Genomic DNA, 57,671 nt, shown 5'->3' with positions numbered 1-57,671 from the left:
AATACCTGAAATCTTTTTTATTACGCCGCGGAACATGAAATCACTGTGTTTCGCTGATTAATTCACCGCTTTGATGGTTTAATCGGCACTTGAACGAAAAATTCATTTTTTTGCTTTCAGGGGCTTGCGGCAAAAAGGATTTCTCGTATAATGCGCACCCCGTACCGATGAAGAATTTCGTTGAGTGCGCAGAGCGGGAATAGCTCAGTTGGTAGAGCACGACCTTGCCAAGGTCGGGGTCGCGAGTTCGAGTCTCGTTTCCCGCTCCAAATTTTTAAGTGGTTAGATTTAAAGATTTAAGACGTAAAAATGCAGTGCCATGCGACGCGGGAATAGCTCAGTTGGTAGAGCACGACCTTGCCAAGGTCGGGGTCGCGAGTTCGAGTCTCGTTTCCCGCTCCAAAATGTAAAGTCTGTACATTTTTATGACGGTACAGCAAATGCCAGACCTCTCAATGCGGGAATAGCTCAGTTGGTAGAGCACGACCTTGCCAAGGTCGGGGTCGCGAGTTCGAGTCTCGTTTCCCGCTCCAATTTTCTTCTTCAGTTCAAAACCCTTTCTTTATGCTTTCAGCATGCATATTTCGTGCGTGAATGCGCTAATCGTTACACGATTTGTAGTAACTTTTTAAACAGACTTATCCACAGCTTTCGTTGTTTTTTTACACTGTCTGTTTTTTGCGCTGCCCATATTGCCAAATTTTAACTTATTGATTTCAATAAAAATGAATTTATAACGAAACGTTATGACGATCACTTGCTCTTTTTTTTGCAATTGATTGCCAAAGCATTTTTATTTTTATGCACAGAAAATATCGCCTGACTGATCACAGTCTTTTAGGAAAGGTTATGCATCCCTTGGCAAACCTTTTTCCACCGCCCGGATCAGCCGTTTCTGCTGAGAAGTTTGCACTTCCACACGATGTTCCTGCCTTCTTTCGACCTGCTGCGCGATTGCCCAACTGATATGTTCATCCAGCAGCGCATTTTCCCCTTCGCGTGACTGTAAGGCATTCAGCACGTCTTCGGCGTAAGGTGCGTTGCCAAGCGCCACCGCGATATTGCGCAACCAGCGCAGATGTCCGATACGTCGGATGGGCGAACCTTCCGTGATGCGTAAAAACTTTTCTTCCGTCCAGCCGAATAAGGCAATCAGTTCCGGCGCATGCAGCGCGGCGCGCGGGCTAAAATCTTCTTCATCCGTCAGTTGCGAATACCGGTTCCAGGGGCAGATCAGCTGACAGTCGTCACAGCCGTAGATGCGGTTGCCCATCAGCGGGCGGAATTCTTCGGGTATTGCGCCTTCCAGTTCGATGGTCAGATAGGAAATGCAGCGCCGGGCATCGACGGTATAAGGCGCGACAATGGCACCGGTCGGGCAGGTGGTGATGCAGGCAACACATTTGCCGCATTTCTCTTCCTGTGGCTGATCGACGGGCAGGGGCAAATCAATCAGCAGCTCGCCGAGAAAGAACCACGAACCGGATTCACGGTTAAGAATGAGTGAGTGTTTACCAACCCAGCCGAGACCGGCTTTTGCCGCCAGCGGGCGTTCCATCACCGGTGCGGAATCCACAAACGGGCGGAACGTCACGGTCTGGTCCGCATGCTCCGTGCAATGCGCCTGGATCATATCGCCGAGTTTTTTCAGGCGCTGGCGCAGCACTTTATGATAGTCGCGTCCGAGGGCATAACGGCTGACATACCCGAGTTGAGGGTTGTTCAGGGTTTTGGCAAACGCGGCTTTGGCGGGCAAATAGTTCATGCGCACACTGATCACCCGTAAGGTGCCGGGCAGAAGTTCATGCGGGCGGGCACGTAACATGCCATGGCGTGCCATCCAGTCCATCTCGCCATGATATTGTTTATCAAGCCAGTCCTGGAGTTTGGGCTCTTCAACAGATAAGTCTGTATCGCAGATGCCAACCTGCTGGAAGCCTAGCGATTGGCCCCATTGCTTGATATGTTGAGCCAGTTGAACGAGATCGAGAGGGAGTGTCATGACGAACCAACGTGAAAAACGAAACGAGGTGAGTTTACCACATTCCGTGTTTTCTGCTGACTGGCTGCGACAGGCTGAACGTCAGGCGGCGCAGGAAACAGGGATTTCTCTGTTTACCCTGATGCAACGTGCGGCGAAGGCCGCCTTTTTACTGACTCAGCGCCAGTTTCCGCACGCGCGCCACTGGCTGATTCTGTGCGGCCACGGCAATAACGGTGGCGACGGGTTTGAGGTGGCGCGGTTAGCGAAAAACGCCGGTATCCGCGTGACGCTGCTGGCCGTGGAAGGCAGTAAGCCGCTGCCGGAAGAAGCGCAATCTGCGCGGCGGAGCTGGCTCACTAGTGGCGGTACGATCAATTCTGCGGATTCAGTATGGCCGCCGGATGCTGACCTTATTATCGACGGTTTGCTCGGCACCGGCTTGTCTTCTGCACCGCGCGCGCCTTACGACCGGCTGATTGACGCCATCAATTCGGCATCTTTACCTGTGGTTTCTCTGGATATCCCTTCGGGGCTGGATGCAGAAACCGGTCAGAATGCCGGACAGGCGGTACATGCCACACAGACGATCAGTTTTATCGCCCTGAAACCCGGCCTGCTGACCGGGCAGGCGCGGGATTTTACCGGTGAATTACACTGCGATGCGCTGGGGCTGGAAAGCTGGCTGGGCGGGCATATTGCGCTGTTACAGCGGCTGGATGCGACACAGTTAGGCACATGGCTGCACCCGCGCCGTCCCTGCTCACATAAAGGTGAACAGGGTCGTTTGCTGGTGGTCGGCGGCGATACCGGCTTTGCCGGGGCGATCCGCATGGCCTCGGAATCTGCGCTGCGTACCGGTGCCGGATTAGTGCGAGTACTTACTCACATTGAACATGCCGGTCCGTTACTGACCGCCAGACCTGAGCTGATGGTGCAGGAACTGACTGCCCAATCGCTTGATGAAGGGCTGGAATGGGCGGATGTGTTAGTTATCGGCCCCGGTTTAGGCCAGAAGGAATGGGGTAAACAGGCGGTCGATCGCGCTGCAAAATGGGATAAACCGGCCTTATGGGACGCTGATGCGCTTAACCTGCTGGCAATCAATCCCGGGAAACGGCAAAATCGCGTACTGACGCCACATCCGGGAGAAGCCGCCCGTTTACTTGGTTGCAGCGTGAAGGATATTGAGAGTGACCGCTTACTTTCAGCCAGGAAACTCACCGAACGTTACGGCGGCGTGGTGGTACTGAAAGGCGCGGGCAGTCTGATTGCCAGCGAAAGTGGCAAGATGGCCATTGCCGATGTCGGTAATGCCGGTATGGCATCCGGCGGGATGGGCGACGTGCTTTCTGGTATTATCGGCGGATTGCTGGCTCAAAAACTTGATGTATATGATGCGGCCTGCGCGGGCTCAGTAGTCCATGGCGCTGCCGCGGACGAAATCGCCCTCCGGCAGGGAACGCGCGGTATGCTGGCGACTGATCTTTTAGCGGTGATTGCCCCGTTAGTTAATCCAGACCTGAAGAAATAGATATCACTGAATGAATCAACTTAATATCTCTTTACCCGACGAAGCGGCAACGCTGCAATTAGGTGCTTCTCTGGCGAAAGCCTGCGAAGGCTCAGCGGTTATCCATCTCTATGGCGATCTGGGAGCCGGTAAAACAACCTTTAGCCGGGGATTTCTTCAGGCATTAGGTCATCAGGGCAATGTGAAAAGCCCGACCTACACGCTGGTGGAGCCGTATCAGCTGGAAAAGATTGCCGTCTATCATTTTGATTTATATCGCCTTGCTGATCCGGAAGAACTGGAATTTATGGGGATCCGCGATTATTTCGCACAGGACGCCTTCTGTCTGGTGGAATGGCCGCAGCAGGGGGCAGGCGTATTGCCGGAACCGGATATTGAACTGACGCTGGATTATACCCCGACCGGACGCACCGCGACGCTGGTGGCGGTGTCTGAATCTGGCTTAAATTTGCTGCATCGTGTTCAACAGCAAGGATGATCACGCGATGAACTCACGTTTCACCACTCTCTTTACCTCAGCGGCGATACTGTTATCGACGCTGATGCTGTTTGCCGTGCTGGTCTCGCCGGTGTCTGCGGCGGGTATGAAAAATATCAACGTCTCAAACGGCCAGACGCAGTCGACGGTTACGATTACCTTTGATGGCTCGCCGGATTACTCGTTTTTCCCGCTGCACAATCCTGAACGCGTGGTGATGGATATCCGCCAGGACGGCGTGATGAAAGGACTGCCGCTGAATTTTAACGGTCAGAATCTGGTGACGCGTGTGCGGGCCAGTACACCGCCTAATGCGCAGAGTCAGCGTCTGGTGTTTGAACTGAATCAGAAAGTCAGAACCAACGCCACCAAACAAAAAGACGGCAGCCAGTACACGGTGGTGCTGACCATGAATGCGTCGGCTCCGGTACGTCAGAGCGCCCCGGTGTCTGCCGCGACCCGCACCCCGTCGCCAAATGCGACCCGAACCGTCACGCCTGCCGCGAAATCAAACCCGTTTACCAACGACCAGACCAAAGTGGTTTCCACGACGGTGTCAGCGGATAACTCGCGCTCCTCAACCGTCTCGGTCAGTGACAGCAAAATCATTGTCGCCATTGATGCCGGACACGGCGGTCAGGATCCGGGCGCTATCGGCGGCGGCGGTCTGAAAGAAAAAAATGTCACCATTGCCATCGCCCGTAAATTACAGGCGATTCTGGATGCTGACCCGATGTTTAAACCGGTGCTGACCCGCGACGGCGATTACTTTATTTCGGTAATGGGCCGCTCGGACGTGGCGCGTAAGAAAAACGCCAACGTGCTGGTTTCCATTCACGCGGATGCTGCGCCAAGCCGCAGTGCCCGTGGTGCGTCGGTGTGGGTGTTGTCGAATCGCCGTGCGAACAGCGAAATGGGTAACTGGCTGGAGCAACACGAAAAGCAATCTGAACTGCTTGGCGGCGCAGGCGATGTGCTGGCAAATACCGCGTCGGATCCGTACCTGAGTCAGGCGGTGCTGGATTTGCAGTTCGGCCATTCGCAGCGCGTCGGTTATGACGTGGCGACCCGCGTGCTGCGTGAACTTCGCAGCGTAGGCTCTTTACACAAAGCGAAACCGGAGCACGCCAGTTTAGGCGTATTACGCTCACCGGATATTCCTTCCCTGCTGGTGGAAACCGGCTTTATCAGTAACTCAACCGAGGAGCGACTGCTGGGCAGCAGCGCGTACCAGGATAAAATTGCGCGAGCCATCCATATCGGCCTGCGTAATTATTTCCAGTCGCATCCGTTACAAAACGGCCCAAAGGTCGAAAACCGTCCGCTGCTGGCCTCATCAGCAGCGGCGGCAGAAAGTAGCGCATCGGGTAGTTCTTCGGTGAACCAGCCCGGCCCGATTGAAGCGACCGCCGCGTCAGCCGGTGCCACGCAAATCCATAAAGTGACGCGTGGCGAAACCCTGACCGGGATCGCGGCCAGTTATGGCACGACGACCGGCGCTTTGCGTGACCTCAATAAACTGAAAAAAGATGGCGTCTGGGTAGGCCAGCGATTGAAAGTGCCTGCGGGCAGCCGCACATCTTCAACAGCGTCGGCTTCATCTTCCACGGCAAGAGCGGCGAAGAAAGCGGCGAAACATACCGTGAAGCGCGGCGATACACTGTCGGCGATCGCCAGCAAATACGGTGTCAGCATGAATGACATCAAAACTGCCAATCACATGAAGTCTGGCGAGGTGCAGCTCGGCCAAACCTTAACTATTCCACAGTCATAAAGGCGGTCACTGACCGTCTGCCACAGGAGCCGCTATGCCGATCAAGGTACTGCCGCCGCAACTTGCTAACCAGATAGCAGCGGGCGAAGTTGTCGAAAGACCGGCTTCCGTGGTGAAGGAACTGGTGGAAAACAGCCTTGATGCGGGCGCAACGCGCATTGATATTGATATCGATCGCGGCGGTGCCAAGCTTATCCGTATTCGCGATAATGGTTGTGGCATTGGCAAAGACGATCTGGCGCTGGCACTGGCGCGACATGCGACCAGCAAAATCACCTGTCTTGATGATCTGGAAGCTATCCTCAGCCTCGGTTTTCGTGGTGAAGCGCTGGCGAGTATCAGTTCCGTCTCGCGTCTGATCCTGACCTCGCGCACCGCAGAACAGAATGAAGCCTGGCAGGCGTACGCCGAAGGGCGCGACATGGCGGTGACGGTCAAACCGGCGGCGCACCCGCAAGGCTCGACCGTGGAAGTGCTGGATTTGTTCTACAACACGCCCGCCCGCCGCAAATTCATGCGCACCGAAAAAACCGAATTCACCCATATCGACGAAGTCGTCCGGCGGATTGCGCTGGCGCGCTTTGACGTGTCCGTCAATCTCAGCCACAACGGCAAGCTTATCCGCCAGTATCGCGCGGTGAAAGACCCGTCGCAGGCTTCCCGCCGTCTGGCCAGTATTTGCAGCCCGACGTTTGTCGAGCACGCGCTGGAAGTGGAATGGAGTCACGGCGATCTGGGCATCCGTGGCTGGGTGGCCGATCCGGCAGGTTCGCGCAGCCTGACGGATATGCAGTATTGCTATGTGAACAACCGCATGATGAAAGATCGCCTGATTAATCATGCGATCCGCCAGGCGTATCAGGATCAGCTCAAAGACGATCAGCAGCCCGCGTATGTGCTGTATCTGGATGTCGATCCGCATCAGGTGGATGTCAATGTGCATCCGGCCAAACACGAAGTGCGATTCCATCAGTCGCGGCTGGTGCATGATTTTATTTACCAGGCGGTGATGTCGGTATTGCAGCAGGCGGGCGCGCCCGTTCTGGATGAGCCACAGCTTCAGGAAGATACGCCGCGCTGGCAGCAGGAAAACCGGCAGGCTGCGGGCGGAAATCATTTCTCGCAACCGGCAGAAAGAAAAGCACCGCCATCCCGCGAAAACGTGTTTCCGGAAACCGCACGGGCCAGTCAGCCGCGTGAGCCTGCTTTTCGCAGCAACGAACCGGCGTACAATCCTTCTGAAAGCAAGGCGTATGGCCGTTTACTGCAATCTGCGCCGGAGTCATTTTCCTTGCAGGAACCGGCGCCCGCCGTGGCACAGCCCGCTAAGCCTGCCGTTTCTGTGGCCCGTACACTGACTGAACCGGCGCTGGAATCCCACAGCCAAAGTTTTGGCCGGGTACTGACGGTGTGTTCAGCGGAATATGCGTTGCTTGAGCGTGGCAAACAGCTGGTGTTGTTGTCATTGCCGGTGGCCGACCGCTGGCTGAAATGGGCGCAACTGACGCCGCCGGAAGACGGGTTGCGGCCGCAGCCGTTGCTCATTCCGCTGAAACTGACAATGAATAAAGAAGAGATCGCCGTCCTGACGCGCCATCAGGCGTTATTGCAGCATTTTGGTTTAGAAATGCTCAGCGAGTCACAGCGTGTGACGGTTCGCGCGGTACCTTTACCATTACGCCAACAAAATTTACAAAAGTTGATACCTGATCTGTTAGGTTACCTTGCTGTTCAGCAGGAGGTGACTTCTGATGCGGTAGCTATGTGGTTTGCCCGCCACTGCGGCTGCGAGCACGAGGTCTGGACGATTTCACAAGCCATACAATTACTCACGGATGTTGAGCGTCTTTGCCCGCACTTGGTGAAATCGCCCCCGTCCGAACTTCTGCAACCTCTTGATTTACAGCCCGCGCTGGCGGCTTTTAAGCATGACTGACTCTGAAAAAAACGCGCTTCCCCCGGCGATCTTTATTATGGGGCCGACCGCATCCGGCAAAACGGCACTGGCGATGTCGCTGATGAAGCACCTGCCTGTGGAGCTGATCAGCGTCGATTCCGCCCTGATCTATCGCGGGATGGATATCGGTACAGCGAAACCGACAGCAGAAGAACTGGCTGACGCCCCGCACCGATTGATCGATATTCTTGACCCGACGGTGGCGTATTCGGCCGCAGACTTCCGGAAAGATGCTTTACGCGAAATGGCGGAAATAACCTCGCGCAATAAGATCCCGTTATTGGTAGGGGGGACTATGCTTTATTTCAAGGCATTGCTCGAAGGTCTTTCACCGTTACCTCCGGCAGATCCCGCAGTGCGCGAACGTATCGAAAAGCAGGCTGCAGAGCAGGGTTGGGAGGCGTTACACGATCAGTTGCGCGATATCGATCCGGTCTCGGCTATGCGAATTCATCCGAATGATCCACAGAGACTGTCCAGAGCACTGGAAGTTTTTTTTATTTCGGGTAAAACTTTAACGGAACTGACTAAAATTTCGGGTGAAACATTACCCTATCGCGTATATCAGTTTGCGATTGCGCCGACCCGCCGTGAATTATTACATACGCGGATCGAGGAACGTTTTAGTCAGATGTTGTCCAATGGTTTTGAAGACGAAGTCAGAACGCTGATAGCTCGCGGCGATTTGCACACGGATTTGCCTTCCATTCGTTGTGTGGGTTATCGCCAGATGTGGTCATATTTATCTGGTGAATTCGATTACGATGAAATGGTTTATCGTGGTGTTTGCGCGACACGACAGCTGGCCAAACGTCAGATGACCTGGTTGCGGGGTTGGGAGGGTGTCGAATGGCTCGATTCTGAGAAGCCAGAAGAGGCCTTAAACCGTGTAATTCAGGTTGTTAGTGCATAGGTTGGGTGATTGTGTACAATTGATGAGTACTCAGCGCGCAAATTTTTTATGTGATTTATTTTCGAGCCGATAGGCTCAAAGTTACAAACAACAAACTAATAAGGAAAAGATAGAATGGCTAAGGGGCAATCTTTGCAAGATCCGTTCCTGAACGCATTGCGTCGTGAACGTGTTCCGGTTTCTATTTACTTGGTGAATGGTATTAAGCTGCAAGGCCAGATTGAGTCTTTTGACCAGTTTGTCATTCTGTTAAAAAATACGGTTAGCCAGATGGTGTATAAACACGCTATCTCCACCGTAGTGCCTTCCCGCCCGGTGTCTCACCATAGCAATAATCCAGGTACGGGCAGCACCAACAATTATCACCATGGTAGCACTCCGTCTGCGCAACAGCCGCAGCAGGAAAACGATGACGCTGAATAAAGCGCAGCGTTGGTCAACCACGAAGGGGTTCATAAGTATTCCGATTATGCTTATGCACCCCCGGCTGGCGAATTTTTCCCAAATGAGAGGTCGCAAGCTTGTTTGACCGTTATGAAGCCGGTGAGCAGGCCGTACTGGTTCATATCTATTTCTCGCAAGACAAAGACACGGAAGACCTGAGCGAATTTGAATCGCTGGTATCTTCTGCAGGTGTAGAGGCGTTGCAAGTCGTCACCGGGAGCCGCAAGGCACCGCACCCAAAATACTTTGTCGGTGAAGGAAAGGCCCAAGAAATCGCAGATGCCGTCAAAGCAACGGGCGCCTCTGTCATCCTGTTTGATCACGCCTTGTCTCCCGGCCAGGAAAGAAACCTGGAAGCCTTATGCGAATGTCGCGTTGTCGACCGCACCGGATTGATATTAGATATTTTTGCCCAGCGGGCCCGAACACACGAAGGTAAGTTACAAGTAGAACTGGCGCAATTACGCCACATTGCTACCCGACTGGTTCGGGGCTGGACACACCTTGAGCGACAGGGCGGCGGCATTGGCGCGCGTGGCCCGGGTGAAACCCAGCTCGAAACTGACCGCCGTTTGTTGCGGGACAGAATCACCTTGATCCTCAGCCGTCTTGAAAAAGTGGCTAAGCAGCGTGAACAGGGTCGTCGTTCACGCGTTCGTGCGGATATTCCGACGGTGTCTTTGGTGGGGTATACCAACGCCGGGAAATCCACACTCTTTAACCGTATTACTCAGGCCGATGTTTATGTGGCCAATCAGTTGTTTGCTACGCTGGATCCTACGCTGCGCCGTATTATGGTGGCAGATGTCGGGGAGACGGTTTTGGCGGACACCGTAGGGTTTATTCGTCACCTGCCCCATGATTTGGTTGCGGCCTTTAAAGCAACGTTGCAGGAAACCCGACAGGCATCTCTGTTACTCCATGTGATTGATGCAGCGGACATCCGTGTTCAGGAAAATATTGACGCGGTGAATACGGTGCTGGCAGAGATCGAAGCAGATGAAATTCCTGCGCTGTTAGTGATGAACAAAATAGATATGCTGGATGATTTTGTCCCGCGTATCGACCGCAACGAGGAGAATTTGCCGGTCAGGGTTTGGCTTTCCGCCGTGACAGGTGAAGGTATTCCGTTGCTTTTCCAGGCATTAACGGAGCGACTCTCTGGCGAAATCGCGCAGCATGAATTGTGCTTACCGCCGGAAGCAGGCCGACTTCGTAGCCGTTTTTACCAGCTTCAGGCCATTGAAAAAGAATGGATTGAAGAGGATGGCAGTATTGGTCTGATGGTGCGAATGCCCATCGTTGACTGGCGTCGCCTCTGCAAACAAGAGCAGGAACTGGAAAGCTATGTCCGCAACCAGAGCCTGACTGATTTAGCCTGAAGAACACCAATCATAGAATAATGGAGCTATAACATGGCGTGGAATCAGCCCGGTAATAACGGACAGGACCGCGACCCCTGGGGCAGCAGCAATAATAATAGCGGCAACTCTGGTGGAAATTCTGGTGGGAATAACGACAACAAAGGCGGCCGCAATCAGGGGCCACCTGATCTGGATGATATCTTCCGTAAGCTCAGCAAAAAACTGGGGGGCTTCGGTGGAAAAGGTTCAGGCAACAACAATAATAGCAACAATGGCGCGCCAACGGGTTCCGGTCATGGAATGAGTGGCGGCCGGATTGTCGGCATCGCAGTCGCTGCGGTGGTAGTGATCTGGGCAGCTACTGGTTTCTATACCATTAAAGAAGCCGAGCGTGGCGTTGTGACCCGTTTTGGTAAGTTCAGCCATCTGGTTGAGCCGGGCCTGAACTGGAAACCGACCTTCATCGATGATGTGCGCGCAGTGAACGTAGAATCGGTACGTGAACTGGCTGCGTCTGGCGTGATGCTGACCTCTGATGAAAACGTCGTGCGCGTTGAAATGAACGTGCAGTACCGCGTGACGGATCCTGAAGCCTATCTGTTCAGCGTCGCCAATCCTGACGACAGCCTGAGCCAGGCAACGGACAGCGCCTTGCGTGGCGTTATCGGCAAATACACGATGGACAAAATCCTGACTGAAGGCCGTACCACGGTGCGTAGCGATACCCAACGTGTACTGGAAGAAACCATTCGTCCGTACAAAATGGGTATCACCATTCAGGACGTCAACTTCCAGACCGCGCGTCCGCCGGAAGAAGTGAAAGCATCCTTCGATAACGCCATCGCCGCCCGTGAAAGAGAGCAACAGTCTATTCGTGAAGCAGAAGCTTATGCGAACCAGATCCAGCCTCTGGCAAACGGTGAAGCCCAGCGTTTATTGGAAGATGCAAAAGCCTATAAAGACCGTACCGTTCTGGAAGCACAGGGTGAAGTGGCCCGTTTCTCCAAACTGTTGCCTGAATATAAAGCCGCGCCGGAAATTACCCGCGAGCGTCTGTATATCGAAACCATGGAAAAAGTCCTCAGCCATACCCGTAAGGTGCTGGTGAGTGACAAAGGCAATAACCTGATGGTTCTGCCGCTGGATCAAATGCTGCGCGGAAATAACGCCGCAGCCAACGACACCAGCAAGAATGATGACACAGGTTTACTGCCTTCCGTTCCGGGGTTGACCAGCAGTAACAGCAAAAGCAGTGCCGATAACAGCAGTTCCCGTTCGTCTGGCAGTGTCATGGACCAACGCCGTGCCAATGCACAGCGTGACGATACACTTCGTGTAGGGAGAGAATAACAATGCGTAAGTCATTTTTACTTATCGTCGTTGTGGTGCTGGTGGCGCTTTATGCTTCACTGTTTGTGGTTCAGGAAGGTCAGCGCGGTATCGTGCTGCGTTTCGGTAAAGTCCTGCGTGACGGCGATAACAAACCGCTGATCTATGCGCCGGGCCTGCATTTTAAAGTTCCATTCGTGGAATCCATTAAAATGCTCGACGCGCGTATCCAGACCATGGACAACCAGGCTGACCGCTTTGTAACCAGCGAGAAGAAAGACTTAATCGTCGATTCTTACCTGAAATGGCGTATCAGTGATTTCAGCCGCTACTACCTGGCAACGGGCGGTGGTGATGTGTCTCAGGCAGAAATTCTGCTGAAACGTAAATTCAGTGACCGTCTGCGTTCTGAAATTGGTCGTCTGGATGTGAAAGACATCGTGACCGATTCCCGTGGCCGTCTGACCCTGGACGTGCGTGATGCGCTGAACACCGGCAGCACAGGCGATGAGCCTGAAGCGACCACCGAAGCCGATGATGCGATTGCCTCAGCAGCCAAACGTGTTGAGCAGGAAACCAAAGGCAAACAGCCTGCGGTGAACCCGAACAGCATGGCAGCACTGGGTATCGAAGTGGTGGATGTGCGTCTCAAACAAATCAACTTGCCGGAAGAAGTGTCCAGCGCCATTTACGATCGTATGCGCGCTGAGCGTAATGCGGTGGCATTGCGTCACATCTCTCAGGGTAAAGAAGAAGCGACCAAGATTCAGGCAGCTGCGGATTACGAAAGAACCCGTACAGTGGCTGAAGCTGAGCGTACTGCCCGTATCACCCGGGGTGAAGGGGATGCCGAAGCGGCGAAACTGTTTGCTGATGCGTTCAGCCAGGATCCGGACTTCTATGCATTCATCCGTAGCCTGCGTGCTTACGAGGCCAGCTTCAAGAGCGGTAACGACGTCATGGTGTTAAGCCCTGACAGCGATTTCTTCCGCTTCATGAAGTCACCTGAAAAAAATAAATAATTGCTTCTGCAATTTCCAAAAGGCCCTGAGGGGCCTTTTGTCTTTTCTGAAATCCTTCTCTTTTTTGGAAGGGATGCAATGAGACTGACTTACCATGAATTCGACAATCTGGCTGGCGCTGGCATTAGTTTTGGTGCTTGAAGGCCTGGGGCCGATGCTTTATCCAAAAACCTGGAGAAAAATGATCCTCTCGCTGGCGAATCTTCCGGACACGGTTTTACGCCGTTTTGGCGGGGGTCTTGTGGTCGCCGGCTTCGTAATTTACTACATGTTGCGTAGTCGTCTGGGTGGGTGAGGTTTTGTTACATCCTGCGTGTCACGTCTCGCTGCGACCCGTAGCACGCAATTAAAATTTTTCCCGCAAACGTGTGCTAAAAGTGCTGGAAAGCACAGAATGAGATGTTAGAATCCTTTTTTAAGCAACCTGGTGATTCTTGAGATGGGTAAGAACGTCGTCGTACTCGGCACTCAATGGGGTGATGAAGGGAAAGGCAAGGTCGTAGACCTGCTTACTGAACGGGCTAAATATGTTGTGCGCTATCAGGGCGGTCACAACGCCGGTCACACTCTGGTTATCAACGGTGAAAAAACCGTTCTTCATTTAATTCCGTCTGGCATTTTGCGTGAAAACGTGACCAGCATCATCGGCAACGGTGTTGTTCTGGCTCCTGACGCCTTAATGAAAGAAATGGGCGAACTTGAAGCTCGTGGCATCCCTGTACGCGAACGTCTGTTACTGTCTGAAGCTTGCCCGCTGATCCTGCCTTATCATGTCGCGCTCGACATGGCGCGCGAAAAAGCGCGTGGCGATAAAGCGATTGGCACCACCGGTCGCGGCATTGGCCCGGCTTATGAAGATAAAGTTGCCCGTCGCGGTCTGCGCGTAGGTGATCTCTTCAACAAAGAAACTTTCGCTATCAAGCTGAAAGAAATCATCGAATACCACAACTTCCAGCTGGTTAACTACTACAAAGTAGACGCCGTTGATTACCAGAAAACCCTGGATGATGTCATGGCGATTGCCGACATTCTGACGGGCATGGTCGTTGATGTGTCTGAACTGCTGGATGGCGCGCGTAAGCGTGGCGATCTGATCATGTTCGAAGGCGCACAAGGTACGCTTCTGGACATCGACCACGGGACTTATCCGTACGTCACGTCTTCCAACACCACGGCTGGCGGCGTCGCTACCGGTTCGGGTATTGGTCCACGTTATGTCGATTACGTTTTGGGCATCGTCAAAGCCTACTCCACCCGTGTGGGTGCAGGTCCGTTCCCGACTGAACTGTTTGATGAAACTGGCGAGTTCCTGCGTAAGCAAGGTAACGAGTTTGGCGCGACCACCGGTCGTAGCCGTCGTTGCGGCTGGCTGGACATCGTGGCTGTTCGTCGTTCTGTGCAGATCAACTCCCTGTCTGGTTTCTGTCTGACCAAACTGGACGTGCTGGACGGTCTGAAAGAAGTGAAGCTGTGTATCGGTTACCGTATGCCTGATGGCCGCGAAATGACCACCACGCCGCTGGCAGCAGAAGGCTGGGAAGGTATCGAGCCAATCTACGAAATCATGCCAGGCTGGACCGAAACCACCTTTGGCGTGAAAGAAGTTGATAAATTGCCGCAGGCTGCGCTGAACTACATCAAGCGTATCGAAGAACTGACTGAAGTGCCGGTGGATATCATTTCAACAGGCCCGGATCGTAGCGAAACGATGATCCTGCGCGACCCGTTTGACGCCTGAAAGCCTGAGCTGATTGCGTAAAAACGTCATAACCGGGCAAAACTGCCCGGTTTATTTTTTTCTGAATCCCTTCACTTGTGTACTTTCCAGAAACCATCCACTATCTAAATGATTAGCTGCAAAGTTCGCGGCTGGTTTATCATCAAAGTGTCATAATAAACAATCATCTTCACCCTGTTGTCATTGCTGACGTGGAAAGACCGGGTAAATAGCTACCCAGAGGTATGTGTGCAGTTAACGAGTTTTACTGATTATGGTTTGAGAGCATTGATTTATATGGCGTCGTTGCCTGAAGATCAGATGACCAACATTTCGCAGGTCACCGACGTGTACGGTGTATCGCGCAACCACATGGTGAAAATCATTAATCAGTTGAGCCGTGCTGGCCTGGTGACTGCCGTTCGTGGAAAGAACGGGGGAATAAAACTGGGTAAGCCCGCGGAAACCATTCGCATTGGCGATGTGGTGCGCGAGCTGGAACCGCTTTCGCTGGTCAATTGCGCCAGCGACTTTTGTCATATCACGCCCGCATGCCGGCTAAAACAAGTCCTGCACACTGCTGTAGAACATTTTCTTGATGAGCTGAATCAGTACACTGTGGCCGATATGGTCAAAGATAACTCAACGCTCTACAAATTATTGCTTGTTGAATGAAAGACTTTCAACAAACTGCTGATGACAACGGAGGAACCGCTATGTCACAAGATCCATTCCTGGAACGAGAAGCAGAAAAATACGAATCACCTATTCCCAGCCGTGAATTCATTCTGGAACACCTCGCGAAACGTGAAACACCTGCCAGCCGAGAAGAAATCGGTAACGAACTGAACCTGTCCGGTGAAGAAGCACTGGAAGCGCTGCGCCGCCGTCTGCGCGCCATGGAACGCGACGGTCAGTTAGTGTTCACCCGCCGTCAGTGTTATGCGCTGCCGGAGCGTCTGGACTTACTGAAAGGCACGGTTATCGGCCATCGTGATGGCTACGGTTTCCTGCGTCTCGAAGGCGTCAAGAAAGACGATGTGTATCTTTCTGCTGAACAAATGAAAATGTGTATCCACGGTGACGTGGTACTGGCACAGCCGGTCGGTACAGACCGCAAAGGTCGCCGCGAAGCGCGCATTGTGCGTGTGCTGGTGCCGAAAACCAGCCAGATTGTTGGCCGTTACTTCACCGATGCCGGCGCCGGTTTTGTGGTGCCGGACGACAGCCGTCTGAGCTTTGACATCCTGATCCCGTCCGACGCCATTAACGGCGCGCGCATGGGCTATATGGTCGTTGTTGAACTGACCCAGCGTCCGACCCGCCGCACCAAAGCGGTCGGTAAAATCGTTGAAGTGCTCGGCGATAAAATGGGCACCAGCATGGCGGTAGATATCGCCCTGCGTACCCATGAAATCCCGCACGTCTGGCCGCCACAGGTGCTGAAGCAGGTCGAAGACCTGAGCGAGCAGGTGCCGGAAGAAGCGAAAAAAGGCCGTGTCGATTTACGCAGCCTGCCGCTGGTCACCATTGACGGTGAAGACGCCCGCGACTTCGATGACGCCGTGTATTGCGAGAAAAAACGCGGCGGTGGCTGGCGCCTGTGGGTGGCGATTGCCGACGTCAGTTATTACGTCCGTCACGGCACCGCGCTGGATGACGAAGCACGAAGCCGTGCAACGTCAGTTTACTTCCCGTCGCAGGTTGTCCCGATGCTGCCGGAAGTGCTGTCGAATGGTCTGTGTTCCCTGAACCCGCAGGTAGACCGCCTGTGTATGGTCTGTGAGATGACTATCTCTGCGCAGGGCAAGCTGACCAGCTCTAAATTCTACGAAGCCGTGATGAGCTCTCACGCGCGTCTGACGTACAACAAAGTCTGGCGCATCATCGAAGGCGATCCGGAACTGCGCGAGCAGTATTCCCCGCTGGTGAAGCATTTGCTTGAACTGCACACCATGTACAAAATGCTGGATCAGGCGCGTGCCGAACGTGGTGGTATCGCGTTCGAAACTGAAGAAGCGAAATTCATCTTCAACGCTGAACGCCGTATCGAACGTGTCGAACCGACGGTGCGTAACGATGCTCACAAACTGATTGAAGAGTGCATGATCCTGGCGAACATCGCGGCGGCACGTTTTGTTGAGAAACATAACGAACCGGCGCTGTTCCGCGTGCATGACCGTCCAAGCGATGACCACATCTCTGCGCTGAAAAGCGTGCTGGGTGAACTGGGTCTGGTGATGGGCGGCGGCATGAAGCCTGAGCCAAAAGATTATGCGCAGATCATGGATGAACTGGCCGATCGTCCTGACCGCGAAATGCTGCAAACGATGTTGCTGCGTTCGATGAAACAGGCGATTTACGATCCGGAAAACCGCGGCCACTTTGGTCTGGCGTTACCGTCGTACGGTCACTTCACTTCGCCAATCCGTCGTTATCCGGATCTGGCGCTGCACCGTGCGATCAAGTATCTGCTGGCGAAAGAGCACGGCACGCTGAAAGATCGCTGGACGCCAACCGGCGGCTGGCACAGTGATTACGAAGACATGTTGCAGCTCGGCGAGCATTGTTCGATGGCAGAACGCCGTGCGGATGAAGCCACCCGTAACGTCGCTGACTGGCTGAAGTGTGACTTCATGCAGGATCACGTGGGCGAAGTCTTTACCGGCATTATCGCCAGTGTTACCGGCTTTGGCTTCTTCGTGCGTCTCAACGATTTGTTCATCGACGGGCTGGTGCATGTGTCCTCGCTCGACAATGATTATTACCGTTACGACAATATCGGCCAGCGTCTGGTCGGTGAGTCCTCCGGCGCGGTTTACCGCCTGGGCGATACGGTAGAAATTCGTGTTGAAGCCGTGCACATGGACGAACGTAAAATCGATTTCGCACTGGTGTCCAGCACCCGCAAAGCGCGTGGTGAAGGCAAAACCGCACGCGACCGCGCCAAAAAAGGTGGCGAGCGTTCCATGCGTTCAACGGCACCGGCCAACGCGGGTCGCCGTCGTACCGGTAAGAAAAACGTGAACTTCGAGCCGGACAGTGCCTTCCGCAAAGACGACGCGAAACCGGCTAAGCCGAAGAAAGAAAAAGCGGCTGGCGCAGTGGGTAAAGACGGCAAGCCGAAGAAAGCCAAAAAGCCTTCTGATAAAACAGCCAAAATTGCTGCGGCCACCAAAGCCAAACGCGCGAAGAAAAAGTCAGCCGAAAGCTAAGCCAGACGGGCTGGTATTCTACCCGAAAGCATTCAGGTTGCAGGAAGGCGGCAAACGAAGGAATCCCGATGAGCTTACTCAGGTAAGTGATTCGGGTGACTGAGTGCCGCCAACGCATCTGCAGCGTGAATGATGAAGGGTATGATAGAATCGCCCGCAATCCCTGTTAAATTGCGGACAGCTTGCTGTCCGCAAGTCTATTTTAAAGAGCATCATGAGCGAAATTATCTACGGTATTCATTCCGTTAAAGCCTTACTCGACAACGATCCGCAACGCTTTCTGGAAGTCTTCATCCTGAAAGGCCGCGACGATAAACGCCTGAAACCGCTGATCGACGAGCTGGAAGCCAGTGGTATCGTGATTCAGGTGGCGAGCCGCCAGTGGCTGGATGATAAATCCGAAGGCGCTGTGCATCAGGGCATTATTGCGCGTGTGCGCGAAGGCCGTCAGTATCAGGAAAATGATCTGCCTGCGCTGCTGGAAAGCCTTGATTGTCCTTTCCTGCTGGTGCTGGATGGCGTAACGGATCCGCATAATCTGGGTGCTTGTCTGCGTACAGCGGATGCCGCCGGTGTTCACGCGGTGATCGTGCCGCGCGACCGTTCTGCGAAACTGAACGCGACAGCGAAAAAAGTCGCCAGTGGCGCCGCTGAAAACGTGCCGTTGATCAACGTGACCAATCTGGCGCGTACCCTGCGCGTGTTGCAGGAACATAATGTCTGGATCGTCGGTACGGCGGGTGAAGCCGATCATGACCTGTTCCAGAGCAAAATGACCGGCCCGATGGCGCTGGTGATGGGCGCAGAAGGCGAAGGTATGCGCCGTCTGACCCGCGAACATTGCGACGAACTGATCAGCATTCCGATGGCGGGCAGCGTGTCTTCCCTGAACGTGTCTGTGGCAACCGGCGTTTGCCTGTTCGAAGCCGTACGCCAGCGTGGTCTGAAGAAAAGCTGATTTCGGCTTTCTCCGCTGCGGATTAAACGGGAGCCTTATGGCTCCCGTTTGCATTTCTGCCTTTGTGATCTGTCCGCCTGTTAATTCCCCGATTTTTACCATACTTACGCCATATCCTTCTGACAGGGAGCAGGCGATGGACTGGGAAACACACCGGGTTTTCAATCAACCCAAGCCACTGAGTAACAGCAATTTATTCCTCTCCGACACACCGCTACGCGAAGCGGTTTCCCGTCAGCAGGCGGGCTGGGATGCGGACGTGCTGGCGTCACTGGGCCAGCAATTAGGTTCTGCGGAGTCGCTGGAGCTTGGGCGGCTGGCGAATACCAATCCGCCCGATCTGCTGCGTTACGACACCACCGGTGAACGCCTCGATGATGTGCGCTTTCACCCTGCGTGGCATCTGCTGATGCAGGGGCTGATCGCCAACCGGGTGCATAATTTGCCCTGGCAGGAAGATGCACGCATCGGTTCGGCAGTGGCGCGTGCGGCGCGATTTATTCTTCACGGTCAGGTTGAAGCCGGCACGTTATGCCCGGTGACCATGACATTCGGCGCGATCCCGCTGCTGCAAAAGTACTTGCCGCCGGAATTCAGTGACTGGATGAAACCGCTGTTATCCGATCGTTATGATCCGCATCTGCAATGCGGCGACCAGAAGAAAGGCGTGCTGATCGGCATGGGCATGACGGAAAAGCAGGGCGGCTCGGATGTGCTGAGCAACACTACACGGGCGACAGCGCAGGAAGGGCGCGGGAGCGGAAAACCTTATCATCTGATCGGCCATAAATGGTTTTTCTCCGTGCCGCAAAGTGACGCCCATCTGGTGCTGGCGCAGGCCGACGGCGGGCTGTCCTGTTTCTTTATGCCACGGGTATTACCCGACGGCACGCGCAATGCAATCCGCATCGAGCGTCTGAAAGACAAACTGGGTAACCGCTCGAACGCCAGCAGTGAAGTGGAGTTTCAGAATGCTACCGGCTGGTTGCTGGGTGAAGAAGGTGAGGGCATCCGGCACATCCTGAAAATGGGCGGCCACACGCGGTTTGACTGCGCGCTGGGCAGCCACGCCATGATGCGCCGGGCGTTGTCCGTGGCGCTGTACCACGCGTTCCAGCGGCAGGTGTTTGGCAAGCCGTTAATCGAACAGCCGATGATGCGCCAGACCCTCAGCCGGATGGCGTTACATCTTGAAGGGCAGACGATGCTGCTGATGCGTCTGGCTGCCGCGTCAGGCGCACAGGATAATCCGGCGGAAAACTTGCTGTGCCGTCTGCTGACGCCTGCCGCCAAGTTTGAAGTGTGCCGTCAGGGAATGCCGTTTGTGGCAGAAGCGATGGAAGTGCTGGGCGGTATGGGCTACTGCGAAGACAGCGAGTTACCGCGCCTGTACCGTGAAATGCCGGTCAACAGCATCTGGGAAGGATCGGGGAACGTGATGTGTCTAGATGTCCTGCGGACGCTGAAAAAGCTGCCTGCCAGTGCGGACATGGTACAGCAGATTTTGCATCAGGCGCGCGGGCAAAACCGGGTATTTGACCGGGCATCGCGCCAGTTCTTACAACGGCTGCGTACGCCGGAAGAAGCGCAGGGGCGATGGCTGACAGGTCAGTTGTTCAACCTGCTGACAGCCACACAAATGCTGGAATTTGCCTCGCCGCCGGTGGCGGACGCATGGTGCCGGATGGTGCTCGATCCGCGCGGAGAAACATTGCTGCCGGAACGGCTGTGCCAACTGTTAATCAACCGCGCTATCGGCGCGGAATAATCCAGGGCGGTCAGCGGTACAGCGTCGCCTGAGAGTACCAGCGACCCGGCACGATGGTTTCGCTGTTAAACATAATCACATAGTAACGGGCACCTGCGGCATCGGCTTTACGCTGAATTTCTGCTTCGGCATCCATCGGACTGCCAATGACATCAGCGGTGACGCTGCCGGTTTTGGTCAGGGTGGAGGTCTGTGCGCGGGTAATTTCCTGTGCTTTTTCTGTCGGTGCGGGGGGCGCAACCGGAGTGGTTTGCATCAGATTACTGCAACCGCTCAGTGATGCCAGCAACAGCAACAGCGCGGGGATTCGGAGGGATTTCATCGTGATATCCGGTAAAAGGGCGTTACCCTGAGTGTAGCCCTTTCACCGGTCTGCTGGCGAGTCTGCGCGGCGTTTATTGCCGCGCGAACCGCATTCTATCGTTCGGAAATTTTAAACACGCTGACCAGTTGCGAGAGATGGCGGCCCTGTTCGCTGAGCGCTGCTGCGGTTTGCTGCGAATTCTCCACCAGCGTGGCGTTCTCCTGCGTTGCCTTGCCGATCTGCATAATGGCGATATTCACCTGCGAGATACCGGAAGACTGCTCGTGCGATGCCACATCGATATCGCTCATCAGCACTTTGACCTGACGGATCCCCTGAAGGATGTCGCTCATGTTGGCCTGCGTTTTGGCCGCGCTCTGATGGCCGTCTTCGACTTTACTCAGGGAGTCGGCAACCAGCGTTTCAATCTCTTTCACCGCGTTGGAACTGCGTTGTGCCAGCGCCCGGACTTCCGAGGCGACGACGGCAAAGCCGCGACCGTGTTCACCCGCTCTGGCGGCTTCCACGGCCGCGTTCAGCGCCAGAATATTGGTCTGGAAGGCGATGCCTTCAATCACCGTCGTGATATCGGCGATACGCGTTGAGGCGTGCTTAATGGCCTCCATGCTCTCCACCGACTGATTTACCGCATCCGCGCCGACGGTGGCGGCTTTATCTGTCTGTTGCACCAGTTGAGTGGCCTGGGTGGCGTTGTCCGCCGTGTTCTGCACGGTCGCGGTGATCTGCTCCATGCTGGCCGAGGTTTCTTCCAGGCTGCTGGCCTGCGTACCGATTTGCTGATTGATTTGCTCGCTGTCGTGCGCGAGTCCCTGAGTATTCATCATGATTTCAGACGACACCTGCCGTACCTCACCCACGATTTTTTCCAGCCCGTGACCGATGCCGTCAATCGCATGCATCAGTGCGCCGATTTCATCCACACGCTGCGTTTCAGCCCGCGCGCGCAAATCGCCGCTGGCATACTGCTGGGCGATGCTCACCACGTCGCTCAGCGGACGGCTGACCAGTTTGCGCGTCAGCCAGATAAACAGTGCAGCGAAACAGGCCAGCGCCAGCAGGCTCACCATCAGGAAGTGGTTACGCGTGCTGTTGACCTGTTCCATCAGGCTGTCTTTGTCGGTGCTGCCGACCACCACCCAGTGCCATGCCGGTACGCTGGCGTACACCATAAATTGCTGATGCTGGCTGGTGACGTCTGTGTATTCGCGCTGGCCTTTGGGCTGCGACATGACCTGTTGTAACTCACCGTCAGGCCACGCGGGCGTTTTGCCTTCATCGCTGGAATGGACCAGATATTTGCCCAGATCTTTGCCCGGTGCACTGTTCAGCACAAAGAAATAGCCTTGCTCGCCAATCCGTTTTGAGAGAATTTTCTGGCGCATGTCGGCGTATTCTTTGGTGATATCCACCCCCACGAAGATAATGCCGATCACACTGCCCTGTGCATCGCGCACCGGCTGATATTTGGTGATGTATTTCTTGCCGAACAAGGTCGCCAGTCCGTTGAAGGATTGTCCGGCCATAATCTGTGCGTAAGCCGGGCTGGAATTGTCGAGCAGGGTGCCGATGGCACGGGTTCCGTCCTGTTTTTTCAGGGAGGTGGTCACGCGGATGAAGTCATCACCACGACGGGCGAATATCGTGGAAATCGCACCGGTGCGGGCCAGAAAATCATCGGGAATTTTGCTGTCGAGATTCAGCGGCGTGCCGCCCGCTTTAATCACCGGCGCAGACTGATCGCCGACACTCACCGGGTTGCTGGTATCAAGTTCAAAATCCGACGGCAGGAAATGGCTGAACAGGCGCGTATAGCTGTCCACTTCCGCATTCAGGCTGGCGTTGTACATTTCTATCATGTCCACCACGCCGGTCACCTGTTCGGAAATGGCGTTCACCGCCAGTTCATTGACCTGCTTTCCGGCGGAGTGCGTCAGTGACAAAGTGAAAATAATAAAGAGTGAGCCGACGAGCAGTGAGGCGATGCTGGCCAGTTTTGCGCCAATGCTCCAGCTGCGAAATGCGCGTTTTGATGCCGTTTTCATGGTTTTTTTCCGTTAGCTTCTGATAGCGCACTAACGGCGAAAAACGGCAAAGGATTAATGATCAAATGTAACCATTTATTTCAATAAAAATTGATCTGAATCAATGCAATAAAAGAGAATATGTGAATTTGAATTAAGGTCAATCTGACCAAAACAGCCTGCCGGACATAACAGGTTATAAATCATACGAAAAAGGTTGTGGTCGCCATTTTTCAGACCCGTAGAATGGCGTGACACACAGAAGCCGATATTTTTGCGAAACGCGCAGGGGAAAATACGATGGTTGAGATGTATGAAGAAGATATTGACGGGATCCAGATCATCCACGCCGTGCCCGCCGGACAGTATCAGCAGCAACTGCCGACGATTTTTTTCTATCACGGTTTTCTGTCTTCAAAAGAGATTTACTCCTATTTCGGTTACACGCTGGCGAAGGCGGGTTTTCGCGTGATCTTGCCCGATGCATTAATGCACGGTGCGCGCGCAGAGAAAGACGAAGCACGATGTCTGGCGAATTTCTGGGGCATTTTGCAAAACAATGTCGATGAACTGGCGCTGCTGAAAGACACCTTTGTCGGACGCGGTCTGGCGGATCCGCAGCGTTTAGGCGTGGGCGGTGTGTCCATGGGCGGCATGACCACCATGGCGGCGCTGGCGAAATTCCCGTGGGTGAAAGTGGCGGCAAACCTGATGGGCTCCGGCTATTTCGCGCGTTTATCGCACCATCTTTTTCCCGCTTACAATGCCGGAGACATCGTATCGCGCGACGTGTTTGAGCGCGAAGTCGCTCCTTTACTCAGTCTGGATATCGGCGGCAAAGCAGCGTTAATCGCCGATGTTCCGTTGTTTATCTGGCATGGCGAAGAAGATGATGTGGTGCCGTTTGCCGAAAGCCAGCGGTTGCGGCAGGAACTGGCGGAAAGCGGCGCAGATGCGAATCTGACCTTTATTTCAGAGCCGGGCGCGAAGCATAAAGTGTCGGTGCATGCGCTGGCAGAAGCCACGGCTTTCTTCGCAGCGACGCTGTAGAGAAATTAATCTGCCTTTCTCCTTGAGTTTCCCACAGCCTGTACATATAATTGCGCGTCATTTTTTCGACCGCACACAAACACGTTCCTTGCTTCCATGGGCCGCGGTTGACCCTGACAGGAGGCTGAATAATCCGTAAGGAGCAATTCGATGCGTCATTACGAAATCGTTTTTATGGTTCACCCTGACCAAAGCGAACAGGTTCCGGGCATGATCGAGCGTTACAGTGCAGTAATCACTAACGCTGCTGGTCAGATTCACCGTCTGGAAGACTGGGGCCGCCGTCAACTGGCTTACCCGATCAACAAACTGCACAAAGCTCACTACGTTCTGCTGAACGTTGAAGCTCCGCAGGAAGCGATCGATGAGCTGGAAACTAACTTCCGCTTCAACGACGCCGTTATCCGTAGCATGGTTATGCGTACTAAACACGCGGTAACTGAAGCATCTCCAATGGTTAAAGCTAAAGACGAGCGCCGTGATCGCCGCGAAGATTTTGCTGAAGCTAACGATGATGCTGAAGCTGGGGATTCTGAAGAGTAATTGCCGTGACGGCGAATCGTCTGGTGTTGTCGGGCACTGTGTGCAAGACCCCCATTCGTAAAGTCAGTCCTTCGGGCATTCCACACTGCCAGTTTGTGCTAGAACACAAATCCTCGCAGCAGGAAGCCGGATTTAACCGACAAGCATGGTGCAGAATGCCCGTGGTTGTCAGTGGACAAGCGTCACAAGCATTAACTCACAGTTTAACGGTCGGCACGCAACTCACTGTTACCGGATTCATTAGCTGCCATCAAGGGCGCAATGGACTGAATAAAGTGGTGTTACATGCCGAGCAGATTGATTTGATAGATACTGGAGACTAGCCTAATGGCACGTTATTTCCGTCGTCGCAAGTTCTGCCGTTTCACCGCGGAAGGCGTTGTAGAGATTGATTACAAAGACATCGCTACACTGAAAAACTACATTACCGAAAGCGGTAAAATTGTCCCGAGCCGTATTACCGGTACTCGTGCAAAATACCAGCGTCAGCTCGCTCGTTGCATCAAGCGCGCTCGCTACCTTTCATTGTTGCCATACACTGATCGTCATCAGTAATCGGCCACTGTCTATTAACGACTTTGAGAGGATAAAGTAATGCAAGTTATTCTGCTTGATAAAGTAGCAAACCTGGGCAGCCTGGGTGATCAAGTTAACGTTAAAGCGGGCTACGCTCGTAACTTCCTGGTACCACAGGGCAAAGCTGTTCCTGCTACCAAGAAAAACGTTGAGTTCTTCGAAGCACGTCGTGCAGAACTGGAAGCCAAACTGGCTGACGTTCTGAACGCTGCTGAAGCTCGCGCAACTAAAATCAACGAACTGGGTTCAGTCACCATCGCGTCTAAATCAGGCGACGAAGGTAAACTGTTCGGCTCTATCGGTACTCGCGATATCGCTGATGCAGTCACTGCTGCTGGCGTTGAAGTTGCTAAAAGCGAAGTTCGTTTGCCGAATGGCGTTCTGCGTACCACTGGTGAACACGAAGTTGAGTTCCAGGTACACAGCGACGTATTCGCTAAACTGAACGTAGTTGTGGTTGCTGAAGCGTAATAACGCGGCAGTTAACCTGTGAAACGCCGGCCATGTGCCGGCGTTTTGCTTTTCTGCGTTTGGGAAAGCGGAAAGGTAAGGTATCGCCTGAAAATCGGGATCAGTTACTGCGCTGGAAACTGCCGTCCGGCTGACGGGTAAATGTCACCGTAACATTCTGATCCGTCGTCACTTGCAGGGCCGTGACCACACCCTGCGCATCGCGTTGAATCTTCACTTCCTGCCCGGTCTTCAGAGTACTCAGCGGCTTGTCGTCGCCTTCCACCCGTGCCATCGAGAACACATCATTGACCGCCATATTATTATCGCGGAACAACTGCGCCAGCGTCTGACCCGATTGCACCTGATAACTGCGCCATGTGCCGCTGTTATCCGTAGTGGCTGGCTGAACCGGCTCCGGTTGCGCCATTTGGGTGGTCCGCCCCTGATCGTTACGCAAATCGGCCTGCATCGGGATGCTGGTCGGCTGTTGCGGTTGCGACGGCGCATAGGTGTTTTCCGGCGTGTACGGCCACAGTAACGCCAGCAGGATGACCAGCACCGCCAGGATCATACCGCGACGATGTGCATACGGCAGTGGCGACATCCAGTGGAAATCGTCGCTCATATGCCAGATTTTGCTCAACAGCGTTTTGCCTCGTGTTGCAGCAGATGTTCCGGTTTCCGTTTCCGCAGAAGTGATTTCACTTTCGCTTTCACTTTGCGGTGCTGTCGTGTCTCGCATCGGCCTTTTCATAATGGCAATCCAGGATCTCAACATGGGTTGATAAATACGGATGGCTTTCCTTCTCCTGGGCGGGATTCTGCCCATGACGACCTCTCTTGTTCACTGTCGTAATATCGACTGCTTTTGCTGCCTAGTATAGCTGTTTAACTGCTTGATGCGGAAAGGGACAAAGCACAAATATCACCCAAACGATGTGCTGAGTGGCGTCAAATGCGAAAAATTTCCGGAAAAGGGAAAGGAACTGCGCCTGCCGTCATGTTGCCTCACAGAGGATTTTACCCAAAAGGCTTGCGCTGCTATGCTGCGCGTTCGACATTTTTAAGAGCTAAGGAAATTTCATGACTACCCCTTCATTTGACAGCGTAGAAGCGCAGGCAAGTTACGGTATCGGCCTGCAGGTCGGTCAACAGTTGCAGGAATCAGGTTTGCAGGGCTTAGAGCCTGACGCACTGCTGGCAGGCTTACGTGACGCGCTGGAAGGGAATACACCAGCCGTTCCTGTTGATGTGGTTCACCGCGCACTGCGTGAAGTCCACGAACGTGCTGATGCTGTTCGTCGTGAACGTCAGGAGGCACTGGCAGTTCAGGGTCAGGAATTCCTGGCGGCAAATGCACAGCGCGAAGGCGTGAGCAGCACCGAGTCCGGTCTGCAATTCTCTGTTATCACTCAGGGCGAAGGCACCATCCCGGGCCGTCAGGATCGCGTACGCGTTCATTACACCGGTAAACTGATCGACGGCACCGTGTTCGACAGCTCCGTACAACGTGGCGAGCCGGCTGAATTCCCGGTGAACGGCGTGATTGCAGGCTGGATCGAAGCATTGACCCTGATGCCAGTCGGTTCTAAGTGGGAGCTGTACATCCCTCATAACCTCGCTTACGGCGAGCGTGGCGCGGGTGCTTCCATCCCTCCATACAGCGCACTGGTCTTCGAAGTTGAGCTGCTGGAAATTCTGTAACTCTTTTCAGAATACAGAAATGAAAAGGGCGCATATGCGCCCTTTTTTTACGTCTGCAGAAAGGCTTACTTTTGTAAATCGACCTGATAAATCTCAAAGCCGATGGCATCCGCGCCTTTGGCCGTCAGCGGGTATTGCGCGTGTGACTGGATAAAGGCCGCTGCTTTTTCGCCGGGAGAGGTTTCAAAACGGATATCCAGGGGTTGCGGTGCGGTGATCTTCGCCAGCTTCCAGTTGTTATCCGCCGTCGGGGTGACTGCGCCCGCTTTTTTGGTTTCGGCGCTGATATACGCCGCAACCACCGAGCGGTTTTCATCCGGCGAGGCGAACGCGATATGCTTATCACCGGTACCGGCGAATTTACCGCCGTAAGCGCGATAGTTGTTCGTCGCGACCAGGAAAGTGGCTTTCAGGTCGATCGGTTTTCCGTTGTAAGTGAGGTGCTTAATGCGTTCCGCATCTTTGTTAATCAGCGCACATTCGCCATCAAATTTCGCCGGCTGGCTGACATCAATCTCATATTTCACGCCATCGATGACGTCAAAATTATAGGTGCGGAAACCGTCCCAGTTAATCAGTGACTGTGGTTTGCTGCTGTGAATGTCGATCTGATTGAACTGTCCGGCGGAGCATTCCAGCCAGTCTTTGACTTCCTGACCAGTGACTTTCATCACCACCAGCGTGTTCGGATACAGATACAAATCCGCCGCGTTACGGAAAGTCAGTTCGCCTTTTTCCACTTCCACGAAGCTGGCCGGATCGTTTTTACGCCCGCCGACTTTAAACGGTGCGGCAGCAGAAAGTACCGGCAGATCGGCTAAATCCGGGTCACCCTGAATGAAATGTTCGGTATAGGCTTTCTGGGCATTATTGACGATTTGCACTGTCGGGTCGTCCTGCACCAGCGCCAGATAACTGTACATATTGTCGGTGGATTTACCGATCGGCTTGCTGACAAATTCGCGTGTGGCGTCATGGGAAGGGGCGAGCACTTTCACCAGATCCTGATCTTCCGCCGCCAGCGATTTCTTCTGTTCTTTGTCATAAATTGGCCGCGCCTCGGCTTTGGCTGTTTCGACTTTCCAGTTGCCGCCGTCGTTATTGAGCACCATATCGACTACGCCCAGATGATCGCCCCACATGCCCGGCATCACGGCAGGAACGCCATTCAGCGTACCTTGTTTGATGTCCGCGCCTTTGATGCTGGCGAATTCTTCACTCGGGAAAACGGCGTGCGCATGGCCGAACATGATGGCGTCGATGCCTTTTATCTGGCTCAGGTAATAGACCGAGTTTTCTGCCATGGTTTTGTACGGATCGCCTGACAGGCCGGAGTGCGGGATCGCGACAATGATGTCGGCACCTTGTTTACGCATTTCCGGGATCCACTTTTTGGCGGTTTCGGTGATATCCGCCACGGTGACTTTGCCTTGCAGATTGGCCTTATCCCAGACCATGATTTGCGGCGGCACAAAACCGATATAGCCGATGCGCAGATTATGGGTTTTGCCTTCGCGGTCTTTCACTGCGTTGTCGGTGATGAGGAACGGCGTGAACAGCGGCTTACCGGTTTTATCATCAATGACGTTGGCATTCACATAGGGGAATTTCGCCCCGGCCAGCGCCTTTTTCAGGTAATCCAGACCGTAGTTAAATTCGTGGTTGCCCAGATTGCCGACCGCATAATTGAGCGTGTTCATCGCCAGATACACCGGATGGACGTCGCCCTGTTTCAGGCCTTTTGCCGCCATGTAATCGCCCAGCGGACTGCCCTGAATAATGTCGCCGTTATCGACTAACACTGAGTTGGTGACTTCGCTACGTGCCGCGTGGATCAGGCTGGCGGTGCGCACCAGGCCAAATTTATCGGTCGGCTTATCTTTGTAGTAATCGAAGTCCATCATGTTGCTGTGCAGATCCGTGGTTTCCATGATGCGCAGATCCACCTGTGATGCCTGAACGGATGCTGCCGTCAGGATCGCCAGCAGGGATAACGTCAGATGACGCTTATTCATTGCCTTGCCTCCAGAGAAAGGGATGATGCCCGGAAAAGAAAAACCGGATATATATCTCAAAATTTGCTGAGAATGTAATCAGTTGTCATAGATAAATGTGAGATGTAACAACTTTATGACCTGTTCACATTACGTGATGGCTATTCGCGGCAAAAAAAACTAGGCTTGAGAAATGAGAATCAAAGCGTTGAGGTAAAAGATGTTAGAGCAAATTTGTCAGTTAGCGCGCGATGCGGGTGATGCGATCATGGCGGTATACGACGGCGAACAGCCGCTCGACGCGCGCCACAAAAAAGATGACTCACCGGTCACGGCGGCAGATATTGCGGCACACAATGTGATTAAAGCCGGTCTGAAACAACTGGATCCGCACACGCCGATGCTGTCAGAAGAAGATCCGCAAAGCTGGAGCGAGCGTCAGAACTGGACGCGCTACTGGCTGGTTGATCCGCTGGATGGCACCAAAGAATTCCTCAAGCGTAACGGCGAATTCACGGTGAATATTGCGCTGATTGAAGACGGTGTTCCGGTGCTGGGCGTGGTATACGTGCCGGTGACGCAGGTGATGTACAGCGCAGCAGAAGGCAAGGCCTGGAAAGAAGAGCAGGGTGAGCGGCAGCAGATTGAAGTGAAAGAAGCGCATCCGCCACTGGTGGTGGTCAGCCGTTCGCATTTCAGCAATGATCCTGAATTGCAGGATTATCTGGCGCAACTGGGCGAGCATCAGACGGTGGCGATCGGTTCTTCGCTGAAATTCTGTCTGGTGGCAGAAGGCGCAGCGCAGCTTTATCCGCGCTTCGGGCCAACCAACATCTGGGATACCGGTGCCGGACATGCGGTCGCGCTGGCGGCCGGTGCGCAAGTGCACGACTGGAAAGGTCAGACGCTGACCTATACGCCGCGCGAATCGTTTCTGAATCCGGGCTTCCGCGTCTCTTTATTCTGATGTCATCCCCGGTTTTGCGACCGGGGATTTCGCGTTTTATTCTTTGACCAGCTTATCTACCAGCGTAATCACCTGCTGAACTTCCTGCGGCGTCAGTTCCCCGTCTTTGGCGAATTTAATCACCCCGTTTTTATCCAGCACGACCACCGCCGAGCTTTCCGGTTGCAGCTCCCACGCTTTTTTCACCACGCCGTTGCTGTCGACAATCACCTGTGACCACGGGAATTCCCGTTTGCCGCTTTCGATGCTTTTACGCACAAACATCCCGGTGCCGATAATGGCATCGTCAGTATTAACGATGGTGGTGGTCTGATAACGATCATGCGGCAGGTTTGCCGCCCTGATGGCGGAGATCAGCGGTTCGTTCAACGCCTTTGCGCTGCTTCTGCCTGCCATATGCTGCACGATACGCACTTTTCCCGGCAGTTTCGCGCTGTTCCATTTGCTGTAACTGAAGGTATCGTTAACATCATTCAGCTCGCCTTTGTCATCCACGCCGACCGGGGCCAGACGCTGGCCGACGGTAAAATTGTGGGCTGAGGCAAATAGCGAAAATGTCATAAAAGTGATCACAAACAGACTTCTTAAAAGCATAGATTCTCCGGGGCGCTAAAGAACAGTCACGGCAATCATAGGACGGCGTAAGTGGTCTGTCCTGTTGGAATGTTAAAATTGTGTTGCTTGTTACAAAATTGCCACATAAAGCAGGGTTATACTGTGTTTGAATGTCAGGGTCTAAGACAATACTGAAAAGCAATGTAAAAGCAGTTAAATCCACTGGCAATACCTGAGTGCCCTGCTATGTTATAGGTCTCTTCACTGCAAACACTTTTCTGTCCCGGTATCTGTCGCCTTGCGACGTGGCCGTTACATGCAGTGATTTAACGGAGAACAATAGAAAAATGAGAATCTTCCAGCGTTACAACCCGATGAAAGTCGCAAAGTACGTTAAGACACTGTTTCGTGGACGTTTGTATATCAAAGACGTCGGCGCTTTTGAGTTTGACCAAGGCAAGATCCTGTTGCCAAAGGTTCGTGATAAGCGCCACTTTAGCGTAATGTCTGAAGTTAACCGTCAGGTTACGCATTTGCAGGCGGAAATGGGCTAAGTCCCCGCGTGTTGTCGCTGCACTTTTGCAGCGTGCGCAAAAAAAACGGCTCCCTGAAAGGAGCCGTTCGTGTTTCTGGCGTCCGGATGCCGGATGCCTGAAAAAAGCGTCTTATGCCTGCGCTTTCTTCTCGTCTTTAAGTTCCTGCGGCGTTTTTGGCAGCAGCGGCGCCACCGGCTGATCGACAATGCGTGTGACCAGCAACTGATCAATCTTGTAGCTGTCGATATCCACCACTTCGAATTTATAGCCGGAGAATTTAACGAAATCGGTGCGTTTCGGGATTTTACGCAGCATGAACATCATGAAGCCGCCGATGGTTTCATAGTTGCCGGACTGCGGGAATTCTTCGATATGCAGCACGCGCATCACGTCTTCGATTGGCGTACCGCCTTCAATCAGCCAGGAATGCTCGTCACGGGCAACAATCTGTTCTTCCATACCCTGACCGACCAGGTCGCCCATCAGCGTCGTCATCACGTCATTGAGCGTGATAATACCGACCACCAGTGCATATTCATTGAGGATAACGGCAAAGTCTTCGCCCGCCGCCTTGAAGCTTTCCAGCGCTTCCGAGAGCGTCAGGGTATCCGGCACAATCAGCGCATTGCGGATTTGTACGCCGCTGCTCAGCATTAAGCTCTGATTACCCAGCACGCGGTTCAGTAAATCTTTGGAATCGACGTAACCGACCACCTGATCGATATGACCGTCACAGACCAGGAATTTGGAGTGCGGATGCGTGGCGATTTTCTCTTTGATGCTTTCTTCACTTTCGCGCAGGTCAAAGAAAATCACGCTTTCACGCGAGGTCATGGAAGAAGGAACCGTACGGGATTCCAGCTCAAACACGTTTTCAATCAGCTCATGTTCCTGCTTACGCAAAACACCCGCCAGTGCGCCGGCTTCAAACACGGCATAAATATCGTCGGAGGTAATGTCGTCATTACGTACCATCGGCAGTTTGAACATGCGGAAAATCATGTTCGCCATGCCGTTGAAAAACCACACCATCGGGCGGCAAATCATCAGACAGAAACGCATCGGGTTGACTATACGGACGGCAACCGACTCAGGTGAAATCATACCGATGCGCTTCGGTGTCAGGTCAGCAAACAGGATGAACAGGCTGGTGACCAGCACGAAGGAACAGATAAAGCTGACTTGATCCGCCAGTTCAGGGGACATAAAGCGGATGAAGAATGACTGGAAAGCCGGGGAGAATGCAGCATCGCCCACGATACCCCCGAGGATAGCCACGGCATTCAGGCCAATCTGTACCACGGTAAAGAACAGGCCAGGGGTTTCCTGTAATTTCATTACGCGGGAGGCATTGACGTTTCCTTCGTCTGCCAACTGTTTAAGTTTTATCTTGCGGGAAGCGGCCAGCGATATCTCAGACAGCGAGAAAAAGGCACTGATCGCGATTAATAAGAGAATCAGTAAAATACTGTTTAACATAATCTATCCGTTTAACACCGGGCTAAACCGGCAGGGAAAGGCACTCATTATTTTTGCTGCTTAAAAGAACTTCTTTTTAAGAAAGACATTAAAAAGTGGTTCAGAAGAAAAAAGCGTTAAGGATGAAAAAACAAAGATAATTGCCATAAATCGTTTTAAAGGGCCACATTTGTGACCCGCATAGTATAGCAGCAGCACTGAGACTGCCGCCAGCGCTTAAAAATCCCGCATTATTGCGGCGGCAGACAGACGCCAATGCCGCCTAATCCGCAGTAGCCTTCCGGGTTTTTAAACAGATATTGCTGATGTTCGTCTTCAGCATAATAGAAAGGCAGGGCTTCGGTGATTTCGGTGGTGATGGTGCGCGAATCGTTCGCCTCGTCCATCGCCTGCTGGAAACTCGCCAGACTGGCCAGCGCCTGATCCTGCTGTTCTGCGCTCAGCACATACAGCGCGGAACGGTATTGCGTGCCGATATCGCCGCCCTGACGCATTCCCTGTGCCGGATCGTGGTTTTCCCAGAAAATCTGCAACAGTTTGGCGTAACTGATGACCGTCGGGTCAAAGACCACACGCACCACTTCGGCATGGCCGGTCTGGCCGGTACACACTTCGCGGTAAGTCGGGTTCGGTGTGAAACCGCCGCTGTAACCGGCTGCTGTGCTGTACACCCCTTCCTGCTGCCAGAACAGGCGCTCGACGCCCCAGAAGCAGCCCATCGCGAAAATCGCGACATCCATATTGTCAGGGACATATGTCATTGAGTGTTCATTCACTGCATGAAGGGTCGCCACCGGCATAGGGGTTGTACGGCCAGGTAACGCATCTGCCTGATTTACAGACTGCGTTTTATCGGAAAGTTGCACCACGGGAAACTCCAGCTGTTGCTTTAATAAACAAGGTTTGTAACAAAAGGTCTTTACGAATAACCGTCATCAACAGGTCAGTGTTAGTTGTATCTGATTGCGTCTTTGCACACAATACGAAGGACGTTGCTTCGTCGTTGAACATTTTCAGGGGATTAGCACTAAACTGCTTTCATCAGACTTTATAAAGATGAATCTGCCAAAGACGAGCGGATATTCTCCGGCGAGCATCGGATATTTTAACAGGACAGTAAAATTTAGCAGGAGTGCGTGTGCCACGATATCGTGAACTGGGTTTGTTATTTGTACTGCTGGCCCCCTCACTTTCCATGGCAGCGAAGGTGCGTTTGCAGCTGGAAGGCCTGGATGGCGATTTGGAAAGGAACGTCCGCGTTCGTTTATCATCAATTCAAAGCGACGAAGTCGGGGCGAACGGACGGTTCCGCGCCCGCGTCAGTGCCGCTATTGAACAGGGTCTGCGGCCACTGGGCTACTATTCGCCGACCATCGATTTTGACTACCGTGAAACCCCGCCACCCGGGCGTCCGGTGCTGATTGCCAAAGTGACCCCCGGCACACCGGTGAAAATTGCCGGCACGAATGTGGTGATTGAAGGGCAGGCTGATAAAGATAATGAATTCGAACAGCTGAAAAAGCGGGATGTGCCAGCGGTCGGCACCATTTTAAACCACGGAACCTACGACAATTTCAAAAGCTCGCTGACCGGTATTGCGCTGCGTAAAGGCTACTTTGATGCCAACATGCGCAAAAGTCAGCTGGGCGTCATCGAAGACGAACACAAGGCGTTCTGGGATATTCAGTTCGAAAGCGGTGAGCGTTACCGCTTCGGAAGCGTGCATTATCAGGGATCACAGATCCGTGATGAGTATCTGCAAAATCTGGTGCCATTCCATCAGGGGGATTATTACACCTCCGCGCAACTGGCTGAGCTTAACCGCCGTCTGTCTGCCACCGGCTGGTTTAACTCGGTTGTCGTGTCTCCAGATTTTACTGATGCCAAAGCCACCAAAACCTTGCCGCTGAATGCGGTGGTGTCGCCGCGTACCGAAAATACCATCGAAACCGGTGTCGGCTATTCCACGGACATTGGCCCGCGCGTGACGGCCAACTGGAAAAAACCGTGGGTGAACGATCGTGGCCATAGCTTCGAAACCTCCACCACGCTTTCCGGCCCTGAGCAGTCATTAGATCTCAGTTATAAAATCCCGCTGCTGAAATCTCCGCTGGAGCAATATTATCTGGTGCAGGGCGGCTTCAAACGTGAGGATCTCAACGATACCAATTCGGATTCCACCACGGTCAATCTGGCGCGTTACTGGGATCTGTCCAGCGGCTGGCAACATGCCGTCAACCTGCGCTGGAGCCTCGACCACTTTACGCAGGGTAGCGTGACGAACACCACCATGCTGATTTATCCGGGGGTCAGTCTTAACCGTACGCGCCAGCGCGGCGGCCTGATGCCGACGTGGGGCGATTCCCAACGCTATTCCCTCGACGTGTCCAATACCACCTGGGGTTCTGACGTCGATTTCGCCGTGGTGCAGGCGCAAAACGTCTGGATCCGTACGCTGGCGGATAAACACCGCTTTGTGTTTCGCGGTAATCTCGGCTGGATTGAAACCAATGATTTCGATCGGGTTCCGCCTTCCCTGCGTTTCTTCGCCGGTGGCGACCGCAGTATTCGCGGCTACAAATACAAATCCATTTCTCCCCGTGATGATGAAGGCAAGCTGACCGGCGCCTCCTATCTGGGAACCGGTTCGGTGGAATATCAGTACAACGTGACCGGAAAGTGGTGGGGCGCCGTGTTCGTCGATTCCGGCGAAGCGGTGAACGACATTACACAAAATGATTTCAAAACCGGCGCCGGTGTGGGTGTGCGCTGGGCTTCACCGATCGGCCCGGTGAAATTAGATGTTGCCGCCCCTGTCGGCGACAAAGATGAGCATGGATTGCAGTTTTACATCGGTTTAGGTCCGGAATTATGAGTTTATTTAAAAAGATCTGCCTGGGATTTCTGATCTTCCTGGTGCTGTTAATCAGTCTGGTGGCCTTTCTGATCGGCACACAAACCGGTCTGCACCTGATGATCAACGGCGCAAACCGTTTTGTGCCGGGTCTGAATATCGCCAGCACTGAAGGCGGATGGCGTGACCTGACGCTGAAGGGCGTGCATTACGACATGCCGGGTGTGGACGTGAAGGCCGGGGAATTCCATCTTTCCCTCGATTTCTCATGCCTGAAAAACAGCGCGCTGTGCGTTAACGCGTTGCGGGTGAAAGACGTCAATGTGGTGGTCAACACCAAAGAAATGACGCCCGCCGCCGCGCAACCGGAGCCTGAAAACAGCGAGCCGCTGACCAATCTCAGCACGCCGTATCCGATTACCCTGCGTTTGCTGACGCTCGACAATATCAATATTACGCTCGATGACCGCGCGATTTCTCTGGCGTCATTCCGTACCGGCGCGCACTGGGAAGGCCGTGCGATCCAGCTGATGCCGACGCGTATTGGCGGATTGCTGATCGCCTTGCCGAAAACGCCGGTCAACCCGTTACCGGAGGTGGTGCAGGCCGCGCAGGATAAAGCCGTCGAGAAAGCCACGGGCAAACCGGCCGAACCGCCGGTGGTGGTGCCGGAAAAACCGCTGGGCGAAACCTTGCAGGAGTTATTCGCCAAACCGCTGTTGCCTGACTTACCGGATTTCCGACTGCCGGTTGATCTCGATATTCAGCAAATCCTCGCGGAAAACCTGCGGCTCACCGGTGACACTGATGTACTGATCACCCGTTTCGAGCTGAAAGCCAGTACGCAAAATCAGGTGGTGAAGCTGGATAAATTAATGGTCCGCTCGCCGCAAGGCTCGGTGGACGGCATCGGGCAGGCGACGCTGAATCAGAACTGGCCGGTGGATATGACCATCAATACCGCCGTGAATATCGATCCGCTGAAAGGGGAAAAGATAAAACTGCGGGTTGCCGGCGGGCTGCGCGATAAGCTGGATGTCGGCCTGAATATTTCCGGCCCGGTCCGCGCTGAGCTGGCGCTGCAAACCCGGCTGGCGGAGGCCGGACTGCCACTCAATCTGAAACTCAGCAGCGATGCCCTGCAATGGCCGCTGACCGGCACGCCGCAATATCAGGTCAAAGGCTTCAAATTTAATGTCAGCGGTAAAGCGACAGATTACGCGCTGTCGCTGCGTTCAGAATTCAAAGGCGATCAGATCCCGCCGGCGACATTGACGCTCGACGGTAAAGGCAACGTAGAGCAGTTCAGGCTTACGCTGCTGCGTCTTGCGGCGCTGGAGGGCAATACCGATCTGACCGGCGTGGTGGACTGGAGTAAAGCCATCAGCTGGAACAGCGAGCTGAAGCTGACCGGCATTAACACCGCCAAACAGTATCCGGACTGGCCTGCGAAGTTGCAGGGCAAAATCACCACGCGCGGCAGCCTGTACGGCGGCACATGGCAGATGCAGATCCCGGAGCTGGATCTGACCGGTAACGTGAAGCAAAACGCCGTCAAAGCCCAAGGTAACGTGCGCGGAAACAGTTACGGGCAGTGGGATATTCCGCAACTTCATCTGGAACTGGGCCGCAATAATCTGGATGTGAAAGGCCAGCTCAGCGATACCTGGAATCTGGATGCCAAAGTGGATGCCCCGCATCTCGACGGTGCCCTGCCGGGGCTGGGTGGCGTGGCAAAAGGGATGCTGCAACTGCGCGGTGACCTGAAAGCGCCGAAACTGCTGGCGGATCTGACCGCCACCGGCCTGAAATGGCAGGCGCTGACGGTGCGTCGCGTGGATGTGAAAGGCGACGTCAGTTCAACGGATCAGATCCAGGGCAACCTGATGGTTCGTGTTCAGCAGCTCCGGCAGGACGCGCTGGATATCACTGATATTCATCTCGAGGCCAAAGGTAACGAGAAACATCATGAACTGACGCTGAAAGTGGACGGCAAACCGGTTTCGGGCCGTCTGGCGCTGAGTGGCAGTTTTGACCGCGCGACCGAAGAATGGAAAGGCAATATCAGCAATACGCTGTTCGATACGCCGGTCGGGCAATGGCGTCTGAACCGCACGATCGCGCTGGATTACTTCAATAAAGAGCAACGGATCACCGTCGGTCCGCATTGCTGGCAGAACCCGAATGCAGATCTGTGCGTGCCGCGCACCATTGATGCCGGTGCCAGCGGGCAGGCGAGCGTGGTGCTTAACCGCTTCGATCTGGCGATGATCAAACCTTTCCTGACCGATGATACGCAACTAAGTGGCGTGTTCAGCGGGAAAGCCGATGTGAGCTGGAAAGCGGAAGGCGGCTTGCCGCAGGCCAGCGTTTCACTGGTGGGCAAGGGCGTGAAAGTGCAGCAACTGGTGCAGGGCAGTCCGCTGCCGGTGGCGTTTGATACGCTGAATCTGAACGCCGGTCTGAACAATGGCCGTGCCAGCCTCGACTGGCTGATCAAGATCACTGACAACGGTCAGCTTGACGGCAATATCCAAATCGCGGATCCGCAGGGAAAACGTAATCTCAGCGGTAACGTGAATATTGCCCGTATTTCCATGGCCTTGCTGCAACCGGCGCTGATGGATGGCGAGAAAGCGTCCGGCATTCTTAACGCGAATCTGCGGGTAGGCGGCAATGCGCAGAAACCGCTGGTGTTCGGCAAACTGGCGCTGACCGGCGTGGATTTCGACGCGCAATTTATGCCGTTTGATATCACCGATGCCAATGTCAGCATCAATTTCAACGGCATGTCGTCGATCATGGAAGGGGTGATCAAAACCGCGCAGGGTCAGCTGGAACTGAACGGTAACGCCGACTGGAGCGAAATTAACGCATGGCGTGCGCGGATTGCGGCGAGGGGCAATAAGGTCCGGGTTTCGGTGCCGCCGATGGTGCGTCTGGACGTGTCACCGGATTTAGTGTTTGATGCCACGCCGCAACTGTTCTCGCTCAACGGTACCGTGGATATTCCGTGGGCGCGCATTACGGTGCAGGAATTGCCGGAAAGCGCGGTGGGTGTGTCGTCGGATGAAGTGATGCTCAACGACCAGCGTCAGCCGATCGCACCGGCTTCGGCTTCGATTCCGATCAACAGCAACCTGATGGTGAACATTGGGAAAGATGTTCGCCTCGATGCATTCGGTCTGAAAGCGCGTCTTGAAGGCGCACTTAAAGTGGCGCAGGACAGTCGCGGTCTGGGGCTGAACGGACAAATTAATATTCCGTCCGGACGCTTCCATGCCTACGGACAGGATCTGATTGTGCGTAAAGGGCTGCTGTTGTTCTCCGGCCCGGCGGACCAGCCGTTGCTGAATCTGGAAGCGATCCGTAACCCGGAAGCGACAGAAAATGATGTGATTGCGGGTCTGAGAGTTACAGGTGAGGCAGATGCGCCTAAACTTGAAATATTCTCGGATCCGGCGATGTCGCAGCAGGAAGCCTTGTCCTACCTGCTTCGCGGGCAGGGACTGGACAATTCCGGCGGTGACAGCGGCGCGATGACCTCAGCTCTTATCGGGTTAGGGGTTGCGCAAAGTGGTAAACTTGTGGGTAAAATCGGCGAGGCATTCGGTGTCAGTAATCTGGCGCTGGATACTCAGGGTGTGGGAGACAGCTCTCAGGTCGTGGTCAGTGGCTATGTCTTGCCGGGTTTACAGGTGAAATATGGTGTCGGGATATTCGACTCACTGGCAACGCTCACCCTGCGCTATCGGTTAATGCCCAAGCTTTACCTGCAGGCGGTATCGGGCATCGATCAGGCATTGGATTTGCTCTATCAGTTTGAGTTTTAATTCATGTGACTTTTACTATACGAATATAAACATGCGAATAATTGTTTACGGTAGCTTACGACGCAAGCAAGGCAACAGTCATTGGATGACGAATGCTCAATGGTTGGGTGACCATGAGCTGGAAGGGTATGCCCTGTATAATCTGGGCCACTATCCTGCTGTTATTCCAGGGGAAGGCAAAGTCTATTGCGAAGTTTACCGCATTACTTCGTCAATACTGGCGGAGTTGGATGAGCTTAAAAGTAACACCAAGGATTACCGTCGTGAGCTGATTTCGACACCTTATGGCAGCGCCTGGATCTACCTCTACATTCGCTCACTGGATGGTGTGCCGAGAATTGAGGGTGGAGACTGGGTTAAGCGTAACGAAGCAGTAAGCGAGTAGTCTGAGCAAGGTCGTCTCTAAAAATCGTTGTCTGACAACGCGTTATACATAAAAAAACACCGCCATCTGGCGGTGTTTTTTTTATTCAAACGGCAGAAAACTTATTTGTTTTTAGCACGTTCGAAAGAGGTCACGATTTCAGCTTTAGCTGCAGCAGCATCAGCCCAACCGTCAACTTTTACCCATTTGCCTTTTTCCAGCGCTTTGTATTGCTCGAAGAAGTGAGTGATCTGGCCGCGCAGCAGTTCTGGCAGGTCGTTCACATCTTTGATGTGATCGTATTCTTTGCTCAGTTTGGTGTGCGGAACCGCAACCAGTTTGGCATCTTCACCGGCTTCGTCGGTCATTTTCAGCATACCGACAGGGCGGCAGCGGATCACAGAACCGGCTTGCAGCGGGTACGGTGTTGGCACCAGAACGTCAACCGGGTCGCCATCCAGAGACAGCGTGTGGTTGATGTAACCGTAGTTACACGGATAGAACATTGCAGTAGACATGAAACGGTCTACAAACAGTGCGCCGGTATCTTTATCCACTTCGTACTTGATTGGATCTGCGTTTGCAGGGATTTCGATAACGACATAGATATCTTCTGGCAGTTCTTTGCCCGCCGGCACGTTCAGTAAGCTCATTGTTGGTTTCCTTCATTGAACCAGGAATAGAGTGTCGGACATTATAGCCAACTCTCCCGCGATTTCCCGCCCTTTTCGTCGGATCCTGACCGGGCATTTTCCGGTACGACATGCTGTTGCACCGGCGCAAAGTCTTCCCTGCTGGCAGTAAAATTTACTTACTCCTGACTTTTCCGCGTAACTGCCTGTTTTTGCTTTTCTTATCAAGATATTCCGTCTTTTGCCGATAACAGTATTCAAACAAAAAATCAGGATAAACCTGATCCCTACCCACCCGAAGTATCTCCTTTTCACCTGAATGGCTGGATAACACCGTATGTTGAATAAGTTGAGCGTAAAAGCCGGTCTGATTGGCCTGCTGGTATTTATGACGTTGATTCTCTTGCTGGTTAGCGTGCTTGGCGCCAATGCCATCCGGCAAGGTGCGACGTCCCTGCAACAGATTAACCAGCTTCAGGGCGATGAGCTGGGGTCGCTGGCCGACAGCTACAGTTTCTCGCTGCGTACGCGCGTCGCCAGCGGTGTCGCTGTGCGTCAGCTGGAAATCGGCATGATGGACGATGCCAAAAATACTTCTGACCGTATCGCCGGTTACATCAAACAGGCCGATGCCGATCTGGCGAAATTCATCAGCATCAAGGACGACACACAGCAGGGCAGGGATTTGTCCGACGCGGTGAAGAAAACTTACGATGCCTATAAAACCAATGGCCTGATGCCGTTGCTTGCTGCCCTTCAGGCACAAAGTGCAGACAATTATTACGATGTGCTGGAAAACAAAATCACGCCTTACAGCAACGCTTACGACAAAGCACTGGCGGATTTCCGTGCCTATGCGGTCGATAACACCAATAAGCGCATCGATCAGGCGCGCGCCAATGCACGTATCCAGCTGACCGTGATTGCCGTGGGTTTCCTCATCGCGCTGATTATTGCCGTACTGGCCTGGTTCGCCTTGCAGAAAATCATTATGCATCCGCTGACCTTCTCCATTGCGCAGCTGGAATATATCGCCAAAGGCGATCTGACGCATGACATCGACGATTCCCGCAATAACGAAATGGGGCGTCTGCTGAAAGCAATGAAGCAAATGCAGGATTCGCTGGCGCTGTCTGTGGGTCGTGTGCGTGATGCAGGCAACCAGATTGATGTCGGTTCCCGCGAACTGGCCGCCGGTAACGTGCATCTGGCGCAACGGACGGAAGAATCCGCCGCGTCGCTGGAAGAAACTGCCGCGAGTATGGAGCAACTGACGTCCACCGTTCGCATGAATGCGGCAAACTCCGAACAGGCCAATCAGCTGGCGCAAAGCGTGTCAGTGATTGCTGACAAGGGCAGCGAAGTGGTGCATCGGGTCATGGATAAAATGCAGGGTATTACGGACAGCTCGAAACGCATTGGTGACATTATTACCGTTATCGATGGCATCGCTTTCCAGACCAATATTCTGGCGCTGAATGCGGCGGTCGAAGCAGCGCGTGCCGGTGAGCAGGGACGTGGTTTTGCGGTGGTCGCGGGCGAAGTGCGCAGTCTGGCGCAACGCAGTGCACAATCAGCCAAAGAAATTAAAGAACTGATCGTCGATTCAGAAGCCCGCGTGTCCGAAGGTTCGGATATGGTGAAATCGGCGGCGGACACCATGCTGGAGATCTCCGGCGAAGTGACGCGCGTGACCAGCCTGATGCGCGAGATTTCCATCGCGACGACCGAGCAGACGCACGGTATCGAACAGGTCAATGTGGCCATTACGCAGATGGATCAGGTGGCGCAGCAAAATGCCGCACTGGTTGAACAGGCAACGGCGGCCACGCGTTCGCTGGAAGAGCAGGCGCAACTGCTGGCGGAAAGTATGGCGGTGTTTAAACTCAACCGCGCTGACTCGTTCTGAAAAGGTCTGTCTGAGCTGTAAAATATGAAAAAGGTGGCTCAGAAAGCCACCTTTTTCATTTATTTACTCGTCAGGGAACTGAGCAATAAAGCGTTCTGCATCTTCAACCATTGAACTGTTGCCCACAAAGAATGGCGCACGTTCATGCAGTTTCTGCGGAATGATGTCCAGAATACGGTTTTTCCCGTCGCTGGCTTTACCGCCAGCCTGCTCGGCGAGGAACGCCATCGGGTTGCATTCATACAGCAGACGCAGTTTACCGTTCGGATGACTGGCGGTGCTTGGATAGATATAAATGCCGCCTTTCAGCAGGTTACGGTGGAAATCTGCCACCAGTGAACCGATGTAACGGGAAGTGTAAGGACGTTGCGTGGCTTCATCCTGCTCCTGGCAATACTTAATGTATTTTTTTACGCCCAGCGGGAATTTGATGTAGTTGCCTTCGTTGATCGAGTACATGTTGCCCTTTTTAGGGAAGCAGACTTTTTCGTGAGAAAGGCAGAAGACGCCAAGGGAAGGATCGTAGGTAAAGGCATGAACGCCAGCACCGGTGGTGTAAACCAGCATGGTCGACGAACCGTACACCACATAACCTGCAGCTACCTGGCGGTTCCCCGGTTGCAGGAAGTCTGCTTCAGTGACCGGCTGGCCCAGCGGCGTGGTACGGCGGTAAATCGAGAAAATTGTTCCGACGGAGACGTTAACGTCGATGTTTGAGGAGCCATCCAGCGGATCCATCAAAATCACGTATTTTGCATTTTCCGCACGTTCACCTTCGAAAATGACAATCTCATCTTCTTCTTCTGACGCGATACCGGCAATTTCCCCACGCGCCTTCATGGCGGCTTTTAGTTTTTCATTCGCGTACAGATCGAGTTTCATCTGCACTTCACCCTGCACATTTTCTGCGCCACTGGTGCCCAGAATATCGACCAGACCCGCTTTGTTGATGTCGCGGTGAATGATTTTAGCGCCGAGTTTTATTGCTGAAAGCAACGCTGTCAGTTCACCGGTTGCATGTGGAAAATCTTGCTGCTTCTCAACAATAAATTCGCCTAACGTTTTCATGACACTTTCCCTGAATCGAGGATAGATAACGGTACGTTAATAAAAATTTCACAAGAGCGTGAGCAGTTTAGCCCAAATATATGGACGAATCATAGGCAAATCCATTTCTTCTGGAGGATTCTGAGCGGTAGAATAGCGGCTGACTTACAGGCATTAATGGAAAATATATGCGCATTCATATTCTTGGGATTTGCGGCACGTTTATGGGCGGGCTGGCGATGCTGGCACGTGCACAAGGGCATCAGGTAACCGGTTCGGACGACAACGTTTATCCACCGATGAGTACGCTGCTGGAAAATCAGGGGATCGACCTGATCCAGGGTTACGATCCTGCCCAATTAGATCCTCAGCCCGATCTGGTGATCATCGGTAACGCGATGACGCGCGGTAATCCTTGCGTCGAGGCCGTGCTGGAACAGGGGATCCCTTATGTCTCCGGCCCGCAGTGGCTGCATGATCATGTTCTGCCAGAGCGCTGGGTGATCGCCGTTGCGGGTACGCACGGTAAAACCACCACCGCCGGCATGGTGACGTGGATCCTCGAAGCCTGTGGTTATGAACCGGGTTACGTCATTGGCGGCGTGCCGGGCAATTTCGAGGTTTCTGCGCGTCTGGGTAACAGCCCGTTTATGGTGCTGGAAGCCGATGAGTACGACTGTGCCTTCTTTGATAAGCGATCCAAATTCGTTCATTACAGCCCGCGCACCCTGATCCTCAATAACCTTGAGTTTGATCACGCGGATATCTTTGATGATCTGAAAGCGATCCAGAAACAGTTCCACCATCTGGTGCGTCTGGTGCCGGGTAAAGGCAAGATCATTCTGCCTGAGCATGACACGCCACTGAAACAAGTGATGGCAATGGGATGCTGGAGCGAGCAGGAATTTGCGGGTGAGGCGGAAAATTGTGCGTGGGATGCGAAGAAACTGACGCCGGACGCCAGCTCGTTCGAGGTTTATCTGCACGGTGAAGTTGTCGGGCAGGTGAACTGGAATCTGGTCGGCGAACACAACATGCATAACGGGCTGATGGCGATTGCCGCGGCACGTCATGTCGGCGTGAAGCCGGAAGATGCCTGCAAAGCGCTGGGTGATTTCATCAATGCCCGTCGCCGTCTCGAACTGCGCGGCGTGGAAAATGATGTCAGCGTCTATGACGATTTTGCCCATCACCCGACGGCGATTCTGGCGACGCTTTCAGCCTTACGCAGCAAAGTCGGCGGCACCGCACGTATTCTGGCCGTGCTCGAACCGCGCTCCAATACCATGAAAATGGGCATGAGCAAAAATGAACTGGCGCCTTCGCTGGGGCGCGCCGATGAAGTCTTCCTGTTACAGCCGCAACACATTCCGTGGCAGGTGGCGGAAGTGGCGGAACACTGCATCCAGCCCGCACACTGGAGTGCAGACGTCGATTCACTGGTGGATATGGTGATTAAAGCGTCCCTGCCGGGCGACCATATTCTGGTGATGAGCAATGGTGGCTTCGGCGGTATTCATGGAAAACTGCTGGCGGCACTGGCAGCGAAAGCCGACGCGGCACAACAGATTTAAAACAGCATGCCATGAATGAGAAGCACAGCGCAGGCTGTGCTTTTTTTTGCGTTTCTGGCGGGATGGGTGAAATCTCACGCAAAAAAAAGCCCTCAAAAATTGAGGGCCAAAGGGTGTCGTCGGACAGGACGACGAGGGTATCGTTAGCAAGAGAGTACGGCAGTGGCAGTGTCTGCTCTCTTTCCAGCCTCAACAGCGCCATTTATTTTCGCTGTTTCGTTTCTTCAATCAGTGGCTGTTGAAACCCGGTAACGCTAATTCAATGAATACTCAAACAGTGGCCCGGTTACGGGACTCCCCGGAAATCTTACTGATAGATTTCTGCGGTTGCGTGATAGGCACCGTCGTTATGGGCCTCGATCACGCGGAATGATTTTGCACCTTTAGCATCGGCTTTATCAGACAGTTGCTGGCGGATATCGGTTGGCGCACCGTCAACACCGCTGACGCTGATCACGCCCATTGGTTGCAGGTTTTCTGCCTGTTGATTAGTGATCAGGTTGGCCGCTGAGGCGCCAAAAGACACAGCAGACAGCAGGCTAAGGGCAGCAATAGTTGTAATGATTTTCATGATAATTTCCTGAATTCGCAGACGTTGGTGCATTTTTTCAGAGAGCAACGTCGGTTGAGATTTGGATTCATCAGGACTGTGATATCGGGGTTCAGGCGCGCGTAAAGCGGGCGGGAACGTGATGAGGCAGCGACAAATCCGTCTTATTGCGCAATGCGCGGGCCCGAGTCATTCAGGCCCTTCGCTTCGTTTACCTGAGACTTATTGGTAAATTTCCGCAGTAGCGTGGTAGTTACCTTCTTCACGTACTTCGATCACGCGGAAGGCTTTGGCACCCTGTGCATCGGCTTTATCAGACAGTGCCTGACGGATATCAGAAGGGGCACCGGCAACGCCGCTGACGCTGATCATACCGCGTGGTTGCATATTTGCTGCTTGTTCCTGACTAACAGGTTGTGCTGCAAAAGCGCCAAATGACAGTGCAGAGAGAATGCTTAATGTTGCGATTGTAGTTTTAACGTTCATGATTTTGACCTCGTCGATTTTATTATGTTGGTAATGTCCGGTGCTTCACACCACGGAAATGAGTATACATCTAGTCACTCTAAATATTAATAGTTTGCTAATAGTTATTTGGGTGGTTATCTGTGTCCTATTTGTATTTTTAATAACTAAAAGGAATAAAGAATGGCTATTAAGTGTTCTTTTTGTGTTAATTTTTCGTAAAATCAATAGATTGAGTGAATTTGACTATTTGTGCTCATTTTTGCAGTGAATCACATCGTTGAAATATTTATGTGACGGGAATGTGCGTGTTGTGAAGATCGTTAACAGTGGATCTGACGTGTCTGACGGCATTGAGGGACATAAAAGAAGGGAAGGGCGGAAGAGGAATGAGGCCAGAAACGTGATTCTTCTGACCTCAGGCACAGAATGAAAGCGTGAGGACGGGCAAAATAACTGAGATTACAGTTCCTGCTCAAACAAACTCAGGATCGCATCATGGAGTTGTTTGACGCTAAAGCCGCGTGCAGGCGTGGTGAAGATCGTATCGTCACCGGCGATGGTGCCGAGGATCCCTTCGGATTTCCCCAAAGAATCGAGCAAACGCGCGATCAGCTGTGCGGCACCCGGACTGGTTCTGATCACCACAACGGCGTCGTTATAATCAATATCCAGGACCAGATTTTTCAGCGGACTGGTTGTTGTCGGCACACCAATTTCAGCCGGCAGACAGTACACCATTTCCATTTTGGCATTACGGGTTCTTACGGCACCGAACTTGGTCAGCATCCGTGAGACTTTTGACTGATTGATATTTTCGAAACCGTCATCCTGAAGTGCGACCACAATTTCGCCCTGAGAACTGAATTTCTCTTCCTTCAAAAGCGCCTTGAAGGCTTTGATCAAATCTTCCTGTTTAGCAGGATTACGCATTTTGCACCCTGGTCTCTGTATCGTTGTTGGGTTGATTATGCAGATAATTGCATTTTTATGCAACACGGGTCAACGACGCAGATCGCGAATTCTGCATCCAGCAAGGAATGTCAGCGTCATGCTTTACAGCGGCAGGTAATGAATATGCCAAAATTGTGCATTGCCTGTTACTTCGGGTGCGCAACGGGCGGTTTGGCTGATGATCTCGATTCAGCTCTCACATTGGAGCGAATTTAACCATTTATTAACCTGGTGGGTTTTGTGGTGCTACTTTTAATGGTGTAGCTTCCCGACAAAAAGCCATAAAAGACAGTAAAAAGGTGACGTTAGAGAGTTTATTTACTTTCTAAACGACCCACCTCAGATTCTCTGCAAGTGAGCGATTGTTTTTAACAGCATAAGTGATTAAGGTCACACTAAAAATAAATCCACGACACTTATAAGTTAATGATAAAAAAGGAGTATAGGATGAAAGTTGCAGTTCTAGGTGCTGCGGGCGGTATCGGTCAGGCCCTCGCACTTCTGCTCAAGACCCAGCTACCTTCCGGTTCCGAACTCTCATTATATGATATCGCGCCGGTTACTCCGGGTGTCGCCGTCGATCTCAGTCATATCCCGACTGCGGTCAACATTAAAGGGTTCTGTGGTGAGGATGCCACCCCGGCGCTGGAAGGCGCTGATATCGTCCTGATTTCCGCAGGTGTGGCGCGTAAGCCGGGAATGGATCGCTCCGATCTTTTTAACGTAAACGCCGGGATCGTCCGCAATCTGATCCAACAGGTTGCCACGACGTGTCCAAAAGCCTGCATTGGTGTGATCACCAACCCGGTCAATACCACTGTGGCGATCGCGGCTGAAGTCCTGAAGAACGCGGGCGTATACGATAAAAACAAACTGTTTGGCGTCACCACGCTGGACGCCATTCGCTCAAATACTTTTGTGGCTGAACTTAAGGGTAAACAACCCGAAGCGATCGACGTGCCGGTGATTGGCGGCCATTCCGGCGTGACCATTCTGCCTTTATTGTCTCAGATCCCGGATGTGTCATTCAGTGAAAGCGAAATCGCTGCGCTGACCAAACGTATTCAGAACGCCGGAACGGAAGTGGTGGAAGCCAAAGCCGGTGGCGGTTCTGCGACCCTGTCGATGGGTCAGGCTGCGGCGCGTTTCGGTTTATCGCTGGTACGTGCCATGCAAGGCGAAAGCAATGTTGTGGAATGTGCCTATGTGGAAGGTAAAGGCGAATATGCTCGATTCTTCGCCCAGCCCGTCCTGTTAGGTAAAAATGGTATCGCAGAGCTCATCGATATTGGCAAGCTCAGCGCCTTTGAACAGCAGTCACTGGATTCAATGCTGGATATCCTGCGTAAAGATATCGAGCTGGGTGAACAGTTTATTAATCACTGATTTTTGCAATAAAGCCGCCGGATACCTGGCGGCTTTTGCTTTCTGCTAATCGTGTTTTTCTCCTGGTACGCGGCAACGGCGCTCAATAATCTGAAACGTTTTCGGGTCATAGTAACGGCTTGGCCAGATAAGCGAAGGGTGTATGCCCAGCGCGCCTGCAATCAGGATTTCGCCTTTCGGCCATGGTCGTGATAGCGCATTAGAAAGTGTGGAAGAACTCAGCCCCGCAGAGCGTGATACCGCTGCAAGCGTGGTGCCTTTTTTTCTCAGTGCGGCAATGATGTCCGCCTGATGCCAGTCCTCAGTCCTTATCGTCATGATGTCATCCTTATCAAAATGGGTTTCACTCGTTCATTTTTAAAATATCGGTTATGAGATCTTTTTCTCCATTTATATATATTCCATCAATGTTTCCTAAAAATCTTCATCTGCCTTATTTAGAAAATACCTTCTTCTTTTAATTAAGACAAACAAGTAAATTAATTTTGATTTTTGTGATTCATGACTATGTATCATTATTTTTTTGAACAAAATTAAAATGAACCCTTTAATGACATGCTGTTTTTTCGATCAAATGCATTTTCTATATCAATGAGTTATCTTTTATTGTGTTCTTTCAATAATGTTTAACGACGCTGTTTTTTCTGATTTAAAGTGGGGTTGTCTGTTTCTTGTTGTTTTATAAGGGGTTTTAATTTAATCTTCTTTTGAAATTTTTATTTCTTTCTGAATAATGGTTTTTAATGAACTCATCAGCGTGTTGATAAACATTATTCATGGAAGCTTTTAAATACAGCTGTAGACTCATTCCTGAAAATTGAATATCTTCTTTCTGTTAATAGACGTTTCTCTAACTGGCTCGTGTTAATCTCCTTTTTAAATAAATACGCATTTATAGAAAGTAGCGGGATTAACGACATAGATTTATAACAACGATCTTTCTTATGGGTATGTAAGAAAACAAGGAATGTTATGAAAAAAGAGTGGTTTGCAGCAAAGGAATTAATTGGAAAGCAAGGTCTCCCGACGTCTACACAAGGTGTGCATGGAATGGCTCGCAGGTTATGCTGGATTAAACGTCGCAGAAGAGGTGTACAAGGGCGCGCGGTGGAATATCACATCGACAGTTTGCCTGGAAATACCGCGGCGACGTTGGCGATGAATGAACATTCCGCGGAGTATGTGTATACGTCTCATCAGGATCCGCTGGCGATCTGGATCGAAAGTTATAAGCAGTTGAAGGAACCTGAACGGGAAACGATGATCTCGTTTATTGTGCGGGAAGGGGTATCGGAAATACTGAACAGGTTACGTAAGCCTGACGAGACCTAGCTGATGAAACCCTGTCGTGCCTGCGAATATCTGCAAGCACGACAGGAAGCATCAGAAATCGCGTTTTACAGCCATATGCGCCAGACCTTCCAGCGCAGCACGATAATCTGATTCCGGCAGCACCTGAAGCGCCTGTATGGCTTTATCGGCTTCTTGCTCAGCACGCTGGCGGGTATAGGTCAGAGACCCCCACTGATGCATGGCGGCAAGGACCGGTTCAAGTAAATGGCGACCATTACCTTCTTCGATAGCTTTACGGATCATGGCAGATTGCTCAGCGTCACCATGTTGCATCGCATGCAACAGGGGCAATGTCGGTTTCCCTTCATCAAGGTCATCGCCGGTGTTTTTGCCTAAGGTTTCACCATCCGCGTCATAATCGAGTAAGTCATCAATCAGCTGGAACGCGGTGCCCAGATAACGGCCGTAATCCTGCAACGCGGCGATCTGCTCACTGTTCCCGCCAGCCAGCATGGCAGAGGCTTGCGATGCGGCTTCAAACAGACGCGCGGTTTTGCTGTAGATCACCTGCAAATAGCTTTCTTCGGTAATGTCCGGGTCATTGCAGTTAATTAATTGCTGCACTTCCCCTTCGGCGATCACATTCACCGCTTTGGCCATGAGGGCCAGGACAGGCAGTGATTCCAGATCCGTCATCATCTGGAAGGCGCGGGTGTAGATAAAGTCACCAACCAGCACGCTGGCAGCGTTGCCAAATGCAGCATTCGCTGTGGCTTTCCCACGGCGCATATCTGATTCGTCAACCACATCATCATGAAGCAGCGTCGCGGTATGAATAAACTCAATCAGCGCGGCGACTTTTATGTGTTTATCACCTTCATAGGATAGTGCTTTGGCGGCCAGTACTGCTATCATCGGGCGGATACGTTTGCCGCCGCCACTGATGATGTAATATCCCAGTTGATTGATGAGAGAAACCTCTGAATTCAACTGTTCAAGGATGGATGCGTTCACTGCAGCCATATCGTCCTGGGTAAGATCAATAATCTGTTCTAGGTTCATTGTGTTTTTTCAGCTGTTGTTCTCTTCACCGCAATGAGGTCTGGCTCACATTGGCACATGGCGCTAACTGTAAAGGGGATTGTACTTGAAAAACAGTGTAGATAAATGACAACGGAAGAACTGCGCTTTTTTTCTTCTTTTGTGGTCATTGTGCTCTTGTCTTATGCTGATTTTTTGCGTAGAATTCGCGCCCTATTGTGAATATTTATAGCGCCCTCTGGACTATACAAAGTTGAGTGCGCGGAAAGCGGAGTTTTATATGTACGCGGTTTTCCAAAGTGGTGGTAAACAACACCGTGTCAGCGAAGGACAGACTATTCGTCTGGAGAAGCTGGACGTTGCAACTGGCGAAGCTATCGAATTCGATCAGGTTCTGATGATTGCAAACGGTGAAGAAATCAATATCGGCCTGCCTTTAGTGGCTGGCGGTGTAATCAAAGCTGAAGTCGTTGCTCACGGTCGTGGCGAAAAGGTCAAAATCGTTAAGTTTCGTCGTCGTAAACACTATCGTAAGCAGCAGGGCCACCGTCAGTGGTTCACTGACGTTAAAATCACCGGCATCAGCGCTTAAGATTAGGAGAGCGGAACAATGGCACACAAAAAGGCTGGCGGCTCCACACGTAACGGTCGCGATTCAGAAGCTAAACGTCTGGGCGTAAAACGCTTTGGCGGCGAAGCAGTACTGGCAGGCAGCATCATCGTTCGTCAGCGCGGCACTAAATTCCACGCTGGTATCAACGTGGGTTGCGGCAAGGACCACACTCTGTTTGCTTTGGCTGACGGTAAAGTCAAGTTCGAAGTTAAAGGCCCGAAAAACCGTAAGTACATCAGCATCGAAGCTGAATAAGTTTTTCGCGTCTTAGTAAATAGATGTAAGCCCCGCAATTCGTTGCGGGGCTTTTTACATTCTGGTTAGCCCATTCTGGCGGGATATGGACACGAAATCGCAGGCACCCATCGGTATTCTGTTAGCACTGATCACTGCGATGAGTTGGGGGTCTTTACCCATTGCCATGAAGCAAGTGCTGGTGGTGATGGATCCCTTTACCGTAGTTTGGTATCGGTTTTCAATGGCTGCGGTGGTGCTGGGGTGTATTCTGGCTGCGAAACGCAGACTGCCACCTAAAGCGATTTTTCACCGTCCGCGCTGGATGATCTTAGTGCTGATTGCGACCTGTGGATTGCTGGGGAATTTTGTCCTTTTCAGTTCTTCCCTGCAATTTCTCAGCCCGACGGCGTCGCAGGTCATCGGCCAGCTGTCTCCTGTCGGTATGATGGTAGCCAGCGTGATCATCCTGAAAGAAAGGATGCGGGTTACGCAGGTCATTGGCGCCAGTATGTTATTTTTCGGGCTGATATTATTTTTCAATACCAGCCTGATTGAGATATTTACCCGACTGACGGATTACACCCTGGGTGTGATTTTTGGTGTCGGGGCAGCAACGGTTTGGGTGATTTACGGCGTGGCGCAAAAGGTTCTGCTCCGCCAACTGGCTTCACCGCAAATCCTGTTTTTGCTGTACACTTTATGTTCTATCGCATTGCTCCCGCTGGCCAGCCCGGCGGTGCTTTCACAGCTCAGCGGCTGGCAGTTTGCCTGTCTGTTGTTTTGCGGCGCGAATACCTTAGTAGGATATGGCGCCTTAGCGGAAGCGATGGCGAGATGGCAGGCGGCTCAGGTCAGTGCTTTAGTGACACTTACCCCGCTGTTTACCCTGCTATTTTCAGATTTATTGGCACTTGCCTGGCCTGACTTTTTTGCTGCACCAGTGCTTAATTTCATTGGTTATCTTGGGGCATTTGTGGTGGTGGCGGGTGCAATGTTTTCCGCAATTGGCCATCGATGGTGGCCACGTCGGACAGAGCAAAACCTGGTAGCTAAACTTTAGCTGCCCGGCGAATGATTTACGGAGACGGTACAAATGAAGTTTGTTGATGAAGCCACGATTCTGGTTGTGGCCGGTGATGGCGGTAACGGGTGCGTCAGCTTCCGCCGCGAAAAATACATTCCACGTGGCGGTCCTGACGGCGGTGACGGTGGCGATGGCGGCGATGTTTACCTGCTTGCTGATGAAAACCTCAATACGCTGATCGATTTCCGCTTTGTGAAATCTTATCGTGCTGAGCGCGGTACTAACGGTCAGAGCAGCGACTGTACCGGTAAACGCGGTAAAGATATCACCATTAAAGTGCCTGTCGGAACGCGTGTTCTTGACCAGAGCACCGGCGAAGTTCTGGCCGATATGACCCAAAACGGTCAGATTAATATGGTGGCTAAAGGCGGTTTCCACGGGCTGGGTAACACCCGCTTCAAATCATCCGTGAACCGTTCACCACGCCAGAAAACCATGGGCACCAAAGGTGAAGAGCGCGATATCGCTCTTGAACTGATGTTGTTAGCCGACGTGGGTATGCTGGGTCTGCCGAATGCCGGTAAATCGACGTTTATCCGTTCCGTATCTGCGGCAAAACCAAAGGTTGCGGATTATCCGTTTACCACACTGGTTCCAAGCCTGGGTGTGGTGCGTATGGATCACGAGCAGAGCTTTGTGGTTGCTGACATCCCGGGTCTGATCGAAGGGGCTTCTGAAGGCGCGGGCCTCGGTATCCGCTTCCTGAAACACCTTGAGCGCTGCCGCGTTCTGTTGCACCTGATTGATATTGCTCCGATCGATGAATCTGATCCGATCGAAAACGCCAAAGTGATCATCAACGAGTTGCAACAATACAACGCCAAGCTGGCCGAAAAGCCGCGCTGGTTAGTGTTCAACAAAGTTGATTTGATTGAGAAAGAAGAAGCGGAAACACGTGCTAAAGCGATCGCTGAAGCTCTGGGCTGGGAAGGTAATTATTATCTGATCTCCGCAGCTAACCGTGAAGGCGTTAATGCCCTGTGCTGGGACGTGATGAAATTCATCAACGAAAACCCTAAACACATGGCGATTGAAGAAGCGGCACCAGAGAAAGTTGAGTTCATGTGGGATGACTATCACCGTGAACAACTGGCTGAAGTGGAAGCTGAAGCTGATGACGACTGGGATGATGACTGGGACGAAGATGATGACGAAGGTGTCGAAATCATCTACGAACGTTAATCCCTGACATTCGCGTTCCATCGCTAAACAAAAGGCTGCCTCTGGCAGCCTTTTTGCTTTCTGTGACCCGCGTTAACGGGTGTCGGGGGAAAGTGTCAGTGAGCTTTGCAGCGCGACATCCGGCAGCCAGCATTGTGCGCTAAGCCCCGTGTGACCACTGCGGTTACGCAATGTCAGCGTACCACCATGCAGATGGGCAATCCGCACCACAATATTCAGGCCCAGACCGCTGCCACCATAACGCTGGTCGACACGCTTGAAAGCCTGCGTCAGTTCACTGGCTTTGGTTTCATCAATACCCGGGCCAGCGTCGTCAATCTGGATAAGAAAACCCTTTTCCTGCGGCGCAATCGACAGGGTGATGTCGCTGTTTTCCGGACCATAGCGGTAAGCATTTTCCACCAGATTGCGCACCATCAGCCTCAGCAGCACCGCATCGCCCTGAATTTCAGCCCGGGGCGGCAGGTGTATTTGCAAGTTCTGGCCGCGTTCACTGAGCATTTCACCCAGTTCTTCTTTGAGCGGTTCAATGACGTTATTGACCATGTCAACCTGCTGATATTCGCCTTTAGCAAAATTCTGTCCGGCACGGGCGAGCATGAGCAATTGCTCGATGGTATGCATGAGCGAATCGATGCGGCCAATCAGCGTATCGCTGCCTTCCACGCCTTTTTGTTGCATGATTTCCAGATGCAGCCGGACGCCAGCCAGCGGCGTACGCAATTCATGCGCGGCATCGGCGGTAAACAACCGTTCCTGTTGAATGGTGCTGGAGAGGCGCGAAAAAAGCTGATTGAGGGCGTTGGTGACGGCGACGACTTCCCTGATTTCGCTGTTCAGCGGCAGAGGCGAAAGATTGTCGGCCGAGCGGGTTTCCAGTCGTTTTTGTAACTGATTGAGAGGACGAATAATCCAGCTGATTGCCCAGAACGATAACACCAGCGTGATGCTCATCATCAGCAAAGAAGGGGCGATCAGCGAAGCAATGGCTTCAGCAATTTCCTTTTCAACATGCGCGTTGCGGACTTTGGCCGACAGTGTGTCATTCACCAGCAGGTTAATTTGCTCCTGACTTTCATGCCACAGCCAGAAAATACTGGTCAGTTGCGTCACGAACAGGATCAGGGCCAGCATAACCAGCAGGCGGCGACGCATACTGGTCATACGGTCATTTCCAGACGATAGCCGATGCCGCGCACCGTCCTGATCACTTCTTTACCCAGTTTCTTGCGCAGATTATGGACATGCACTTCAAGCGTGTTAGATCCTAAATCATCCTGCCAGGTGTAGAGATCTTGCTGCAGCAACTCGCGGTTGACGGTCTGCCCGGCGCGCATCATCAGGCGTGATAAAATGGCGAATTCTTTTGGCGTGACTTCTACCGGCGCGTCGTCGAGATAGGCTTGTTGCGAGGAAAGATTGATTTTCAGGTTGCCGACGGCGATCAGATTGTCACTTTGTCCCTGATAGCGGCGGATGAGTGCACGAACCCGTGCCTGCAATTCAGCCAACGCGAAAGGTTTAATCAGGTAGTCATCGGCACCCGCGTCCAGTCCATCAACCCGGTCTTCAAGCGCATCACGGGCGGTCAGGATCAGCACGGGCAGGGAAATAGCCTGACGTCGCCACTGACGCAGCAATGTTGCGCCATCTTTATCTGGCAATCCTAAATCAAGGATCACCAGACTGTACTGGCTGGTTTGGATCAGGCTTTGCGCCTCGGCCGCCGTCGCTGCGCAGTCGCAGGCATAATTGTCACTGGTAAGTGCCAGCATTAATCCCTGCCGTAAAAGTTCATCATCTTCAACTATCAGCAGTTTCATCGTCTGGCACTTCTCCGTGTTTAATTATTTTGGTAGATATCCCTGTAAAGACGGCTTTCAAAGCGTACCAGCGGTGCCCGCCGTGTACGTTGATCTTCAGGGGGAACGGCATAGCCTGAGAGGAACTGAACAAAGGCCATACGCTGTCCGCTGGCTGTGGTGATAAAACCGGCAAGGTTATAGACACCTGACAGTGAGCCGGTTTTCGCCGACACTTTGCCGTCCACACCCGCCTCATGAAGACCGCCGCGATACTGCAAGGTGCCGTCATGACCCGCCAGTGGCAGCATCGAGATAAAGTCTAATTCTTTATCATGCTGGGCGATGTACTGAAGCACCTGCATCATGGTGGCAGGAGATAACAAGTCATGGCGTGAAAGACCGGAGCCATCAACCTGAATCGAGTTACCTAAATCCACGCCTGCTTTCTGACGCAAAATCTGACGCACAGCATCTGAACCGGCACGCCATGTTCCCGGCACGCCAAAACGCTGATGACCGATGGTCCGGAAGACGGTATCGGCGATCATGTTGTCCGATTTCTTCAACATCTGGTGAAGCAAATCATGCAGGGGCGCTGACTGTGTTTGTGCGAGAACGGTACCGGCCGGCGTCTGCTGTGTCTGGCGTTTCAGCGTGCCATCAATCTGAATATCTGCCTGCAACAGCTCGTCTTTCAAAATCGCACCGGCATAACTGGCGCCGTCCTGAATGGCGAAGGCTAAGGGTAAAGGCTCGCTGCGCTGGGTCAGGCAACCGGTGAGCGTATAGCGGTTGAATTCCCCGGGAACGACGTCCAGTTCACAGTATTGTGCATCCGGAGAGCCTTTTGCCAGTGTGCGTACTTCACTGAACATATGCACCGGATAGTAAGACGCGACGCGGATAAAGGCGTTTTCATCCGGTTTTGGCGCGCTATACAGTGATACCGAGAAACAGTTGCGGTCAACAATGGCGGCGGCAGGCGGGGCGCTGAAACACTGGGTGATGTCATTCCACGGCCAGCCGGGGGCTTTATCATGGCTGGCGAACACCGAAGTGTTAATCACCACATCCCCCGTGATTTCCTTCACACCCTGCTTTTTCAGCATGGCGACCATATTGCGAATATTCTGGCGTTTCAGCGTCGGATCACCGGAAAAACGCGCCACCAGATCCCCTTTGAGTACACCATCAGAAACGGAGCCCGGGGTTTCAAGGGTCGTCGTGAACCGGAAATCAGGCCCCAACTGTAACAGGGCTGCCAGAGCGGTCAGAATCTTCATCGTACTCGCCGGCAGCGCCATCTGGGTGCCGTGGTAATCGATCACAGGCGCAGGCGCGCCAATTTTCTGTACCAGCACAGCCAGATTCGTGCCGTCTGGCAGATATTCTGTGTAATTTTCGATCTGAGCCGCATTTGTATTCAGAACAAACGCGCATGCTAATCCACTGACAATTCGTAAAAAACGCATTATTTTGAGTAAAGGCTCTGGGTAACGGCAGGATAATGTGGTGCCATACTACGATGCTACGAACCCAGGCGCAACGTGGCTGAAAGTAAACGATGATCCTCAAGGAACTCTACGTTAAAATACGAATCAAATTGCAAAATGATTCCTGGCCTGGTGGCAACCCCGGGTGAGGTTTTTTTTGTTTTTCGCCAGAGAGTCGGTCAGAAGAGCTGGCTTAATTTCTTACCTGATTCAATCAGGACGGTGTTTACCGAAAGGACCAAGTTAGAGGTAATAAATATATGAAACCGATTCCGATGACATTGCGTGGCGCAGAAAGATTACGTGAAGAGCTGGACCATTTGAAAAGCGTCCGTCGCCCGAAAATCATTGCTGATATCGCGACCGCACGTGAACACGGCGATTTAAAAGAGAATGCTGAATACCATGCTGCGCGTGAACAGCAGGGTTTTTGTGAAGGTCGTATCCAGGAAATCGAAGCCAAGCTGTCGAACGCTCAGGTGATCGATGTGACTAAAATGCCTGCCACTGGCCGGGTCATTTTTGGCGCCACTGTGACCGTGATGAATCTGGACACTGACGAAGAACAGACTTACCGCATCGTGGGCGATGACGAAGCAGATTTTAAGCAAAATCTGATTTCTGTGAATTCCCCGATTGCACGTGGTTTGATCGGGAAAGAGCAGGATGACGTCGTGGTGATCAAAACGCCTGGCGGC

General features: G+C 52.8%; 53 protein-coding genes and 3 tRNA genes (1 of these 56 running past the window's edge). 38 read left to right on the top strand and 18 right to left on the bottom strand.

Going from position 1 to position 57,671, the window contains the following annotated elements; translation table 11 throughout:
- The first annotated feature begins 193 nt into the window (after positions 1–193).
- The 3 genes from EDF78_RS14875 to EDF78_RS14865 all read left to right on the top strand — a co-directional run bounded on the left by EDF78_RS14875 (position 194) and on the right by EDF78_RS14865 (position 533).
- Positions 194–269: transfer RNA gene (locus tag EDF78_RS14875), tRNA-Gly, on the top strand.
- A 57-nt stretch (positions 270–326) separates the two neighbouring features.
- Positions 327–402: transfer RNA gene (locus EDF78_RS14870), tRNA-Gly, on the top strand.
- A 55-nt stretch (positions 403–457) separates the two neighbouring features.
- Positions 458–533, top strand: a tRNA-Gly gene (locus EDF78_RS14865).
- Between the two features lie 314 nt (positions 534–847).
- On the opposite strand, the gene queG is transcribed toward EDF78_RS14865, so the two are convergent.
- On the bottom strand, positions 848–2,002 hold the full coding sequence (gene queG / locus EDF78_RS14860) for a tRNA epoxyqueuosine(34) reductase QueG (protein ID WP_119823434.1): 1,155 nt from the start codon (positions 2,000–2,002) through the stop codon (positions 848–850).
- On the opposite strand from queG, the gene nnr reads away from it, so the two are divergent.
- The 15 genes from nnr (at position 2,001) to EDF78_RS14785 (ending at position 20,454) form a co-directional block, all read left to right on the top strand.
- Positions 2,001–3,515: a bifunctional ADP-dependent NAD(P)H-hydrate dehydratase/NAD(P)H-hydrate epimerase gene (gene nnr / locus EDF78_RS14855; RefSeq protein WP_133823363.1), complete on the top strand. Its 1,515-nt coding sequence runs from the start codon at positions 2,001–2,003 to the stop codon at positions 3,513–3,515. The two genes, queG and nnr, sit on opposite strands and share 2 nt — an antisense overlap.
- A gap of 10 nt (positions 3,516–3,525) precedes the next feature.
- A complete protein-coding gene (gene tsaE / locus EDF78_RS14850) occupies positions 3,526–3,993 on the top strand; it encodes a tRNA (adenosine(37)-N6)-threonylcarbamoyltransferase complex ATPase subunit type 1 TsaE (RefSeq protein WP_133823362.1) in 468 nt (155 codons plus the stop codon).
- A 7-nt stretch (positions 3,994–4,000) separates the two neighbouring features.
- Positions 4,001–5,767 carry an N-acetylmuramoyl-L-alanine amidase AmiB gene (amiB, locus tag EDF78_RS14845; protein WP_133823361.1) on the top strand — a complete coding sequence of 589 codons (1,767 nt, stop codon included), beginning with the start codon at positions 4,001–4,003 and terminating at the stop codon, positions 5,765–5,767.
- Positions 5,768–5,801: 34 nt separating this feature from the next.
- Entirely contained in the window at positions 5,802–7,703 is a 1,902-nt protein-coding gene (gene mutL / locus EDF78_RS14840) for a DNA mismatch repair endonuclease MutL (RefSeq protein WP_133823360.1), read from the top strand.
- Entirely contained in the window at positions 7,696–8,637 is a 942-nt protein-coding gene (gene miaA, locus EDF78_RS14835) for a tRNA (adenosine(37)-N6)-dimethylallyltransferase MiaA (RefSeq protein WP_095923702.1), read from the top strand. The genes mutL and miaA overlap by 8 nt, the downstream gene beginning before the upstream one ends.
- Positions 8,638–8,751: 114 nt before the next feature.
- Positions 8,752–9,060 (top strand): RNA chaperone Hfq, encoded by a 309-nt coding sequence (gene hfq / locus EDF78_RS14830; protein ID WP_095923701.1) that lies wholly within the window; start codon positions 8,752–8,754, stop codon positions 9,058–9,060.
- 98 nt (positions 9,061–9,158) lie between these two features.
- Positions 9,159–10,463 carry a ribosome rescue GTPase HflX gene (gene hflX, locus EDF78_RS14825; protein ID WP_095923700.1) on the top strand — a complete coding sequence of 435 codons (1,305 nt, stop codon included), beginning with the start codon at positions 9,159–9,161 and terminating at the stop codon, positions 10,461–10,463.
- Positions 10,464–10,496: 33 nt separating this feature from the next.
- A complete protein-coding gene (gene hflK, locus EDF78_RS14820; RefSeq protein WP_131694429.1) occupies positions 10,497–11,795 on the top strand; it encodes an FtsH protease activity modulator HflK in 1,299 nt (432 codons plus the stop codon).
- Positions 11,796–11,797: 2 nt separating this feature from the next.
- Positions 11,798–12,796 carry a protease modulator HflC gene (hflC, locus tag EDF78_RS14815; RefSeq protein WP_095923698.1) on the top strand — a complete coding sequence of 333 codons (999 nt, stop codon included), beginning with the start codon at positions 11,798–11,800 and terminating at the stop codon, positions 12,794–12,796.
- 94 nt (positions 12,797–12,890) lie between these two features.
- Positions 12,891–13,091: a DUF2065 domain-containing protein gene (locus EDF78_RS14810; RefSeq protein ID WP_095923697.1), complete on the top strand. Its 201-nt coding sequence runs from the start codon at positions 12,891–12,893 to the stop codon at positions 13,089–13,091.
- A gap of 144 nt (positions 13,092–13,235) precedes the next feature.
- Entirely contained in the window at positions 13,236–14,534 is a 1,299-nt protein-coding gene (locus tag EDF78_RS14805; RefSeq protein ID WP_095923696.1) for an adenylosuccinate synthase, read from the top strand.
- A 228-nt stretch (positions 14,535–14,762) separates the two neighbouring features.
- Positions 14,763–15,188, top strand: a complete 426-nt coding sequence (gene nsrR / locus EDF78_RS14800) for a nitric oxide-sensing transcriptional repressor NsrR (protein WP_095923695.1) — start codon at positions 14,763–14,765, stop codon at positions 15,186–15,188.
- A 41-nt stretch (positions 15,189–15,229) separates the two neighbouring features.
- Positions 15,230–17,728: a ribonuclease R gene (gene rnr / locus EDF78_RS14795; protein ID WP_095923694.1), complete on the top strand. Its 2,499-nt coding sequence runs from the start codon at positions 15,230–15,232 to the stop codon at positions 17,726–17,728.
- Positions 17,729–17,942: 214 nt separating this feature from the next.
- The gene (gene rlmB / locus EDF78_RS14790) at positions 17,943–18,686 is read left to right on the top strand and encodes a 23S rRNA (guanosine(2251)-2'-O)-methyltransferase RlmB (RefSeq protein WP_095923693.1); all 744 of its coding nucleotides are present in this window, start codon (positions 17,943–17,945) and stop codon (positions 18,684–18,686) included.
- Between the two features lie 136 nt (positions 18,687–18,822).
- Positions 18,823–20,454, top strand: a complete 1,632-nt coding sequence (locus tag EDF78_RS14785) for an isovaleryl-CoA dehydrogenase (protein WP_133823359.1) — start codon at positions 18,823–18,825, stop codon at positions 20,452–20,454.
- A gap of 10 nt (positions 20,455–20,464) precedes the next feature.
- On the opposite strand, the gene bsmA is transcribed toward EDF78_RS14785, so the two are convergent.
- Positions 20,465–20,776 carry a biofilm peroxide resistance protein BsmA gene (gene bsmA, locus EDF78_RS14780; RefSeq protein WP_095923691.1) on the bottom strand — a complete coding sequence of 104 codons (312 nt, stop codon included), beginning with the start codon at positions 20,774–20,776 and terminating at the stop codon, positions 20,465–20,467.
- A gap of 95 nt (positions 20,777–20,871) precedes the next feature.
- A complete protein-coding gene (locus EDF78_RS14775; protein WP_095923690.1) occupies positions 20,872–22,821 on the bottom strand; it encodes a methyl-accepting chemotaxis protein in 1,950 nt (649 codons plus the stop codon).
- Between the two features lie 279 nt (positions 22,822–23,100).
- Here EDF78_RS14775 and yjfP point away from each other — a divergent pair, with 279 nt between their 5' ends.
- The 5 genes from yjfP to rplI all read left to right on the top strand — a co-directional run bounded on the left by yjfP (position 23,101) and on the right by rplI (position 25,440).
- Entirely contained in the window at positions 23,101–23,850 is a 750-nt protein-coding gene (gene yjfP, locus EDF78_RS14770; protein ID WP_133823358.1) for an esterase, read from the top strand.
- A 150-nt stretch (positions 23,851–24,000) separates the two neighbouring features.
- A complete protein-coding gene (rpsF, locus tag EDF78_RS14765) occupies positions 24,001–24,393 on the top strand; it encodes a 30S ribosomal protein S6 (protein ID WP_013573776.1) in 393 nt (130 codons plus the stop codon).
- A 5-nt stretch (positions 24,394–24,398) separates the two neighbouring features.
- Positions 24,399–24,716 carry a primosomal replication protein N gene (priB, locus tag EDF78_RS14760; protein WP_095923688.1) on the top strand — a complete coding sequence of 106 codons (318 nt, stop codon included), beginning with the start codon at positions 24,399–24,401 and terminating at the stop codon, positions 24,714–24,716.
- Positions 24,717–24,720: 4 nt separating this feature from the next.
- The gene (gene rpsR, locus EDF78_RS14755; protein WP_002210155.1) at positions 24,721–24,948 is read left to right on the top strand and encodes a 30S ribosomal protein S18; all 228 of its coding nucleotides are present in this window, start codon (positions 24,721–24,723) and stop codon (positions 24,946–24,948) included.
- A gap of 39 nt (positions 24,949–24,987) precedes the next feature.
- Positions 24,988–25,440, top strand: coding sequence for a 50S ribosomal protein L9 (gene rplI / locus EDF78_RS14750; protein ID WP_013573778.1), 453 nt, complete (start codon positions 24,988–24,990; stop codon positions 25,438–25,440).
- Between the two features lie 100 nt (positions 25,441–25,540).
- Here rplI and EDF78_RS14745 read toward each other — a convergent pair whose 3' ends face one another.
- The gene (locus EDF78_RS14745; protein WP_095923687.1) at positions 25,541–26,251 is read right to left on the bottom strand and encodes a LysM-like peptidoglycan-binding domain-containing protein; all 711 of its coding nucleotides are present in this window, start codon (positions 26,249–26,251) and stop codon (positions 25,541–25,543) included.
- Positions 26,252–26,505: 254 nt separating this feature from the next.
- On the opposite strand from EDF78_RS14745, the gene fklB reads away from it, so the two are divergent.
- On the top strand, positions 26,506–27,126 hold the full coding sequence (fklB, locus tag EDF78_RS14740; protein ID WP_095923686.1) for an FKBP-type peptidyl-prolyl cis-trans isomerase: 621 nt from the start codon (positions 26,506–26,508) through the stop codon (positions 27,124–27,126).
- 65 nt (positions 27,127–27,191) lie between these two features.
- On the opposite strand, the gene EDF78_RS14735 is transcribed toward fklB, so the two are convergent.
- A complete protein-coding gene (locus EDF78_RS14735) occupies positions 27,192–29,141 on the bottom strand; it encodes a bifunctional 2',3'-cyclic-nucleotide 2'-phosphodiesterase/3'-nucleotidase (RefSeq protein WP_133823357.1) in 1,950 nt (649 codons plus the stop codon).
- Between the two features lie 199 nt (positions 29,142–29,340).
- On the opposite strand from EDF78_RS14735, the gene cysQ reads away from it, so the two are divergent.
- Positions 29,341–30,087 (top strand): 3'(2'),5'-bisphosphate nucleotidase CysQ, encoded by a 747-nt coding sequence (cysQ, locus tag EDF78_RS14730; protein WP_095923684.1) that lies wholly within the window; start codon positions 29,341–29,343, stop codon positions 30,085–30,087.
- Positions 30,088–30,123: 36 nt separating this feature from the next.
- On the opposite strand, the gene EDF78_RS14725 is transcribed toward cysQ, so the two are convergent.
- On the bottom strand, positions 30,124–30,681 hold the full coding sequence (locus tag EDF78_RS14725; protein ID WP_133823356.1) for a YtfJ family protein: 558 nt from the start codon (positions 30,679–30,681) through the stop codon (positions 30,124–30,126).
- Between the two features lie 308 nt (positions 30,682–30,989).
- Here EDF78_RS14725 and EDF78_RS14720 point away from each other — a divergent pair, with 308 nt between their 5' ends.
- A complete protein-coding gene (locus EDF78_RS14720; protein WP_013573785.1) occupies positions 30,990–31,196 on the top strand; it encodes a DUF1107 domain-containing protein in 207 nt (68 codons plus the stop codon).
- Between the two features lie 111 nt (positions 31,197–31,307).
- Here the strand turns inward: EDF78_RS14720 and EDF78_RS14715 are convergent, their stop codons facing one another.
- Both EDF78_RS14715 and msrA read right to left on the bottom strand, forming a co-directional pair.
- On the bottom strand, positions 31,308–32,657 hold the full coding sequence (locus tag EDF78_RS14715) for a hemolysin family protein (protein WP_095923682.1): 1,350 nt from the start codon (positions 32,655–32,657) through the stop codon (positions 31,308–31,310).
- 230 nt (positions 32,658–32,887) lie between these two features.
- Complete coding sequence (msrA, locus tag EDF78_RS14710) at positions 32,888–33,523, bottom strand: peptide-methionine (S)-S-oxide reductase MsrA (protein WP_119823472.1); 636 nt, start codon at positions 33,521–33,523, stop codon at positions 32,888–32,890.
- Between the two features lie 272 nt (positions 33,524–33,795).
- On the opposite strand from msrA, the gene EDF78_RS14705 reads away from it, so the two are divergent.
- The 3 genes from EDF78_RS14705 to EDF78_RS14695 are packed head-to-tail and all read left to right on the top strand — an operon-like array spanning position 33,796 to position 39,729.
- Complete coding sequence (locus tag EDF78_RS14705; RefSeq protein ID WP_133823355.1) at positions 33,796–35,532, top strand: autotransporter assembly complex family protein; 1,737 nt, start codon at positions 33,796–33,798, stop codon at positions 35,530–35,532.
- Complete coding sequence (locus EDF78_RS14700; RefSeq protein ID WP_133823354.1) at positions 35,529–39,344, top strand: translocation/assembly module TamB domain-containing protein; 3,816 nt, start codon at positions 35,529–35,531, stop codon at positions 39,342–39,344. The genes EDF78_RS14705 and EDF78_RS14700 overlap by 4 nt, the downstream gene beginning before the upstream one ends.
- Positions 39,345–39,375: 31 nt before the next feature.
- A complete protein-coding gene (locus EDF78_RS14695) occupies positions 39,376–39,729 on the top strand; it encodes a gamma-glutamylcyclotransferase (RefSeq protein ID WP_095923679.1) in 354 nt (117 codons plus the stop codon).
- A gap of 101 nt (positions 39,730–39,830) precedes the next feature.
- Here the strand turns inward: EDF78_RS14695 and ppa are convergent, their stop codons facing one another.
- Positions 39,831–40,361 carry an inorganic diphosphatase gene (gene ppa, locus EDF78_RS14690; RefSeq protein ID WP_095923678.1) on the bottom strand — a complete coding sequence of 177 codons (531 nt, stop codon included), beginning with the start codon at positions 40,359–40,361 and terminating at the stop codon, positions 39,831–39,833.
- Between the two features lie 316 nt (positions 40,362–40,677).
- Here ppa and EDF78_RS14685 point away from each other — a divergent pair, with 316 nt between their 5' ends.
- Complete coding sequence (locus tag EDF78_RS14685; protein ID WP_119823409.1) at positions 40,678–42,249, top strand: methyl-accepting chemotaxis protein; 1,572 nt, start codon at positions 40,678–40,680, stop codon at positions 42,247–42,249.
- 63 nt (positions 42,250–42,312) lie between these two features.
- On the opposite strand, the gene fbp is transcribed toward EDF78_RS14685, so the two are convergent.
- Positions 42,313–43,317 carry a class 1 fructose-bisphosphatase gene (gene fbp / locus EDF78_RS14680; RefSeq protein ID WP_013573794.1) on the bottom strand — a complete coding sequence of 335 codons (1,005 nt, stop codon included), beginning with the start codon at positions 43,315–43,317 and terminating at the stop codon, positions 42,313–42,315.
- A 167-nt stretch (positions 43,318–43,484) separates the two neighbouring features.
- Between fbp and mpl the strand changes: the two genes are divergently transcribed.
- Positions 43,485–44,870 carry a UDP-N-acetylmuramate:L-alanyl-gamma-D-glutamyl-meso-diaminopimelate ligase gene (mpl, locus tag EDF78_RS14675; protein ID WP_133823353.1) on the top strand — a complete coding sequence of 462 codons (1,386 nt, stop codon included), beginning with the start codon at positions 43,485–43,487 and terminating at the stop codon, positions 44,868–44,870.
- A 307-nt stretch (positions 44,871–45,177) separates the two neighbouring features.
- On the opposite strand, the gene yhcN (EDF78_RS14670) is transcribed toward mpl, so the two are convergent.
- The 3 genes from yhcN (EDF78_RS14670) to argR form a co-directional block, all read right to left on the bottom strand.
- Positions 45,178–45,441, bottom strand: a complete 264-nt coding sequence (gene yhcN / locus EDF78_RS14670; protein ID WP_095923675.1) for a peroxide/acid stress response protein YhcN — start codon at positions 45,439–45,441, stop codon at positions 45,178–45,180.
- Positions 45,442–45,642: 201 nt separating this feature from the next.
- Positions 45,643–45,906 carry a peroxide/acid stress response protein YhcN gene (gene yhcN, locus EDF78_RS14665; RefSeq protein WP_095923674.1) on the bottom strand — a complete coding sequence of 88 codons (264 nt, stop codon included), beginning with the start codon at positions 45,904–45,906 and terminating at the stop codon, positions 45,643–45,645.
- A gap of 441 nt (positions 45,907–46,347) precedes the next feature.
- Entirely contained in the window at positions 46,348–46,818 is a 471-nt protein-coding gene (gene argR / locus EDF78_RS14660; RefSeq protein ID WP_095923673.1) for a transcriptional regulator ArgR, read from the bottom strand.
- A gap of 468 nt (positions 46,819–47,286) precedes the next feature.
- On the opposite strand from argR, the gene mdh reads away from it, so the two are divergent.
- Complete coding sequence (gene mdh, locus EDF78_RS14655; RefSeq protein WP_095923672.1) at positions 47,287–48,225, top strand: malate dehydrogenase; 939 nt, start codon at positions 47,287–47,289, stop codon at positions 48,223–48,225.
- Positions 48,226–48,270: 45 nt separating this feature from the next.
- Here the strand turns inward: mdh and EDF78_RS14650 are convergent, their stop codons facing one another.
- Positions 48,271–48,543 carry a helix-turn-helix transcriptional regulator gene (locus EDF78_RS14650; RefSeq protein ID WP_095923671.1) on the bottom strand — a complete coding sequence of 91 codons (273 nt, stop codon included), beginning with the start codon at positions 48,541–48,543 and terminating at the stop codon, positions 48,271–48,273.
- A 654-nt stretch (positions 48,544–49,197) separates the two neighbouring features.
- Between EDF78_RS14650 and EDF78_RS14645 the strand changes: the two genes are divergently transcribed.
- Positions 49,198–49,557, top strand: coding sequence for a DNA-binding protein (locus EDF78_RS14645; protein WP_095923670.1), 360 nt, complete (start codon positions 49,198–49,200; stop codon positions 49,555–49,557).
- Between the two features lie 51 nt (positions 49,558–49,608).
- Here the strand turns inward: EDF78_RS14645 and ispB are convergent, their stop codons facing one another.
- The gene (gene ispB, locus EDF78_RS14640; protein WP_095923669.1) at positions 49,609–50,580 is read right to left on the bottom strand and encodes an octaprenyl diphosphate synthase; all 972 of its coding nucleotides are present in this window, start codon (positions 50,578–50,580) and stop codon (positions 49,609–49,611) included.
- Between the two features lie 259 nt (positions 50,581–50,839).
- On the opposite strand from ispB, the gene rplU reads away from it, so the two are divergent.
- The 4 genes from rplU (at position 50,840) to cgtA (ending at position 53,675) form a co-directional block, all read left to right on the top strand.
- Entirely contained in the window at positions 50,840–51,151 is a 312-nt protein-coding gene (rplU, locus tag EDF78_RS14635) for a 50S ribosomal protein L21 (protein ID WP_013573804.1), read from the top strand.
- Positions 51,152–51,169: 18 nt separating this feature from the next.
- Positions 51,170–51,427: a 50S ribosomal protein L27 gene (gene rpmA, locus EDF78_RS14630; RefSeq protein ID WP_013573805.1), complete on the top strand. Its 258-nt coding sequence runs from the start codon at positions 51,170–51,172 to the stop codon at positions 51,425–51,427.
- Between the two features lie 85 nt (positions 51,428–51,512).
- A complete protein-coding gene (locus tag EDF78_RS14625; RefSeq protein ID WP_119823405.1) occupies positions 51,513–52,469 on the top strand; it encodes a DMT family transporter in 957 nt (318 codons plus the stop codon).
- 33 nt (positions 52,470–52,502) lie between these two features.
- Positions 52,503–53,675: an Obg family GTPase CgtA gene (gene cgtA / locus EDF78_RS14620; protein ID WP_095923667.1), complete on the top strand. Its 1,173-nt coding sequence runs from the start codon at positions 52,503–52,505 to the stop codon at positions 53,673–53,675.
- A 72-nt stretch (positions 53,676–53,747) separates the two neighbouring features.
- On the opposite strand, the gene pmrB is transcribed toward cgtA, so the two are convergent.
- Genes pmrB through dacB form a run of 3 tightly spaced genes read right to left on the bottom strand, consistent with a single transcriptional unit; the run spans position 53,748 to position 56,952 of the window.
- On the bottom strand, positions 53,748–54,839 hold the full coding sequence (gene pmrB / locus EDF78_RS14615; protein ID WP_133823352.1) for a two-component system sensor histidine kinase PmrB: 1,092 nt from the start codon (positions 54,837–54,839) through the stop codon (positions 53,748–53,750).
- Entirely contained in the window at positions 54,836–55,498 is a 663-nt protein-coding gene (gene pmrA / locus EDF78_RS14610) for a two-component system response regulator PmrA (RefSeq protein WP_133823351.1), read from the bottom strand. The genes pmrB and pmrA overlap by 4 nt, the downstream gene beginning before the upstream one ends.
- Before the next feature lie 20 nt (positions 55,499–55,518).
- Positions 55,519–56,952, bottom strand: a complete 1,434-nt coding sequence (gene dacB, locus EDF78_RS14605) for a serine-type D-Ala-D-Ala carboxypeptidase (protein WP_133823350.1) — start codon at positions 56,950–56,952, stop codon at positions 55,519–55,521.
- A gap of 281 nt (positions 56,953–57,233) precedes the next feature.
- Here dacB and greA point away from each other — a divergent pair, with 281 nt between their 5' ends.
- Positions 57,234–57,671 carry the 5' portion of a transcription elongation factor GreA gene (gene greA / locus EDF78_RS14600; RefSeq protein WP_095923663.1) on the top strand. 39 nt of this gene lie beyond the right edge of the window, so only the first 438 of its 477 coding nucleotides appear in the window; the start codon lies at positions 57,234–57,236; its stop codon lies off the right edge, out of view.

Source organism: Rahnella sp. BIGb0236 (genome assembly GCF_004364755.1).
GTDB lineage: Bacteria > Pseudomonadota > Gammaproteobacteria > Enterobacterales > Enterobacteriaceae > Rahnella > Rahnella victoriana.
Note: the sequence above shows the minus strand (reverse complement) of the source record. Positions and strands in the feature narration are given on the sequence as shown.

Coding starts and splice junctions, on each gene's coding strand:
- rpsF (WP_013573776.1), top strand. CDS start 24,001: ATGCGTCATTACGAAATCGTTTTTATGGTTCACCCTGACCAAAGCGAA.
- dacB (WP_133823350.1), bottom strand. CDS start 56,952: ATGCGTTTTTTACGAATTGTCAGTGGATTAGCATGCGCGTTTGTTCTG.
- ppa (WP_095923678.1), bottom strand. CDS start 40,361: ATGAGCTTACTGAACGTGCCGGCGGGCAAAGAACTGCCAGAAGATATC.
- mdh (WP_095923672.1), top strand. CDS start 47,287: ATGAAAGTTGCAGTTCTAGGTGCTGCGGGCGGTATCGGTCAGGCCCTC.
- rlmB (WP_095923693.1), top strand. CDS start 17,943: ATGAGCGAAATTATCTACGGTATTCATTCCGTTAAAGCCTTACTCGAC.
- mpl (WP_133823353.1), top strand. CDS start 43,485: ATGCGCATTCATATTCTTGGGATTTGCGGCACGTTTATGGGCGGGCTG.
- pmrA (WP_133823351.1), bottom strand. CDS start 55,498: ATGAAACTGCTGATAGTTGAAGATGATGAACTTTTACGGCAGGGATTA.
- rplI (WP_013573778.1), top strand. CDS start 24,988: ATGCAAGTTATTCTGCTTGATAAAGTAGCAAACCTGGGCAGCCTGGGT.
- pmrB (WP_133823352.1), bottom strand. CDS start 54,839: ATGACCAGTATGCGTCGCCGCCTGCTGGTTATGCTGGCCCTGATCCTG.
- mutL (WP_133823360.1), top strand. CDS start 5,802: ATGCCGATCAAGGTACTGCCGCCGCAACTTGCTAACCAGATAGCAGCG.
- hflK (WP_131694429.1), top strand. CDS start 10,497: ATGGCGTGGAATCAGCCCGGTAATAACGGACAGGACCGCGACCCCTGG.
- nnr (WP_133823363.1), top strand. CDS start 2,001: ATGACGAACCAACGTGAAAAACGAAACGAGGTGAGTTTACCACATTCC.
- bsmA (WP_095923691.1), bottom strand. CDS start 20,776: ATGAAATCCCTCCGAATCCCCGCGCTGTTGCTGTTGCTGGCATCACTG.
- hflC (WP_095923698.1), top strand. CDS start 11,798: ATGCGTAAGTCATTTTTACTTATCGTCGTTGTGGTGCTGGTGGCGCTT.
- EDF78_RS14650 (WP_095923671.1), bottom strand. CDS start 48,543: ATGACGATAAGGACTGAGGACTGGCATCAGGCGGACATCATTGCCGCA.
- cysQ (WP_095923684.1), top strand. CDS start 29,341: ATGTTAGAGCAAATTTGTCAGTTAGCGCGCGATGCGGGTGATGCGATC.
- EDF78_RS14700 (WP_133823354.1), top strand. CDS start 35,529: ATGAGTTTATTTAAAAAGATCTGCCTGGGATTTCTGATCTTCCTGGTG.
- yhcN (WP_095923675.1), bottom strand. CDS start 45,441: ATGAAAATCATTACAACTATTGCTGCCCTTAGCCTGCTGTCTGCTGTG.
- EDF78_RS14805 (WP_095923696.1), top strand. CDS start 13,236: ATGGGTAAGAACGTCGTCGTACTCGGCACTCAATGGGGTGATGAAGGG.
- yjfP (WP_133823358.1), top strand. CDS start 23,101: ATGGTTGAGATGTATGAAGAAGATATTGACGGGATCCAGATCATCCAC.
- tsaE (WP_133823362.1), top strand. CDS start 3,526: ATGAATCAACTTAATATCTCTTTACCCGACGAAGCGGCAACGCTGCAA.
- rpsR (WP_002210155.1), top strand. CDS start 24,721: ATGGCACGTTATTTCCGTCGTCGCAAGTTCTGCCGTTTCACCGCGGAA.
- cgtA (WP_095923667.1), top strand. CDS start 52,503: ATGAAGTTTGTTGATGAAGCCACGATTCTGGTTGTGGCCGGTGATGGC.
- rpmA (WP_013573805.1), top strand. CDS start 51,170: ATGGCACACAAAAAGGCTGGCGGCTCCACACGTAACGGTCGCGATTCA.
- EDF78_RS14685 (WP_119823409.1), top strand. CDS start 40,678: ATGTTGAATAAGTTGAGCGTAAAAGCCGGTCTGATTGGCCTGCTGGTA.
- EDF78_RS14745 (WP_095923687.1), bottom strand. CDS start 26,251: ATGGGCAGAATCCCGCCCAGGAGAAGGAAAGCCATCCGTATTTATCAA.
- EDF78_RS14720 (WP_013573785.1), top strand. CDS start 30,990: ATGAGAATCTTCCAGCGTTACAACCCGATGAAAGTCGCAAAGTACGTT.
- argR (WP_095923673.1), bottom strand. CDS start 46,818: ATGCGTAATCCTGCTAAACAGGAAGATTTGATCAAAGCCTTCAAGGCG.
- EDF78_RS14810 (WP_095923697.1), top strand. CDS start 12,891: ATGAATTCGACAATCTGGCTGGCGCTGGCATTAGTTTTGGTGCTTGAA.
- EDF78_RS14715 (WP_095923682.1), bottom strand. CDS start 32,657: ATGTTAAACAGTATTTTACTGATTCTCTTATTAATCGCGATCAGTGCC.
- EDF78_RS14735 (WP_133823357.1), bottom strand. CDS start 29,141: ATGAATAAGCGTCATCTGACGTTATCCCTGCTGGCGATCCTGACGGCA.
- miaA (WP_095923702.1), top strand. CDS start 7,696: ATGACTGACTCTGAAAAAAACGCGCTTCCCCCGGCGATCTTTATTATG.
- EDF78_RS14625 (WP_119823405.1), top strand. CDS start 51,513: ATGGACACGAAATCGCAGGCACCCATCGGTATTCTGTTAGCACTGATC.
- hfq (WP_095923701.1), top strand. CDS start 8,752: ATGGCTAAGGGGCAATCTTTGCAAGATCCGTTCCTGAACGCATTGCGT.
- EDF78_RS14775 (WP_095923690.1), bottom strand. CDS start 22,821: ATGAAAACGGCATCAAAACGCGCATTTCGCAGCTGGAGCATTGGCGCA.
- queG (WP_119823434.1), bottom strand. CDS start 2,002: ATGACACTCCCTCTCGATCTCGTTCAACTGGCTCAACATATCAAGCAA.
- ispB (WP_095923669.1), bottom strand. CDS start 50,580: ATGAACCTAGAACAGATTATTGATCTTACCCAGGACGATATGGCTGCA.
- EDF78_RS14695 (WP_095923679.1), top strand. CDS start 39,376: ATGCGAATAATTGTTTACGGTAGCTTACGACGCAAGCAAGGCAACAGT.
- EDF78_RS14785 (WP_133823359.1), top strand. CDS start 18,823: ATGGACTGGGAAACACACCGGGTTTTCAATCAACCCAAGCCACTGAGT.
- amiB (WP_133823361.1), top strand. CDS start 4,001: ATGAACTCACGTTTCACCACTCTCTTTACCTCAGCGGCGATACTGTTA.
- rnr (WP_095923694.1), top strand. CDS start 15,230: ATGTCACAAGATCCATTCCTGGAACGAGAAGCAGAAAAATACGAATCA.
- fbp (WP_013573794.1), bottom strand. CDS start 43,317: ATGAAAACGTTAGGCGAATTTATTGTTGAGAAGCAGCAAGATTTTCCA.
- fklB (WP_095923686.1), top strand. CDS start 26,506: ATGACTACCCCTTCATTTGACAGCGTAGAAGCGCAGGCAAGTTACGGT.
- yhcN (WP_095923674.1), bottom strand. CDS start 45,906: ATGAACGTTAAAACTACAATCGCAACATTAAGCATTCTCTCTGCACTG.
- EDF78_RS14645 (WP_095923670.1), top strand. CDS start 49,198: ATGAAAAAAGAGTGGTTTGCAGCAAAGGAATTAATTGGAAAGCAAGGT.
- EDF78_RS14725 (WP_133823356.1), bottom strand. CDS start 30,681: ATGCTTTTAAGAAGTCTGTTTGTGATCACTTTTATGACATTTTCGCTA.
- rplU (WP_013573804.1), top strand. CDS start 50,840: ATGTACGCGGTTTTCCAAAGTGGTGGTAAACAACACCGTGTCAGCGAA.